Here is a 57,671-nt window from a genome sequence, read left to right as displayed (position 1 = left end):
ATTGTTTATATTTGCACCCCAAACTAATAAAACCAAATCTGAATTGCGGGCGTGGTGGAATTGGTAGACACGCTAGACTTAGGATCTAGTGCTTCACGGCGTGGGAGTTCGAGTCTCCCCGCCCGCACAAAAAAAGCTCTCAAATGTTTGAGAGCTTTTTTATTTAGAATTATTTGTGGTTGAAATTAAAGTTTAATGAGTTTGGTCGTATTTATCTGATTATTTTCTGAAATCGTCTTTACAATATAAATCCCAGGATTTAAATCTTCAATATTAAAGCTTGAATTTCTATTAAAGCTACCGTTAAATGTTTTTACAGTTTTACCCGTAATATCTACAATATTTATATCCGAAACTCTTACGTTTATCATAAATTCAGTAGTTGCAGGATTTGGAAAAATTCTAAACTTATCCAAATCGAAATCAGTAGTACTTAACGCTTGCGCATTCTTATTGCCTAAGACTTTAAATTCTCCTGGAGCAAGATTAATTGTACCTCTACGTTCATCTGGGAAAGTAGTTGCTCCTGTCGGATCCATTAAATCGTACCACGTATCAGTAACACCAGAAGGGAAACTGAACGAAATATCTTGATTTACAACGTCAAAATTTGAAAGTATAATTACATTTCTTAATTCCGTCAGTGGAATGCTAGAATCGAAGATATCAATACGAGGCGTAAAACTTCCAGCATCTGATGTGATCGTATAATCTCCTTCAAAAACTGCTTCATTTATTTTTAATTCATGCAACCTTGCCCAATCATTAAATATCTGTTGTCTTAAGGCAATAGTGCCAGTTGGATTTGCTGTATCATACCACGGCCATTGAGGCTGCGGTTTTGTGTCTAATTTACAATCACCAGCTGTGGCATCGTTTTCGGTATTTACAGTTCCATTAGTACACGTAAAAATAGATTGTTCCATTCCTAAACCACCAAAATGCCATATCATTTTAGGACCAGGCAGCATTACAGATACCGCTCCTAGAGCAGACATACGGCCTAAAGCAGTATCTAAATCGGTGATATCATAGCCATTTAGATTTTTACCAAACTGTAAATTATTGTACATTAATCGCTCTTCATCATGGCTTTCGGGATATCCAATTAATCTAGGCTCACTAAATCCTCTAGATAAGTGTCCTGCTCTATTGATATTTTTATTACCATCTTGTCCCATCGTTAATTCATTGAATTCAGCAGTCATCTTGCCCCACATCATAATGCCTTTTGGAATACCGTCAGCTTCTCCTGTAAGCCTATAATTGGCCCACTGTTGTTCCTCGCCATCTGTACCTAAGTGTTCGAATATCACATAATGTGTTGGATCTAAAGACCATGAATAATCTGCATAATCTTGAAGAATATCCACGCGATCTTGTTGATAAGCATTAGTACAGAAATCATCTCCACCTGTACAATTTTGAGTAAACCCTTTTGTTAAATCCCATCTAAATCCATCAATTTTGAATTCTGTAATCCAATGCTCAATAACACGTTCTACATAATGATTGGTTATTGGGTTCGTATCATCATTTGAACTTGCTCCTGGTGTGTTAGGTAACTCTTCGGTATGACTAAAATCATAACCAACATTAAAACTATGTTGTGCGTTAACATTAAAATAGGGGTTTTCTGTACTTGGGTCGCCCCAACCATTACCATCTGGGTCATTCATCCACATACGTACTAAGGGGTTTCTACCAAAAGCATGATTTAAAGCGATATCTAATATTACGGCAATTCCGTTTTGATGGCATAAGTCAATAAATTCTTTAAACTTATTCTCCGTTCCATAGAATTTATCTAAGGCCATATGAAATGATGTGTTATAACCCCAGCTTTCATTACCTTCAAATTCCATTACTGGCATAAGTTGAATAGCGTTAATGTTTAATTCTTTGAAATAATCAATACGGTCAATTAAGTCTTGATAATTTCTATTACTTTCAAAATCTCTAACTAATACTTCATAGATTATTAAATCCTCCTTTTTGGGTTTGTCAAAATTATCTACCACCCAATTGTATTCTGTTTGGTTGGTCTGCAATACTGTAACTTCTCTTTCTTGCCCATCTGGATAGGTAGGTAAGTTAGGATACGTAGCCGCTGGAATAAATGGGTCATCGAAAGGTGACAATACTAAAGTAGAATATGGATCTGCTGTTTTTACTAAACTTGGAGAACCAGATATTGGTGTTTCGTCAACAACCCAATACTGATAGGTATATACTTCGCCTGGTGTAAGACCAGTTAGTTCAATGAAAAATTTATCCGAATTTGCATTACTGTCCCGCAGCATCGCGTCCGAAAATTTTGGTTGATAACTGTCGTCATTGAAACTACCTGCGACATAAATATAGTCTTTGTTAGGTGCATCTATTACCAAAGTCGCTTTAGTAGGATCTGATGTGTCATAGTTTATGCCTTCTTTAAGACCTGAAGGCATCGCTTGACTTCCTGCATTTGGGTTTAATATTGCAGTAATTGGAATAGATCGTACATCTGGACCAAGTGTAACTTCTAGCGTATATGCTTGATTTTGAGTAATGTTGTTATCTGTATAGGTAAATGATTCACCGTTTTGCGTAGAAATGACACTACCGTTAGCACTTAGAACATATTGAGCCGTACCACAGCTATTAGTGGCTGTAATAGTAAGATTATCACCAGAAGTTAAAAGAACTGTATTTTCGGTTGGAGCAGATAAGTTTACATTAAATGACGAAGCACCAACATCGGCCAAAATGTCTTGAGATTTTTTATCTCCACTACCATCCTGAGCTTTTATTAAAAACCCTAATCTCCCAATATCATTTCTTTGAAAATAACTATCCGGAATTATTGTTTTTCTATATTCATCATTAACTGAATCATATGTAAATATACTCGCAGCATTTGAGCTTGTCCAAGTACCATTAAAAGGTGAGTCTTGAAGATTAGCGAAAGTTAAATCAAAGGACCAAGACCATAGATAAAGTTCATTATTAGTTACGTTCCAAGCACTTTCATCGATAGTTGTACCATCAATAATAATGGTGATTTCTTCATCTTCTTGAAATGTACAAGGCGATATCTCATAGGCAACATTTTGCTGTTGTGAAAATGCCAATACACCAGCAAGAATCGCTATGTAAAAAGTAATCTTTTTCATAAATTAATTTTTAAAATAAAAAGGCTGTTTTACTCAAAACAGCCTTTTAGATGTTAAATCAACAATTAATTTGGGATAAATACATAACTTCCATCTAAGTCATTGAACCATACATCGTATGAACCTGACGGCCCGTTAAATACGAAGTTGTTTCCAGACGTCGCAAAGTTAGATTGTCCCCAAAGTTCGCTTGAGCCTGTATATCTCCACAGACCATTATTCCAATCGTCATTTGGTCTGATTAAGAATTCATCATTATTAGTAAATGTAATATTTGATGCAGACCATAAATGTGGGTTGTTAGGGTCTTGAGTTAAGTCAATTTCGTCTGCATCACCCCAACCACCTATAGCTTGACCAATCAGACCAATTCTATTATAAGTTGGTGCACTAGATGCATCGTAAGATTGCACGGTAAAAGAACCGCCTTCACCTACTGTGGTAAAACTGTATGTGTAATATCCAGCAGATCCAACGCTAAACACACCTGGGTCAGAACCACCGCCTGGATTAACAGCCAATGTAGAACCATCATTAGTTCCCCATTGTGGTTGCCATTGTCCTAATACTTCCAACAATTTAAATGCACCAGCATTAAAATATCCAGTGTAGATATAATTGTTAGGCACATCTTGATTTCTAAAGATTGCAGTATTATTATTGTTGTTATTCCAACCAGGAGTAGTAGCATCGCCCACTAAATATAAGAATGGGAATGTTACAGAATATGGTGTTATACTAACAGTTACACTATCAGAAATACGCTCTAAAGTATTTTCATTAGCATTTGTAGATCGCGCTACAATTCTAATATCAACATCTGCAGCAACATCTGCAGCAGCACCTAATCCTAGAGCAGCAGCATTTAAGTCGGCATGAGTAATGTCTAATGTTGTAATACCATTACTTGTGGTACCTAAAACAACAGGGTTAGCAAAATCTGTTCCGCCAAGTGCGGCTTCAATAGTGTACTCAACAGCATCTGGACCAGTTAATCCTTCATCTTCCCAAGCAACCGTCATTGCAATGTCACCAGAAGTGGCAAGCGATAATACAAAAGTATCATTGGCAGCTGGGCTTGTAATTTCAGCTGGATTCTCAGGGTAAGCAGTAACAAAGAATAACACTGAATTACTTAACGCTGCACCAGCATCAACTCTAACAAAAACAGGGACATCAACTAAATTTGCTGGATTAGCAGAATTAATTGCCATGTTTAAGTCAGTTACGCTTATTGTGAACGAATTAGTAGACGAGTTTCCTAACGTTATAGGGTTAGCAAAATCATCAGTAATTGCCATTTGAATGGTATAAGAAGAGCTTCCTGTAACATCATCATTCCATGTCACAGTAAACGCTGCGTTACTCTGTAAACCAAAGTTTAAAAGTATATTACTAATTCCTGGTTGCAATAATTCAAAAGCAGCATCAGGTTCAGTAATTGTTATAGTCTCTTCATTCTCACAAGCAGTAAAAAGCAAAGCGAAAATGAGTATAAGACCGCTAAATTTGTTAAAGATTAATTTCATAGCTATTTTTTTATAAGTTTAAAGGAATCAGGATATAATCACCTGTAAGGTCATTAAACCAAATGTCATATTCATCTCCTACAATAACAGGTACATTTGCACCTCCGTTAGTGGCTTTACCAGAGAAGGAACTATCACTTCCCCAGCTATCTCCTGTGTTTGTTACAAAGGCTACATCACCAGTAGTAAGCGTAACATTGTTTGCAAACCAAACATGTGAATCTGAAGCTGATAATCTCGTTAAAGCAATTGTACTTGTCGCCGATCCTTGTACTTCTATACTTGTATAGTCTGTTGCACCAGTGGTGTCAAATGCAGCAAATGAGAAATTATTAGAGCTGAAATTTATCGTAAACGTATAAAAACCAGCAGCAGAAATATCAGAACCATTGTTAGGGAAAGTATTTGGATCACTTGTATCACCAGGGTTAACATCGATACTTGAACCATCATTAGTTCCCCATTGTGGTTGCCATAATCCTTTTATTTCTAACACTTTAAACTGACCTGGGTTGAAAAAGCCAGTATATGTATATAAGTTAGGGTTGTCTCCATCTCTAAATAATGCAGGGTTGTTATTGTTATTATTCCAATCAGCTGCTGTTGCATTACCTACTAGGAAAAAATCCATAAACGGATAGTTAAAGAAAGGCGTTACTTGAAAACTTATAACATTTGAAGCAACCGGTAAACCGTTTTGTGTTCCTAAAGAAGAAATCACTCTTGCATAAATAGTACTAGAGACAAATGGTGGTAATCCAGCATTACCTGCAGCTGAGTTTAACTCGCCTACTGACAATGTTATAGAATTATTACCAACTATAGAACTTGCTACTATTGGATTTGTAAAAGCATTATCCGAAGAAAGCTCTAAATCATATCTTTCTGCAGCAGGTTGTCCATAATCTGCAACTGTCCAGCTAAATGTAACAGCTGGGTTATTCGTATTTACAGCATCTAATTGTATATCCGAGATAGCTAATTCCGCTAGGTTAATCGGACTTGTCTCAGCAACTGTAAAAATTTCCGAATCATCCTCACATCCTGTAAATAAAAACAGAACGAATAGTGAAGATAATAGAAGTGATATTTTATTTTTCATATTCATGTTGTGTTAAAATTAGTACCCAGGATTTTGAGTAAGGTTAGGGTTAGATGATAAACTCAAACTTGGAATCGGGAAAATGTTAAAGTTAGACGGAATTGATATTCCATTACTTCCATTTCCTTTCCATGCCCAGTTATAGTTACCACCAGTATATCTATTGTAACGAATTAAATCTTGACGTCTATGTGCTTCCCAATGTAACTCTCTAGATCTTTCATCTAAGACAAAGTCTAATGTTAATTCTGCAGATGAGATAAGATTTGGATTATTAGCTCTCGTTCTTAAATCATTTACTAAATCTACAGCAGTGTTTAATGCACCACCACCACCTCTTAGGTGTGCTTCAGCATACATTAAATGTACATCTGCAAGTCTAAATAATGGGAAATCTGTATCAACAAATGTTTGATCAACACCAAATCCTCCAGTAGATGTCGCATTAGAATATTTTTGAATGATAAAACCAGTATCTCTATCAGAAATATCTACGATATCTATTGGTCTATTGTTAGTAATTAAAGTATTTCTATCATCTAAGGCAAATAAACCACCATCGAATAAATCAGCAAATTGTCTGCGTACTCTTAGAGCGCCACCCCAACCACCTGGAGTAACACCAACTTCTGCACCATTGACTTCTAAACTACCCACAGAACCATTAATAGCAACTGTTGTAGGACCAAAGTTTTGCGTAGTATTACCATCAGTAACAAGTGGGAAAATAATTTCGCTAGTAGCAGAATTAGTATTGTTGTCTGCCATAAAATTTTCTAGATATGATGTTGCTAATGAATAACCAGAGTTTAAAAGCGTCTGGCATTGTGTAATACAATCTGCATATCTGTTTTGTCCAATATAAACTTCGGCATTTAGATATAGTTTTGCTAATATCATTGCAGCAACACCTTTATCAGCGCGTCCATATTCGTTTTGGTTAGCATCTATTAAATCACTATTTATTGCAATAAGCTCGTCTTCAATAAACTGAAATAATTCGGCTCTGTTTGCAACTGGTAAAACGGCATTAATTGGATCTGCTTCTGTTCCGAAATTTGCTTTTCCAAATAAGTCCATCATATAGTAATAAGACATTGCTCTTAATAATCTTGCTTCTGCTCTAAAAGCAACGATCTCATCTCTTGTACTTTGCGAAACACCTCTGCTATCTAACTTTTCGTCAGTAGTTTCTCTTAAGAAGTTGTTTGCAAACGCTATCGTTAAGTGTGTTCTACTAAACATTCCAAGAATTAATGGATTTTGAGCAGTCCATATATTTCGCTGTATTTCGCGGGTTCCTGGATCATTTTCATAAGACCAAATCATTTGATCTGCAGATAATGTTTGCATGTAAAGTAATACGCGACCAAACTGACTAGTTCCTGCATCAATACCAGCAATATTTGAACTTCCTGGGCCATTAGTTCCAGTTAAAGTTAAATTTGCGTAAACACCAGCTAATAGTTGACGATATGCGGCTTCGTCAGCAAAAGCATCATCTGTTAGTAAAGTGTCATCATCGTTCGGTGTGATGTTCAGGTCATCAGTACATGAAACCATAAACAACACAGCAAATAAGAAGACACTAACTTTCTTTAATTGTTTTAATTTTCTTTTCATAGTTTTTTAAAATTTAAAGTTAGCTCCCACTAAAAAGTTTCTAGATCTTGGGAAAATAGTATTATCAATACCACTTTCACCAACTTCAGGGTCAAGACCAGAATAGTCTGTAATTACAAATACATTTTGTACACCACCCCAAATTCTTATACTTTTTACAAATTTCGATAAATCGGAAAAAGTATAACCTAGCGTAATATTATCCATTCTTAAGAACGATGCATTTTCAATGTATAAATCTGAAATAATCACATCTGATGTTCTTTGGAAATTAGTATCAAACACTGAAGAAGGAATGTTACCTAATACAGCATTATCTTGTAATAATTCTAATTGTGCTCTAGAAGAGTTAACGTTGTTGTAAACATATCCACCCAAACTAGCTCTCATATTGAAAGAAAAGTCAAAGCCTTTATACTCAAGATTCGATTGAAAACCGAATATAGCATTTGCCCCAGGGTTTTCTTTTATGTATCTATCATCGTCATTAATGATATTATCACCATTTAAATCTGCAAAAGCACCCTCAATAGGGTTACCAGCAGCATCAAAAAGCTGTTTAAATACGTAGAAGGAATTAGGAGCTTCACCTTCACGATGTAATTGAATAAAGTTACCAGTACCTCCAGAAATACCACCAGTAGTTATATCTTGTCCAAATGCTAATTCTGTAATTTCTCTATCTAACAACGTTGTATTGAAATTAAGATTCCAATTCAAATTGTCATTACGGATAACATCAGCATTAAGACTAAATTCTAAACCTTGTATTCTTAAATTACCAATATTTTGAACGATATTATTTGTAAAGTTACTTCCATCAGGAACATTCGCTCCAAATAATAAATCTTCAGAATCTTTTTGGAACACACCTAATGTACCATTTATTCTATTATCGAAAAGACCGTAATCTACACCAAATTCTATGGTTCTAGTTTCTTCCCATTTTAAATCTGGGTTAATAGCTGCTGGTTGTAAAGTCTGAACAGGTTGGTTACCAAACTGGAAAATTGATCCTGGATTACCAAGGTTTACTCGGCTTAAAAAGATATCTCTAGGGCCTATATCTTGTTGTCCATTCCATCCCACACTAGCTCTTAATTTTAAATTAGATATAGTGTTAGAATCTTTTAAGAAATCTTCATCACTTACACGCCATGCCAATGCAGCTCCACCAAAATCACCAAATTGGTTGTCTTCGCTAAAACGAGACGTACCATCGCGTCTATAGTTAAGTGTTAACAAATATTTATCTAAAAATCCTATGTTAGCACGGCCAAAGAAACCAACTAATACAACATCCGGATCGGCAAATGTATCACCAAAACTCTGTGGGTCTTGAAGGTTTCCTGTAAAACCACCATCGTTAGTAAATACTTGGTAAGAGTAACCAGCAGTTACATCGTAGTTAATTTTGTCATTACCATTACTATAAAGGAAGTAACCGTCAAAAGAGCGGTTAACACGTTGTTGATTGCTAAATGATGTTTCACCTGTTATTACGTCTTGTGTAGCAAATGTTGCTTCAACTGAAGTCGAAGATTCAGTATAGTCGTAACCTAAGTTAACAACAGCCTTTAACTCTGGTAAAAAGTGAAATTTGTAGTCTAAATTAATATTACCAAATGTTCTATTAACATCTCCAAGGTTGACTCTATTAGCAAGGTTAAATACTGGGTTGGTAGTACCATTTTGTATCAATCCACTGCCATCAACATGCTGGTAAAAACCACCAAAATTTGGATTACCATCCATAACTGGTTGTGTTGGGTCGTAGCGTAAAGCTGCACCTATTTGACCTCGGTCAGCGAATCTATTATCTGCATAGGCTAAATTAGCATTTACACTAACCTTTAAGTGATCGTCAAAAAACGTTGGATTCAACGCTAGTGATAAATTACGTCTTTCGGTTAACGAAGTAATTAAAGTTCCTTCTTGTCTAGTTACACCAAAAGAGAAACGTGTCGGTATTCTCTTAAATAATTGACCTCTAAGTGTTACATTGTGTATAGCAGATACGGTTTCTCTATAGATTTCATCTTGCCAGTCTGTACTAGCATTGCCAAGTAAACTTGTGTCTAAAGTAGTTCCGTTGATAGGCTGAGAGTTTACTAAATTTCTGAACGCATCAGCAGATAAAACATCAATTGTATTATCTATTTCACCAAATGTATATTGTGTGTCAATTTCTGCACTAAAGGTATCACGACCCTTTTTAGTAACAATGATGATTACACCATTAGACCCACGAGAACCATAAATCGCCGTTGCAGACGCATCCTTCAATACTGAAAATGATTCAATGTCATTAGGGTTAATTGTAGATAATACTCCACGTGAACCACCTACAATATCATTAGTAATAGGTAGGCCATCAATTACAATAAGTGGGTCATTAGACGCATTAATAGATGAACCACCACGAATTCTTATGGTCGCACCAGATCCTGGTGCACCTCCATCAGTCGTGATATTTACACCAGCAACTCGACCACTTAATAAATTGTCTGGAGTTACAATATTACCTCTTGTAAAATCTTTTGCAGTTACAGATTCTACAGAACCTGTCGCATCTTTTACAGTAGTAGTACCATAACCAATCAGTACAATTTCATCGAGTTGGGCAGCGTCTTCAAGCATAACTACATCAATAGTAGCTTGACCATTGTATGTAATTTCTTGTGTTACAAAACCAACATAAGAAAAAACGACAACATCGCCATTATTCAAATCAATAGAGAACTTACCGTCAAAATCTGATGATGTACCAGTAGTTGTTCCTTTGACAATTACATTTACACCAGGTAGCGGTAATGAGCTAGAACCATCTGTTACTGTTCCTGAAACTGTAGTTTGTCCAAGCAAGGTTGCGGGAACTAGAAACACACATAACAAAATGGCATTAAAAAGTGTCTTCATAAAATATTTTTAAGTTAATTGTATTAGTTATTTTCAACTAAAATTTTTACTTCTCGGGTTAAATCTATGTAAAATTAAGGTGCGATTTACGTTAACACTTTTTAAGAATGTTTCGAAAACGTTTTCGTGTTAAAAACTTTTTAATAAAAATGGATTTTTAACATTTATAGCCCTAAAAATAAGGATATATCAGTAGTTAGTGTCTTAAATTATGAAGTTGTTATCTTGAGCAAAATGTTATATTTACTAAAATATCCTAATTAACCAATTATTTTATGAAAAGAAAGGTTACTCTAAAGCAAATTGCAAAAGAGTTAGATGTGTCAATTTCGACGGTTTCTAAAGCATTACGAAATAGCGTTGAAATTAGCGAAGACACAAAGCAAAAAGTTCAGGCTTTCGCAAAACTCTATAACTATAAACCAAATAATATTGCGTTAAGTCTTAAAAATAGGAAAACCAATACTATAGGGATTATAATACCAGAGATTGTTCATCACTTTTTTTCAAAAGTAATTAGAGGTGTTGAGCTTGTAGCAAACCAACGAGGGTACAATGTTATTGTGGGTTTGTCTAACGAATCCTTTGATAAGGAAGTTATTAATATGGATATGTTGGCTAACGGCAGTATAGACGGGTTTATCATTTCATTATCTAAAGAAACCTTGCAACTACAGGATTATCATCATTTTAATGAAACAATAAATCAAGGTATGCCAATCGTAATGTTTGATAGAGTAGTTAACGAAATTCAATGCGATAAAGTTATAGTTGATGATTTTGAAGGGGCTAAAAACGCAGTAGAAAAACTCATTCAAAACAATTGCGAAAATATAGCCTTAATAACTACTAAAGATTATGTAAGTGTTGGTAGACTCAGAACCCAGGGTTATTTGGAAGCTCTAAAAAATCATAATAAAGATTTAAAATCCGAGTTGATCCTTAAGCTGGATGATAACATTGATTATGAAGATAATCTCGATGCTTTAGAGAACGAAATAGAATCGTTGTTTAAATCTTCAAAAGAGATTGACGGTATTTTTGCCGTTAACGAGCTTTATGCATTAACAGCAATGCGTGTTGCTACACGACTAAATTATAAAATCCCGGATGATATTCAGGTCATTGGTTTTACAGACGGAGTATTGTCTAAACATGCTACTCCTAGTTTGTCAACTGTAAGTCAGCATGCCCAGCTAATGGGCGAAAAAGCAGCAGCTTTACTAATAGATAAACTTGAAAATGACGAAGATGAAGAAAGCTTCCAAACTCAGATAATTGCATCCGAACTTGTTGAGCGCGAATCAACAATGTAATGTTAACAGATTTGGCGGTTTAATATTCTTTTATAACTTTGTAGCCTATCAAAACTAAATTTTTACTTCTCAATTAAAATATGTTTTGATAAGAAAAGCTTATCAGAATAGTATTAACTAAATCATACTATTTATGAAAAAGCGTCGGTTAAGTTTCTGGGAAATATGGAACATGAGTTTCGGTTTTCTAGGAATTCAGATGGGTTTTGCTCTACAGAATGCTAATGCTAGTCGAATTTTACAAACATTTGGTGCGGATGTCCACGAACTTTCATGGTTTTGGATTATTGCGCCATTAATGGGTTTAATAGTTCAGCCAATAATTGGTCATTACAGTGATAATACTTGGACAAGATTAGGTCGTAGAAGACCCTATTTTTTGGCCGGAGCTATTTTGGCATCTATTGGATTAGTTTTAATGCCTCAGGCAGATTTATTTATTGCAGTTCTCCCTGCATTATGGGTAGGTGCTGGAATGCTGATGATAATGGATGCGTCGTTCAACATCGCTATGGAACCTTTCAGGGCTTTAGTAGGAGATAATTTAAGAGACGACCAAAAAACAGTAGGATTTAGTATTCAAACTGTCTTAATTGGAATTGGTGCTGTAGTTGGTTCATGGCTACCATATGCTTTGACGAATTGGTTTGGAGTTTCCGACCAATCTGATGGAGCTGTACCAACAAGTCTTATCCTTTCTTTTATAATAGGCGCGGTAATTCTTATAGTATCCATTCTTATTACGGTATTTACGACTAAAGAATACTCACCAGAAGAACTTGATCAGTTTGCAGATGAAAAAGCTCATCTCAAGGCTATAGAGGTCGACGAGGAAAAATCTGGATTATCTTCAATCTTTAGAGATTTTAAAAATATGCCAACGACTATGCGACAGCTGGCATGGGTTCAATTTTTCTCTTGGTTTGGTCTTTTTGGGATGTGGGTTTTTACCACGCCTGCAATAGCACAACATATCTATGGTTTAGCTTCAGATGATACACACTCACAGCTATTTAATGATGCAGGTGATTGGGTAGGTATTATTTTTGGTGTTTACAATTTAGTTTCTGCTATAATGGCTTTCTTTTTACCAACTATAGCAAACAAGATTGGTAGAAAACAAACACATTCAATAGCATTAATTATTGGAGGATTAGGACTAATTTCTGTTTATTTTGCTGGCGATAAATACTTCTTAATTGGTTCAATGATAGCCGTTGGAGTCGCTTGGGCTAGTATTCTCTCTATGCCCTATGCTATGCTAGCTGGAGCTATACATCCAAAGAAGATGGGAGTTTACATGGGTATTTTTAACTTTTTTATTGTTATTCCGCAGATTATTAACGCATTAATTGGCGGACCAATCGTAAAGTATGTTTACGATGGGAAGGCTGTATTTGCTCTTGTAATAGCAGGAGTTTCATTTTTAATTGCAGCTGCTTTAGCAATGAAAGTAAATGATATCTCAGAAGTAAAACAAGTTAAAGCAGATGAATAAAAAAGGATTCATATTCGACCTTGATGGTGTAGTTGTAGATACAGCAAAGTATCACTTTTTAGCTTGGCGACAATTGGCAAATTCTTTAGGTATAGATTTTACAGAGGAAGAAAACGAACAACTAAAAGGCGTTAGCAGAGTACGCTCATTGGAAAAAATACTAGAATGGGGAAACAAAACACTTTCTCAAGATGAGTTTACGAGTTTAATGGCTACTAAAAATGAAGAGTATTTAAGCCACATCAATAAAATGGATGCTAATGAGGTGCTTCCTGATGTTTTAAAAGTTCTAAACTTTTTAGAAGAACGACAACAAGGTATCTCTTTGGGTTCGGCTAGTAAAAATGCAAGGCCAATATTAGAAAGAGTAGAATTACTAAATAAGTTCCATGCTATTGTTGATGGTAATGATGTCTCTGAAGCCAAACCAAACCCAGAAGTATTTTTAAAAGGTGCCGAACTTTTAGATATGGAGCCACATAATTGTGTGGTATTTGAAGACTCAGTAGCAGGAGTTCAAGCTGCTAATCGTGCCAATATGATATCTATTGGTATTGGAGAAAAACACGTGCTGCACGAAGCAGATTATATTTTTAAAGATTTTACCGAGATGTCTACCCAGTTTATAGATGAAATAATTTCAGGTAAAATTTCTAAAGTCAATCAAATAATACAGTAGTATACTGTTTTCAAAAAATTGAATTAATGAATAACAAATATATACAACCCAACCCTTGGTCTATAATCGAACAAGGTTTTGATGCTTCAAGAGTAAAATCTTCCGAAAGCCTAATGAGCTTAGGTAATGGAGCTATGGGTCAACGCGCAAATTTTGAAGAAACATACACTGGAGACACATTTCAAGGTAGTTACATAGCTGGAGTTTATTATCCAGATAAGACAAGAGTTGGATGGTGGAAAAATGGATATCCAGAATATTTTGCCAAAGTATTAAATGCCCCTAATTGGATAGGAATTAATGTTGAAGTTAATGGTGAACAATTAGATCTAGCAAATTGCAAAGCAATCAAAAACTTTCGAAGAGAACTCAACATGAAAGAAGGCTGGTTGTCTCGTAGTTTTGATGCTACATTAGACAACGATACAACTGTAAAAGTCGAAACTAAACGTTTTCTAAGTTTGGAAATTGATGAGGTTGGAGCTATTGAGTATAATGTAACACCTACAAATGGTGACGCAACAATTGTGTTTCATCCATATTTAGATAACGGCATTACCAATGAAGACTCTAACTGGGATGATAAGTTTTGGGATATTTTAAGTGTTGAGTATGTTGATAATCAGGCTTTCATTGTTTCGCGCACCATGAAAACCGATTTTTATGTATGTACTTACATGCAAACAGAATTGTCACTCAATTCTGAAACTGTTAATCTTCAGCCTGAAGTAGATGCTTTCAAAGACAAGATATCTTTTAGTTACGCTCAAAACGTAGCCAAAAACCAAACCTATACAATTACCAAGTATGGTGGATACAATTCAGACAGAAACCACCACAGAAACAATTTAATTAATATAGCAAAGAAAACCTTATCGCATGTTTCTAATTTAGGTTTTCAAGCATTATTAAACCAACAAAAATTAGCTTGGGCAGATATCTGGAATATGTCAGATATCACAATTAATGGAGATGTTGAAGCACAACAAGGTATTCGCTTTAATATTTTCCAACTTAACCAGACGTATTTAGGTAAAGATGCACGTTTAAATATTGGTCCAAAAGGATTTACTGGCGAGAAATATGGCGGTAGTACCTATTGGGATACCGAAGCCTATTGTTTGCCATTTTACATGGCTACCAAAAACCAAGAGGTTGCAAAAAGCTTACTCGAATATCGTTATAATCACTTAGATAAGGCCATAAAAAATGCAGAAAAATTAGGTTTTACTAATGGAGCTGCGCTGTATCCTATGGTTACTATGAATGGCGAAGAATGCCATAACGAATGGGAGATTACCTTTGAAGAGATTCATAGAAATGGGGCCATAGCTTTTGCAATATTTAATTACCATCGCTTCACTAATGATTATAGCTATACTGTAGAAAAAGGATTAGAAGTACTTATAGGTATAGCACGTTTTTGGCATCAGCGTTCTAATTTTTCAGCAGATAAAAATCAGTATGTAATATTAGGTGTCACTGGTCCAAACGAGTACGAGAACAACGTTAATAATAATTGGTACACAAATTACATCGCTAAATGGTGTATTGATTATGCGATAGAAAACATAGATAAAGTTAGAGCAGACTACGCTAGTGATTATGATAGAATCATGACTAAAGTAGACCTCTCAACTGACGAAATTAAAAAATGGAAAGCTGTTTCTGGAAACATGTATTTTCCATTTGATGAAAAGCGAAACGTCTACTTACAGCAAGATGGCTTTTTAGATAAAGAACTGATTACCGTGTCAGATTTACCAAAATCTCAAAGACCAATTAATCAAAAATGGTCTTGGGATAAAATATTACGTTCACCATACATTAAGCAAGCAGATACATTACAAGGATTTTATTTTTTCGAAGATCAATTCACTCTAGATGAACTTGAACGACATTTTGATTTTTACGAGCCTTTTACGGTTCACGAAAGTTCTTTGTCTCCATGTGTACATAGTATTCAAGCTGCAAAATTGAACCGTATGGATCAAGCCTATGAGTTCTATTTAAGAACTTCAAGATTAGATTTAGACGACTATAATCATGAAGTTGAAGAAGGATTACATATTACATCAATGGCTGGTACTTGGATGAGTATTGTTGAAGGTTTTGGTGGTATGAGAGTCGTTGACAACAAGCTGTCTTTTGAACCTAAAATACCAAAGCAATGGGAGTCGTTTTCTTTTAAAGTAAACTTTAGAAATCAAATTCTCAGAGTTAATGCATGTATTGGTCATACACACTTTGAATTAGAAGGTGATGATGACCTAGAGATTATAGTAAATGGAGAATTAGTGAAAATTACACCAAATAATCTAGTTACTGTTTAAGATAAGTCCGATTCATTTTTTAGACATCTATAAATAAATGTATTATGAAAACATGTAAGCTTATACTATTGTTTTTTGCATTAAGTCTTATGGCTTCATGTAATAATAATAAAGAGGATAATACAACTGATAATACTTCTTATGAAGTTGTAGATAGAAATGATATCCAGCGTATTGAGCCACCTCATTGGTGGGTAGGTTTTAAAAGTGATAGTCTTCAACTTTTAGTACATCATATTGATATAGCTAATTATGAACCTTCAGTATCTAATAAGAGTATATCAATAAAAAACGTTTCAAAGGGAAATAATAGTAATAACTATCTTTTTATTGATTTAGACATTTCTAAGGCTAAAGCAGGAAAATTCAATATAAAATTTAGTAATGAAGAAGACGAACTAATTGCCACATACAGTCTAGAAGATAGGCTTAAACCAGCAGAAGACTATATCGGTTTTAGCAGTAGTGATGCTATTTACTTAATAACACCAGATCGCTTTGTTAATGGAAACGAAATTAACGATGTACCGTTAGGTGCCGAAGGTCAAGCGTTTATGCTAGAAAAAACAATTGATCGTAGTAATGACTATGCAAGACACGGTGGAGATATTCAAGGTGTTATAAATCATATTGATTATATCAAAGACATGGGTTTTACAGCCATTTGGCCACAGCCCATGCTTACTAATGATATGTACGAAGGCTCATATCACGGTTATGCTGTAACAGACTTATATCAAATAGACCCTAGATTCGGTACTCTAGATGAGTATAAAACATTATCAAAAAAACTTCGTGAAAATAATATGAAGTTAGTAATGGATCAGGTAGCTAATCATTGTGGATTGCAGCACTGGTGGATGAAAGACCTACCATTTAAGGATTGGGTAAATCACCAAGATAACTTTGAGTATAATATTGATAATTGGGATTGGAAAGTAACAAAACGCTCTAATCATAGAAGAACTACTAATCAAGATACTTACGCCTCTCAAGCCGATAAAAAGGGTAATAACGAAGGTTGGTTTGTTGCAACCATGCCAGACTTAAACCAACGTAATCCGTACATGGCAAAGTACATTATTCAGAATAGTATTTGGTGGATAGAAACAGCCCAATTAGGTGGTATTCGTCAAGATACATATCCTTATCCAGATAAAGACTTTATGAGTGATTGGGCTGGTGCTATTATGACTGAGTATCCAAACTTTAGTATTGTAGGAGAAGAATGGAGTTATAATCCTTTACTTATTGGTTACTGGCAAGAAGGTGCTAAGAATAAAGATGGCTACGATTCTAACCTAAAATCAACTATGGATTTTGCCATGCAACAGAAAGTAGTTGATGGTATAAAGGAAGAAGAATCTTGGGATAAAGGTTTGGTGAAAATATACGAAGGTTTGGCCAACGATTTTCATTACCCAAGTCCTAAAGATATTATGGTATTTCCTGATAATCACGACATGAGTCGCATTTTCACTCAAATGGATGGTGACGAAGCTAATACCAAAATGGCATTAGCAACTTACGCTACCATGCCAAGGATAGTTCAAATGTATTATGGCACAGAAATATTAATGAACGATTTTGATAAACCAGGTGATCATGGTCTGATTCGTACAGATTTCCCAGGTGGTTGGCAAGGTGATACCGTAAATGCATTCACCGGAGAAGGACTCACAGACGCTCAAAAGGAGATGCAAAATTTTGTAAAGCAGCTTTTTAATTATAGAAAAAATAGTAAAGCCATCCATGATGGTAAAACGGTTCATTTTGCACCTTTTGCAGGAACATATTTTCTATACCGAACATTTGAAGATGAAACGGTAGTTTTAATTTTAAATAAAAATGAAGAGCCTATTGCTATCGATTTAAATTATCAATCAGAAATGGGATTGAAAGGTAAAACCCTTAAAAATATTATTACTGGCGAATCTAAATTGTGGGGCGATGTTATAGAGCTTAAAGAAAAAGGAGTAACACTATTAACTACAAAACTATAAAAGTGAAAAATCTGTTGTATATACTCTTAATTGTAATTGTTGCAGTTTCTTGTAAGGATAAAAAGGAAGTTGGTTTAAATGATAATACTTCAGATGATGTTTCAACATTGCTTCAGTTTAAAGCAGTTGATAGTGCAAAATTATATGCAGGAAAGTTAGTGCGGATAGACAGCTTTCCATCAAAATTCATTACGCCAAGACCTGTTGATATTTGGTTGCCAGAAAACTATTCAAAAGATAAGAAGTACAGTGTGTTGTATATGCATGATGGGCAAATGTTATTCGATAGTACAACGACATGGAATAAACAAGAATGGAAAGTTGACGAATGGGCAAGTCAATTAATGAATGAGAAAAAGGTAAAAGAATTTATAGTAGTAGCCATTCATAATATTCCTCAAATCCGTTGGCAAGATTTATTTCCAGAAAAGGCATTTGAATTTATGGAAGCAACTGCCAAAGATTCTTTAAAAGACATTAGCGGTAGAACTAACTTTAAACTTAATGGTGATAACTATCTAAAATTTATTACCGAAGAATTAAAACCAAATATAGACTCAAACTATTCTGTTTACACTGATAAGGAACATACTTTCGTTATGGGTTCTAGCATGGGTGGCTTAATGTCCATGTATGCCATATCTGAATATCCTGATGTTTTTGGTGGTGCTGGTTGTATCTCAACACATTGGCCGGGTGCCATGCCTAAGGAAGACAATCCTTTTCCTGATGCAATTTTTGGTTATATGAAAGAAAATTTACCCGTAGCAGGAATACATAAGCTGTATTTTGACTACGGAAACAAAACTTTAGACCAACATTACCCACAATATGCATCTAGAGTTGACGACATATTAAAAGCAAAAGGATATACTGACGAAAATTCTAAGAACTTGTTTTTTGAAGGCACAGACCATTCAGAAAATTCATGGAATAGTCGTCTAGATATTCCACTATTATTTTTAATGAATAAGTAAACTAACTAGTTTGTTATTCAGCACTGTCTCACTGAAAGTAATCGAAGTGTGATGCGCAATCTATTTTACAGACAATATGAAACATATCATTTTTGGCATATTAACCTTATTTGTAACCATTCAAATTGGTGCGCAAAATAAAAATCGTATTTACAAATCGCATAATGAAGAGAATGGCTTATTGACTGTAGTTACAAATGATGGTGATTATAATTTTCAGTTCTACTCCGAGGATGTGGTTGAAACTTCTTTTATTCCAAAAGGTGAAAACCTAAAACCTGAAAGTCATGCTGTAATCATGACTCCACAGAATGTAAAAACGACCTATGATTACAGTGGAAATAAAATAACTTATAGCAGTGATGCAATTGCTGTTACCATAACTACTCAACCTTTCCGGATTTCATACAGTTATAAAGGTAAAGAAATGATATCTGAAAAACGTGGCTATTTTAAAAGTGCTCACCAACCAATGGAAATGGTAAAGGGTAACATAGTTGCTGATGAAACAGAGAAGATTGAGTTCAACCTTACTAAAGAAGAAGCTTTATATGGTGGTGGCGCAAGAGCTTTAGGTATGAACCGTCGTGGAAACCGTTTGCCATTATTTAATAGAGCACATTACGGTTATGAGTCTGAATCAAAACTTATGAATTACACTATGCCAATTGTAATGTCATCAAATAAGTATATGATTCATTTTGATAATGCTCCAATTGGCTATTTAGATTTTGATAGCAAAAATGATAATACCTTAACCTACGAAACAATTTCAGGTCGTAAAACCTATCAAATCATAGCTGGAGAGTCTTGGTACGACATTATTGGAAATTATACAAAACTAACTGGCAAACAACCAATGTTACCGCGTTGGGCTTTAGGTAATTTTTCAAGCCGATTTGGTTACCATTCTCAGAAAGAAACTATTGAAACCATTAATAAATTTCAAGAAGAAGACATACCTGTAGACGCTATAATCTTAGATTTGTATTGGTTTGGTAAGGAAGTAAAAGGTACAATGGGTAATCTAAAATTCTTTCGAGATTCTTTTCCAAACCCAGAGCAAATGATTAAGGATTTACAGTCCAAAAATGTGGAGACTATTTTAATCACTGAACCATTTGTATTGACCACATCAAATCGCTGGAACGAAGCCGTTAACAAAAATATCCTTGCTAAAGATTCTTTAGGTAATCCTGCTAGATATGATTTTTATTTTGGCAATACAGGAATTATAGACATATACAGTGATAATGGTAATAGATGGTTCAAGGATATTTATAAAGACTTATCGCAAAAAGGAGTAACTGGTTTTTGGGGCGATTTAGGTGAACCAGAAGTGCACCCAGATTGGGTGCAACATGCCACGGGTTCATCAGGAGAAGTACATAATATTTATGGCCATGATTGGGCAAAATTAGTATACGAGTCGAGTTTAGAATCAAATCCAAATCTAAGACCATTTATCTTAATGCGTGCCGGATATTCAGGTTCACAACGTTACGGAATGGTACCATGGTCTGGCGATGTTAATCGTACTTGGGGTGGCTTACAATCACAACCAGAAATAGCTCTACAAATGGGTATGCAAGGGGTTAGTTTCATGCACAGTGATTTAGGTGGATTTGCAGGAGCAAACCTTGATGATGAGCTATATGCACGTTGGTTACAATATGGTGTTTTTCAACCTATTTTTAGACCTCATGCACAAGAAGATGTACCTAGCGAGCCTGTTTTTAGAAGTGATAAAGCAAAGAATTTTGCCCGTTATGCTATAGAAATGCGTTACCGTATGTTGCCATATAACTATAACCTAATGTATCAAAATCATAAGTATGGCAAACCGCTAATGCGACCTTTATTTTTCGAAGAACCAGATAACTCAAAACTATTTGACTATTCAGAAACCTATTTATGGGGCAATGATATTTTGGTTGCACCAGTTTTAGAAGCTGGTAAAACAGAGCAAAATGTGTACTTCCCAAGTACATCTAATTGGTTTAATATAGAAACCGATGAAATTATAGAAGGTGGTCAAACCAAATCCGTAGCTACACATCCAGCGTATATTCCAACTTATGTAAGAGCAGGTGCATTTATTCCACTTGCAAAGTCTATGCAATCTACCAAGGATTATGATGATAGTAATTTTCAACTTCAATACTATCATAGTGATGAGGTTTTAAAATCTGAACGTCAGTTCTATTCTGATGACGGAAAAACTGTAGATGCTATCGAAAAAGGAAAATTTCAAATTTTAGAATTTGAAGCTGAAATTAAAAGACGCAGGATAGACATAGCATTTGAAGCAGAAACAGGGAGAAATTATTCTGCTGAAACAAAAACAATTGAATTGACCTTACATAACATTCAAAAAGAACCAAAGCGTATAAAAGTTGGAAAAAAGAACGTCAAAGGAAAGTACAATTCAAAGTATAAAACATTAACGCTGAATGTGGTTTGGGATACTTCAAAAAAACAGAACATTCGAGTTAAATTCAGTAAATAATTAAAGATGAAGTATTACAAACTTGCCATATTAATAACTGCTTTTTTGAGTGTGCTTGGATGCAAGTCTGATGCCAAAAAGGAAGAAGCTATCGATAGTGTAAAAACAGAAGAAATTAAGTCAAAGATGAAGAAAAAGGAAGTTGTTTACCAGGTCTTTACCAGATTATTTGGAAATACAAATACAACTAATAAAGCTTGGGGAACACTTGAAGAAAATGGTGTAGGTAAGTTTAATGATTTTACAGATAAGGCTTTAAATGAAATTAAAGATTTAGGTGTTACACACATTTGGTATACAGGTGTACCACATCATGATGTCATAACAGATTATACAAAGTATGGCATTTCTAATGACGACCCAGATATTGTAAAAGGACGTGCAGGTTCGCCCTATGCAGTAAAGGATTACTACAATGTAAATCCAGATTTGGCAGAAAACGTAGAGAATCGTTTGCAAGAGTTCGAAGCCTTAATTGAAAGAACGCACAAAGCAGGACTAAAACTTATAATTGATATTGTTCCAAACCATGTGGCACGTAATTATCAAAGCTTAACGAACCCGGAAGGTACTTCAGATTTTGGTGCTGAAGATGATACAAGTGTAGCATATAATGTTAATAATAACTTTTATTACAATCCAGGTGAAGCGTTTACAGTACCTGCATGGCAAAACGATTACAAACCTCTAGGTGGTGAAAATCATCCTATGGCAGATAGTAAGTTTAAAGAAGTGCCAGCAAAATGGACCGGCAATGGTTCTCGTGCTTCACAACCAAATATGTACGATTGGTACGAAACGGTAAAAGTTAATTATGGAGTTAGTCCCGATGGTAAGAAAAATTTTGACGAGTTGCCAGAAGGTTATGACAACGAAAATTACAAGAAACACTTTGACTTTTGGAGTGATAAAACAATTCCAAGTTCTTGGGTAAAGTTCAAAGATATTGCTTTGTATTGGACATCTAAAGGTGTTGATGGCTTCCGATTTGATATGGCAGAAATGGTGCCTGTTGAATTTTGGAGTTATATGAATTCGCATATCAAAATGAAAAATCCAGATGCCTTTTTATTAGCAGAGGTATACCAACCTCACTTGTACCGCGATTACATTAAAAAAGGAAAAATGGATTATTTGTACGATAAGGTGCAGTTATACGATACGTTAAAGCATGTAATGCAAGGCCACGGTAAGACCGATAATATTCCTCCAATTTTAGATGATTTGAGCGATATCGAACACCACATGCTTCACTTCTTAGAAAACCACGATGAGCAGCGTATTGCGAGCCCAGATTTTGCAGGTAATGCATTAAAAGGAAAACCTGCAATGGTAGTTTCAGCAACATCAACTACTGCACCTACTATGGTATATTTTGGGCAGGAGTTTGGTGAACCAGGTGCTGAGGATTTAGGTTTTGGTGATCCAACACGCACATCAATTTTTGATTATGGTTCGGTGCCGAGTATGGTACGTTGGGTAAATGATAAGAATTTTGATGGCGGTCAATCTTCAAAAGAAGAATTAGAGCTTCGTGATTTTTATAAGAGATTACTCAATTTCACAATTAACAGTTCGGCCTTGATGGGCGATTATCAAGATATTCATTTATATAACCAACAAAATACTGAATGGTATAACGATAAAGTATTGAGTTTTGTGCGTTGGTCAGACGAAGAACAGTTGATCGTTATATCTAATTTCAATTCAGAAAACACCTATGGTTTCGAATTGCAATTGCCTGAAGATTTAGTTTCAAAATTAAAACTATCAAATGGCGAATACCAAGTCAAAGACCAGTTGTACGGCAAATACACGTCTGTGTTAAACGTTAGTAACGGCACAGCAAAAGTACGTGTTGATATTAAACCATTAGAGTCATTTATATTAAAAATAAAGAAGTAGTTCAATGAAAAAAATAGTTCCAGTTTTAGCCTTATTGATAGCCTTTAGTTGTAATAATTCTAAAAAAGAAGTAGAAGAGACAGAAAATAAAACTTCCATTCAAAGCGATGAAGTTATAAGTGAAGATGTATTCCCATGGGATGCTGCAAATATTTATTTTTTATTGACCGATAGATTTAACAATGCCGATTCTTCAAACGATCTAATGTATGGGAGAAAAGGTGATGCAGCAAAGTTGAGAGGTTATATGGGTGGCGACTTAAAAGGTGTTACTCAGAAAATTAATGAAGGCTATTTTACAGACTTAGGTATAAATGCTATTTGGATGACACCTATAGTTGAGAATATTCATGCAGGCACCGACGAAGGTACAGGTATGAGCTATGGTTTCCACGGATATTGGGCTAAAGATTGGACAGCAATTGATGCTAATTTAGGAACTAAGGAAGATTTACAAGAATTAGTTGATGCAGCGCATAGTAAAGGCATTAGAGTTGTTTTAGATGCGGTTATTAATCATACAGGTCCAGTTACAGATCAAGATCCAGTTTGGCCATCAGACTGGGTACGTACAGAACCTCAATGTCAATACACTAATTATGAGAATACGGTGACATGTACATTAGTTAAGAATTTACCAGATGTTAGAACAGATAGTAACGAAAATGTAGAATTACCACCACAATTAGTTGCAAAGTGGAAGGCAGAAGGTCGTTATGAGCAAGAAGTAAAGGAGTTAGATGCGTTTTTTGAACGTACAGGTCATCCACGTGCTCCGCGTTTTTATATCATGAAATGGCTAACAGACTATATTACAGAATTTGGTATTGATGGCTATAGAGCAGATACTGTAAAACATACAGAACCTTATGTATGGCAGGAGTTTAAAACAGAATGCGATTATGCTTTTGCACAATTCAAAAAGAATAATCCTGATAAAGCCATGGACAATACCGATTTTTATTTGGTAGGTGAAATTTACAATTATGGTATAAGCAGCGGCAAGCTATTCGATTTTGGCGATAAAAAGGTCAATTATTATGATGATAAATTTACTAGTCAGATAAATTTTGAATTTAAGTGGAATGCAAAGCAAATGCCTGCTAAAGAAGTATTTGAAAAATACAATGCAATGCTTCAAGGCGACTTAAAAGGCTTTGGTGTTCTTAATTACATGTCTTCTCATGATGATGGTCAACCATTTGATAAAGAACGAAAAATGCCTTATAAAACGGCAGACCTATTGTTTTTAACACCAGGAACATCACAGATTTATTATGGTGATGAAATAGCCAGAGAACTGGATGTTGAAGGTGCAACTGGTGATGCCAATTTACGTTCACCAATGGATTGGGAGAAAGCAAATACCAATACTGAGACGGCTAATATCTTATCTCACTGGCAAAAATTAGGAACGTTTAAGGCTAATCATCCAGCAGTTGGTGCAGGGCAACATAGCCTTATTTCTGAGGACGAAGGTTTAGTCTTTTCTAGAGTTAGAGGAAACGATAAAGTAATTGTCGGAATAGAACTTCCGGAAGGAGAAAAATCAATAGAAGTTTCATCAATTTTTGAGAATGGAAAAGTTTTAAAAGATGCGTATTCAGGTAAAGAAATTGAAGTTAAAGATGGTCTTGTAAATATAGATTCACCTTATAATATTGTTCTGTTAGAAAATAAGTAGTTATGAAGCTTAGGTTAGTTGCATTCGGAATTTTGTTTGGCCTCTTTTCTTGTAAGAGTAGCAATGATAATAAAGATAATTTATCGACTAGTTCTCCCGATGGTAAGTTGAATGTAGAATTAAATTTGAATGCATCTGGTGAACCATATTATACAGTAAAGTCAAATAATAAGACTATTATAGATACATCATATTTTGGGTTTGAGTTTACCAATGCAAAGCCAATTAAGGATAACTTAAAAGTAATACATGTAAAAACTGATAGCTATAGCGAAACTTGGGAAATGCCTTGGGGCGAACAACGTTTGGTTGAAAACAATTACAAATTTATTGAAGTAGATTTTGAAGAAACTGTAGCGCCGAATCGAAAGTTTTCAGTTGTTTTTAAAGTTTATAATGATGGTATAGGCTTTAGATATGAATTTCCTGAACAGGAAAACTGGGTAGAAGCTTTAATTAAAGATGAGCATACCCAATTTAATCTAACAGAAGATTATAAAACATTTTGGATTCCTGGTGATTGGGATATTTATGAACATTTATATAGCACAACTAAATTATCAGAAATTGATGCTCGGTCTTATATCCCTAAAACTAATCTAGCACAATCTTATATTCCTGAAAATGCTGTGAACACACCTGTTACAATGGTTGGCAAAGACGGAACACATCTCAGTTTTCATGAAGCAGCTTTAGTAGATTATTCTGGGATGACTTTAAAAGTAGATTCTTTAAATCTAAGCCTGAAAAGCAATCTAGTAGGTTCAGAAAATACAGAGTATAAAGTAAAACGAAGTTTGCCATTCAACACGCCTTGGCGTACTATTCAAATTACAGAGAACGCACCTGATTTAATTAACTCTAACCTCATAGTTAATCTAAACGAGCCAAATAAATTAGGTGACGTTTCTTGGTTTAAGCCAATGAAATATACTGGAGTTTGGTGGGAAATGCATCTTGGGAAATCTTCTTGGGATTATGGTATGGAAATGGTTGAAGGAAAATGGACGGATACCGGAAAAGCGCATGGCAAACATGGTGCAACCACTGAAAATGTAAAGAATTTCATTGATTTTTCTGCTAAAAATAATATTGGCGGAGTTTTGGTTGAAGGTTGGAATACAGGCTGGGAACGATGGATTGGTTTCGAAGACCGTGAAGGTGTTTTCGATTTTGTAACAACATACCCAGATTATGATTTAGATGAAGTTACTAGCTATGCTAAAGAAAAAGGTGTCGAAATTATTATGCATCATGAGACTTCTGCGGCAACCCAAACATACGAGAAACAGCAAGATACTGCTTATGCTTTAATGCAGAAGTATGGTATGCATGCAGTTAAGTCTGGCTATGTAGGCAAGATAATTCCTAAAGGAGAATACCATCATGGGCAGTATATGGTTAATCAGTATAACAATGCAGCAATAAAAGCAGCTGAATACGAAGTGGCAGTTAATGCTCATGAGCCAATAAAAGCAACAGGTTTACGACGCACTTATCCAAATATAATTTCTCGAGAAGGTTTACGAGGCCAAGAATTTAACGCATGGTCAGGCGATGGTGGAAATCCGCCAGAACATTTATCTATTGTGGCTTTTACTAGAATGTTGGCCGGACCAATTGATTTTACACCTGGGATTTTCAATATCAAGTTTGATGAATACCGAGAAGATAATCAGGTTAATACCACTATAGCACAACAATTAGCGCTTTATGTAGTGATATATGGACCAGTGCAGATGGCAGCTGATTTAGTAGAACATTATGAAGCAAATCCAGAGCCATTACAATTTATAAAAGATGTAGGAGTAGATTGGGAAGAATCTATAGTATTAAATGGTGAAATTGGTGATTTTGTGACTATTGCTAGGAAAGAGCGTGAAACGGGCAATTGGTTTATAGGTGGAATTACAGATGAAAATGCTAGAGATATTGAAGTTGATTTTAGCTTTTTAGAAGACAACCAAAATTACGAAGCCCGCATCTATAAAGACGGCAAAGATGCACATTGGGATAATAATCCATTGGACATAGATATTGCAAATTATGATGTAAATGTCACCTCAAAACTTAAAATACATCTTGCTCAAGGTGGAGGATTTGCTATAAGTCTGCACAAAAAATAATGTAAATTTTTGGTAACAAATTGCATGTAAGGTAGTCTATTAATAAACGACTAATATTAATTATTTGTAACTTTGTCATTCATAAAGGATTACGTTATGGACATCAATCAACATATAGAATCTCCTTTTGTAATGAAAGTCAGTTTCAATCAGCTGATTAATCAATACGAAAAACTCATAGACTCAGATAATGATTTCATTTCTGCAAATGCAAATCGTGTCTTAAAAATTGCTGAGGAAAACCCTATACTTAGAGATGGGTTTAGCGATATATCATATTTTAAAAAATACGAGAACGAAATTGAAGGTATTCTTCAAGATTCATTTAGTCCATTATTAACAAATAATGAGATTAAAGTAGCTACGATGCCTTTCCATAGTTTTGTTTTTAATGCTTCTGAACGTTTTAAATCAATTCTTAAAACTGCTGGTAAAGATTTTGAGCTTGAGATTAAAAACATGCCATTAGACCAGACATATATTATTGCCTGTACAATAATTATGAACTTTTGCTATGGTTTTAATCTAAATTTTAAAAGACCTTTCTTATACGAAATACCAGATGCTAATGGTATAATGCGTTATTACAAAATACTTTATAATGCAGATTTTGTTGAAATTCTTCCAAAAAGAAATGCACCTAAAATTACTGAAAAGGACTTTGAAGAGCTTTTAGATAATTTTGAAAATATTGATTTATGGAAAGAAAAATTCCCGCCAAACACATATGAGTTTAAAGGGTTTATCATTTCTAACATATTCGATGTTACTGATGACCAATCTATTTCTAATATAAAATCGTCTTTAATTGGAGAAGATAAGCGTAAAGATGAAGGCTTCATGGAAAACTTCCATGAAATTTTCAGATCACTTTTAGGCTTAAAGGATGTTAAGGTTGGTTTTTCTATATACAATGATGATGAAGATACTTTCGAGCGTGTATATGGTGTTGGAATAAACAGTTACTTATTAGATAACATTGAAACAAAGAATTGCTCAGACTCTTTATGTGATTGGTCTTATAATAGGCTGCTTAAAGAGAATAAGTATTTTTCAATTTCGGATGTAAATAAGTATTATAATAAATCTGGAAAAAATGCACCACATATTGAAATACTCCATAATCAAGGTATACAGAGCGCCATTTTTGCGCCAATAGCAAACGAAGAAGGATTAATGGGTATTTTAGAAATTGTTTCTGAAAAGCCAAGAGTATTAAATAGTATTAATGCAAATAAGCTTATTGATGTAATGCCTTACATCGTATCTGCGGTAGAAAGAAGCAAGAGCGAAGAAGAAAACCTTATTGAAGCTATTATCCAAAAAGAATGTACATCTATTCACTCGAGTGTACATTGGCGTTTTGAAAAAGAAGCAAGGCAATATATTAAAGACCAGTTTAATGGGCTTGAGCCTAACTTCCATGAGATAGTTTTTGAAAATGTCTATCCGCTTTACGGACAAATAGATATTAAAGGATCTTCTGAAGCTAGAAACTCTGCAACACAGAAAGATTTAACATTACAATTAAACGCAATTAAAGATATAGTATCAGAAGCAGCAAGATTAAATAATTTACCAATTTATGAGCAGTATATTTATCAGGCTACTGAGTTTTTAAACAGTTTAAATAATAACTTTCAAGTTGATAGTGAGCAAAGAATATCCTCTTTTATTAAGGATGATATCGAGCCTATATTAGAACATTTAAAAGATAATGATGAGTTAAAGGATCTTATAAACAATTACTTTGATTCTATTAATGATCAAACAGATTCGGTATATCATTTCAGAAAAAAATATGATGATACAATTACCATCATAAATAGAGAAATGGCCTATCTCATAGACCAAAAACAAACCGAAGCCCAGGCTATGTATCCGCATTACTTTGAGCGATACAAAACGGATGGTGTTGAGCATAACATGTACATAGGTGAATCTATTACCAAAGAGAATAGCTTTAACCCTATTTATTTATACAACTTAAGGCTTTGGCAGTTACAGATAATGTGTGAGATGGAGAACACATACTACCAGATGCAAACCGAGTCTAAGTTTCCTGTGCATTTAGACGTGGCTTCAATGATTTTAGTGTTCAATCAACCACTTTCTATTAGTTTTAGAATGGATGAGAAACAATTTGATGTTGATGGAACTTATAATGCACGATATGAAATTGTTAAAAAGCGAGTTGATAAAGCATTTATTAAAGGTACAACAGAACGGGTTACACAAAAAGGTAAAATATCTATAGTATATTCTCAACGTAGTGATGAGAGAGAATATTTACGATATATTAAATTCTTACAATCTAAGAACTACTTAGATAATGATGTAGAAATAGTTGAACTTCAGGATTTACAAGCTGTTACTGGCTTAAAAGCAATTAGAGTAAGTGTACTTTATCATAAAAGCGATAATGACAAAGCGTACTACACTTATGATGATTTAATGAAGGAAATTAGTTCTTAAAATGTCGTTCCAGTTTCGGCCATCATAAAAGAAATACCAAAAGCTAAAACACTAATTACTATACCAACCATAAATACACTGTAGGTTGTTCTAAGGAGGTTGTATTTTCTATTAAGAACCAATCCCAGGAAGTATAAGTCTTTAGTTAATGAGCCATAAAGGTAGGCTTTGTCTTGCATCATTTCGTCCATAGCCCATTCGAACTCGCCCAAACTCATTTGGTGGAAATTACCAAAGAATAATAGGTTAACTTTTTGATTTGCCACATCTTCTTTTGTGAATTTCCCTTTTGTAACGTTTGGTCTTGTAGCCATTACTGATAATACTATACAAATAACGGTGAATGTCAAAAATATCAGTGTTGGGTATATAAGGTATGAGTTTGATGGGTTGTCTAGCTTTGGTAATAAGTTAGATAATGCTACCGAAATAATAATAGCATTTACTGATAGTAAAATGTTTGCTTTGGTATCAGCAATATCACTAAGCGTAATATGATTTCTTAGTGCAACACGGAACATGGTCTCAATACCACGGTCTGGTAAATCTCTCTTTTCTTTCTTAAATTTCAGCTCAGCTTTTTTGTGCTTAAACTTCTCGCTGTCTTCTTTAGTCTTATTCTGGCTTTGTATAAGATTAGCTAAATTTTTACCTTTTCTATTGTCCCATTTGCTCGCAGCTTGTGCTGAATAAAAACTATGCTTAGTCAAGAATTTTACATTTTCATCTATCCATTCCGTTTTAGAAAATTTCTTGTTTAGAGTTAGCTCCCATTCTTTTCTTAATAGTGCTGCATAGCTATCATAGTTTTTACTCGATATATGTGCAGAATCAGCATCTCGTATTAAGCCTTCAAGTTCAGTTTTTGGCTGGCAAGTCATCTCAGTTGCCATTATTATTTTACTAATTGTAGCAATAGCGTCTTCAGAAACATTGTTAGACTTTAGAAACTCAGTAGCGATCTTTACACTTTCTTTTTCATGATTTTTTATAGTCTTGGTAAAACCAGTATCATGAAACCAAGCCGCAAGAATTAAGTGCTGTTTCTCTTCTTCAGAAATTGTACTTTCTTCAGTAAGCTCTTTTACTTTCTCAACTACTCTTTGAGTATGAGCCAAATTGTGATAAACAAAATTAGAATCTAAATTGTCATTTAAATACTGTGTTACAAAACGTTCAGCTTCTAAAACTACTGTTTCCATAGAAAAAAATTATTGACGAATTTAAGAATTATTTATGAGCAATAAATATTGGGTTCTTCTAACTTACAAGAGAATTCCTTTTTATGAAAGGATTCAAACTATATTTCGACGGAAATAAGTAACTTATGCTAACCAAAATAAAAATACTTTCCGTAACCCTTTTCATGCTTATTTTGGCATCTAACGTAATATATATTCAAGATGTTATGGTTAAAACTAAAAATAGCAGTCAAATAATTTATTGTGCTATAGACGATATGCTAAAAATTGTCTATAACGAAAAAAGCGAAAAGCGTATTTGGGGTGTTATTAAAAATTAAAAAAATGAAAGCAACTTGGAATAATACAATAATCGCAGAAAGCGATGATACAGTAGTGATAGAAGGCAATCACTATTTTCCTCACGATAGTATTAAATCAATCTATTTTAAACCTAGTAATACGCATACTGTTTGTCCGTGGAAAGGTACAGCATCTTATTACTCCATTGAGGTCGATGGTAAACAAAATAATGATGCTGCTTGGTTTTATCCTGAAGTTTCAGAACTTGCAAAAGGCATAAAAAATAGAGTGGCTTTTTGGAAAGGTGTAATTATTGAAGACTAGGTAAATGAAAAGCCAAAAACTTAAAATAGAAAACCGAAAAGGGCTACTCTTGAATGCGATACTTGAGTTGCCCGCAAATCAAAAACCAAATTACTACGCCATTTTTGCACATTGTTTTACGTGTAGCAGTAGTCTCAGTGCAGTTCGCCATATAAGTAGAGCCCTTACTAAAGAAGGCTTTGCGGTGTTGCGTTTCGATTTTACAGGTTTAGGTAAAAGCGAAGGCGATTTTGCAGATAGTCATTTTTCTGCAAATGTTGAAGACTTATTAGATGTACATAGTTATATGTCCGAAAATTTTGATATACCTACACTACTGGTTGGTCATTCTCTAGGTGGAGCAGCTGTTTTAGTTGCAGCTTCAAAATTAAAGGCAGTAAAAGCAGTTGCAACAATTGGAGCACCTGCTCATGTAGACCATGTAAAGCATCATTTCTCTCATGGTATCGAAGCTGTTAAAGAAAAAGGTGAAGTAGAAATTAATATTGGAGGTAGGCCATTTAAAATTAACAGAGATTTTGTTGAAGCTTTTGATAAAACTGATTTGCCTGAAGTTATTAAGCAACTGCGCAAACCATTGTTGGTAATGCATTCTCCTACAGATAGAATTGTAGGTATTGAAAATGCCAAAATTATATATAAGAATGCGATGCATCCCAAGAGTTTTGTGTCTCTAGATGATGCGGACCATTTATTAATAAATGAAAACGATAGCAGATATGTTGGTGACGTAATAGGGACATGGGCCAAGCGTTATTTTCCTAATATAGAAAATGAAATGTTGAGTACAGAAGGCGAGCAGTTAGTAGGTCATCTAAATATTATAGAGGATAATTTCACAACATCAATACAGACCAAAAATCATACACTTATTGCAGACGAGCCACTAAGTGTTGGTGGTAATGATTTTGGGCCATCACCTTATGAGTATCTCAATGCAGCATTAGCAGCGTGTACAGTTATGACGCTAAAAATGTATGCAGAACGTAAAAATTGGGATTTAAAAGAAGTCTTTGTTTATATCTCCCATTCTAGAATTCATAGTGACGATTTAAATATTGATGTAGATAGGCCAAAATATTTAGATCATATAAGTAAAAAATTAAAATTTGTTGGTAACTTAGATGACCAGCAAAAAGAAAGATTAAAAGAAATAGCATCGCGTTGTCCCGTGCACAAAACTATAGCTAGCGAAGTTATTTTCGATACTAAAGTAATACATACCTAACCTTGGAAGTACTAGTTGACAAACAACAGCATATAAAAGACAAATTTTTAGAAATAAGACAGCGAACAGAACGCATATGTAAGTCTCTTGAGAAAGATGATTTTTCTGTACAACCTATAGATTATGTGTCTCCGCCCAAATGGCATTTAGGGCATACAACATGGTTTTTTGAACAGTTTGTGTTATCTATTTATAAAGAAGATTACAAACTCTTTTGTGAGGATTTTGCGTATTGCTTTAATAGCTACTATAATAATGTTGGTGATAGAATCCTGAGAGTCAACAGAGGTAATATGACACGACCAACAATCGATGAGGTTTTTGAGTATAGAAGTTACATTAACAAACATCTTTCAGAATTTTTAGAGAATGATTTAGATGAAACCATTTGCCAAACTGTTGAGATAGGACTACAACATGAGCAACAGCATCAAGAACTCTTAGTGTATGACATAAAATATATTTATGGTAATCAGCCTGTTTTTCCAACTTTAGATTTAGATATTTCTTTGAAACCAAACACTAGTAATGGGTTTTTAGATATTACTGAAGGTGTGTATGATATTGGTTACAAAGGCAAAGACTTTTGTTTTGATAATGAATTGGGAGTGCATAAAGTTTACATTCAAGATTGTAAAATTTCTAAATCACTTGTAACTAATTTAGAGTATATTGAGTTTATCGAAGCTGGAGGATATCAAAATTTTAACTTATGGCATGCCGATGGTTGGGATTGGGTTAAGACTGATGAGATTACTTCACCATTATATTGGCATAAGGTCAATGGTAAATGGAAACACTATACACTAAATGGTCTTGTGGATGTAGATTTAGACCTGCCAGTTAATCATATAAGTTTTTACGAGGCTTGGGCCTATGCAGAATGGAAAGGTATGCGCTTACCAACAGAATTCGAATGGGAAGTTGCATCAAAACAACTTGATTATGGACAATTATGGGAATGGACGAATAGTGCATATTTGCCTTATCCTAACTATCAAAAGGAAGAAGGTGCTTTGGGCGAATATAACGGTAAATTTATGATTAATACTATGGTGATGCGAGGAGCTTCAATAGCTACACCAAAGCATCATGCCAGACCAACATATCGTAATTTCTTCACGCCAGATACGAGATGGCATTTCTCTGGAATTAGATTAGCGAAATAATATGAATGATAATTTCGCAAAAGACGTGCTCGTAGGCCTTACAGCAGAGTATAAGCATTTATCATCTAAGTACTTTTATGATGATAATGGCAGTAGAATTTTTCAGGAAATTATGAAAATGCCTGAGTATTACCTCACCGATGCTGAGTTCGAAATACTTTCCATGCAATCAAAACAAATCTTTGAAGCTTTAAAGTTTTCAAAGCCATTCAATATTATTGAGCTTGGTCCTGGAGACGGGTTTAAAACATATAAACTTTTAGAGTATTTAGTAAATCAGAAAGTAGATTTTAAGTATTTACCCATTGATATTTCTCAAGAGGCAATAGATATCCTATCCAATACGCTTAATCAGCGCTTACCAGAACTAAAAGTAGAACCAAGAGTTGGAGATTATTTTGAAGTGCTTTCAGATATTAAGGATAGTGATTCGCCTAGCTTGTTATTGTTTTTAGGTTCTAATATTGGGAATTATAAAACAGATCAGATAATAGAACTTCTTAAACTATTTAATGACAATATGAAGCTTGGTGACAAGCTGCTTATAGGCATTGACTTAAAGAAAAACCCAATTACGATACACAATGCATATTACGATAAACATGGTATTACCAAGCGTTTCAACCTTAATTTATTATTACGAATAAATCGAGAGCTTGATGCAGATTTTAAAATTGATGATTTCGATTTTTATTGCCACTACAACCCTGATAATGGCGAAGTGAAGAGCTATATAGTAAGTTTAAGACATCAGAAGGTACATATTAAAAAGCTCAATAAAATAATCGATTTTGAATATAATGAGCTCATATGGACGGAATTATCGAAGAAGTTCGATTTTGATGAGATTAATGATTTGGCCCAACGTTCAAATTTTAAAGTCAACACGAATTTTCTGGATTGCAAACATCTCTTTACTGACAGCCTCTGGGAGAAGTGATTAAAATTTTAAGTATCTTCGGGTACAATTAATCAACTAACTCTTATTAAATGAAGACACTTTGCAAGTTTAGTCTCGTTGCCCTATTCTTTCTTTTATTAAATGCTTGTGCTACCCTAGATTTGCAAGTAGATCAATCAAAAACTTCAAATTACCCTGCAAATAAAGAAATTATACACTCTTTTTATCTTATCGGCGATGCCGGAAATTCTGAAGCAGGTGAAACCGATCCAGCGATTCTAGAATTTGGTGAAGCTCTTAATAAAGCCACGAGTAATAGTACGGCAATATTTTTAGGAGATAATGTCTATCCTAAGGGTTACGACACAAGTTCTAATGAGAATGAAGAATCCTCTAAGCACAAACTTAAAGTGCAGACGGATGCTGCAAAAAACTTTAAGGGTAATACTGTTTTTATTCCTGGTAATCACGATTGGTATAGTCAATTAAAAGGTCTTAAAAAACAAGAAAAAGAAGTAGAAGACGCTTTAGGAAAAGATACATTTCTGCCAGAAAATGGATGCCCAATAGAAAGAGTAAAGATATCCGACGATGTTGTATTGATAATCATAGATTCTCAATGGTATATAACCGATTGGGATAAGCATCCAACCATTAATGACGATTGTGAGATTAAGACAAGAGCTGGGTTTTTGAATGAACTAGGAAGTGAGATTAAAAAAGCTAGAGGTAAAACAACATTAATAGCACTACATCATCCAATTTATAACAATGGAGCTCATAATGGACAGTTTTCATTTGGTAGTCATATGAAGCCTTTACCAGTAATTGGAACTTTAAAAAATGTAGCCCGAAAAGCTGGAGGTGTTATAGATGTTGATGCTCAAAATGTAATGTATACCGAACTTAAGAAAAGAGTAATTGCTTTAGCAAGACAAAATGATAAAACGATTTTTGTTTCTGGGCACGAGCATAGCCTTCAATATTTGGTTAACAAAGGCTTGCCGCAGATTATAAGTGGGTCAGGCTCAAAAACGACTGCTGCAAGATTAATAGGCGATGGTCAATTTGCTTATGGTGCAAATGGATATGCCAGATTAGATGTCTTTAAGGATGGTTCTTCATTTGTTCGTTTTTATGAAGTTGGAAACTCAGAGCCTGTGTTTCAGACACAAGTTTTAAAACCAAATGAAGATGATTTGGATGAAAACTACCCAGGAGATTTCCCTAATGAAAAGGTAGCATCAATTTATTCTAAAGAAGAAATTGAAAAATCAGGATTCCATAAGTTTTTATGGGGTGATAGATACCGTGAGCAATTCGGAAAAGAGGTAAAAGCACCTACCGTAAATTTGGACACCTTGTTTGGTGGTCTAGTGCCAGTTAGAAAAGGTGGTGGTAATCAATCTAAATCGTTAAGATTAGAGGATAAAAAAGGACGACAATATGTGATGCGTGCATTGCGGAAACAAGCGTCGCAATATCTTCAAGCTATAATATTTAAGGATAAGTATATAGGCGATAAACTTGACGATAGTTTTGCATCAGAGTTATTACTCGACGTATTTACAGGGGCACATCCTTATGCACCATTCGTTGTAGGTGATTTGGCAGATGCAATAGGTGTATATCATACCAATCCAGTATTATATTATGTACCAAAACAAAACGCCTTAGGAAATTTTAATGCTGACTTTGGAGATGAATTATATATGATTGAAGAGCATACCTCTGAAGGTCATGACGACAAGGCAAGTTTTGGCTTTCAAAATGAGCTTTTGAGTACCGCAGATATGATGAAAAAGATTCATAAAGATGAAGATTTAGTTATTGATGAAGCGGCCTATATAAAAGCGCGTTTGTTTGATATGTTAATTGGTGATTGGGATAGACACGAAGACCAATGGCGTTGGATAGAGTTTAAAGAAAATGGTAAAAAAGTATACAGACCTATGCCAAGAGATCGTGATCAAGCGTTCTCTAAAATGAGTGATGGATTTTTACTTACCACCGCCACCAAACTAGTGCCTACAGCTGGTTTACTTAGAGCATATAGTGAAGATTTAGTTAAGGTGAAACAAATAAATGTTGAACCGTATCCTTTAGATATGGAGTTAATACAAGACTCAGGAAAAGATGTTTGGGACGAGCAAGTAGCACTTATCCAAAAAAATATAACTGATGAGGTTATTGAGAACGCATTTTTAAATATGCCAGAGGAAATTAGAGATGCTGATGTTGAGGAAATTAAAAGACTACTTCGTGCAAGACGAGGAAACCTTCAGAAAATATCAGACCGCTATTTTGATGTAGTCAACAGGTTTGCCGTAATTAAAGGAACAAATAAAGACGATTGGTTTGATATTGAGCGTATGCCAAATGGTGAAACTAAAGTCACCGCATATAGAATAAAAGACGGTAAAAAGACTGATATATTTCATGAAAGAACATTTAATAGAAATCGTACAAAAGAAATTTGGATTTATGGCTTAGATGATGACGATGTATTTAATGTTTTTGGTGAAGGCGATAACCTAATAAAGATTAGATTAATTGGTGGTCAGAATAATGATACTTATGATATTAAAAATGGTAAAAAACTTAAGTTTTATGATTACAAATCGAAGAAAAATACCATTGTTACTAATAAAGGAAAAAAGAAGCTGACTGACGATTATGAGACCAATGTCTATAACTATAAGAAGCTGAAAAATAATATAACTCAAACAGTTCCTGCTATTGGTTTTAATCCAGATGATGGGTTCAAAATAGGATTCTCTAGCACACATACTAATTATGCCTTTGAGAGAAATCCATTTTCATCTCAGCATACAATAGCAGCAGGATACTTTTTTGCAACAAGCGGTTTTGATTTAGCATACAGTGGTGAGTTTGCGAATATTGTAGGACAAGGAAATTTGAAAATAGATGCAAGGTTTACAAGTCCAAATTTTGCACGTAACTTCTTTGGTTTCGGTAACAGCACACCAAACCCAGAACCTGATAATGATAATATAGATTTAGATTTCCATCGTGTAAAAATAAGAACACTTAGTGTAGCACCATCTCTAGTTTGGAAAAGCCAATATGGGTCATCTTTTCAAATAGGTGCAAGCTACGAGTCCAATGAAGTAGAGCGTACTGCTGGACGCTTTATAGAAAGTATCGCGGCTAATGACCCTGTTTTTGATAAACAAGACTTCTTTGGGGCACATGCTAAATTTTTATATGATGTAAAAGACAACTCTGTTTTCCCAACTTTAGGAATGTTATTTTCAGTTGAAGCAGGTTATAAAAATAATGTTAGTACATCAAGAGGATTTGGTTATATAATTCCAGAATTAGGATTTGATTATAAAATAACGCATCAAGGTACAGTCGTATTTGCAACTAAATTACGAAGCCAGATTAACCTTGGAGACGATTTTGAGTTCTATCAGGCTGCTACTCTTGGTGATTCAGAAGGTTTAAGAGGGTTCCGAAGAGAGCGTTTTTCTGGTAAGCAATCCTTTTCTCAGAGCACAGATATTAGAGTTAACTTAAGACGTCAGTCTTCGAGCTTCTTGCCATTTAATTGGGGATTCTATGGTGGATTTGATTATGGGCGCGTGTGGATTGATGATAGCCGTACAATGCCGACGTTATTAAATCCAAACCCTAATGCCGATACTTGGAACACCTCTGTAGGTGGCGGAATATTTATAAGCGCTTATAGCTTAGTTACTGCTAATGTATCTGCCTTTTCCAGTGATGATGGTTTACGAGTAGCATTTAGGCTAGGATTCGGCTTTTAATCTATTTTAAATTCATATAGATTACCACCATCAACACCTAGATATTCATCGGCAATGTAGAGTGTGCTATCATTTTTAAAAGCAACACTTTCTTTCTGAGATTTATAGTCAAAAACGTAGCGTTTTAGATCAGATTTAAAAAAGGCACTAGACTTAAGATTAGAGAAAACGAACACAGAATTTTCAGTCAGAAGCGCAAGCTTATTGCCTTTAGCATTAATGTCAGCTGAGGTTACCCAACATTCAGAATCATCACAGGTATTGAAGGTGTCAATGTATTCAGCTTTGTATGTTCCTTTTGTTACAGGAAGCTTGTAGAGTTTTGTTTTACCTGGTTTTTTAGGTTGTCGACTTTTTGTAAAGAGATATAGTGAATCGTTGAAATAGAAAAAAGCCTCACAATCAAAATGGCGTTTACTTTTCTTCGGTGGAAATTTTTTCTGCTCAGGATACTTAAATTTTATAACCTCAGGAGTTATAAATGTTTTATCAGCAACGATAGAGTCGATACTTATTTTTAATATCGAAAGTTCTTTGCTATCATTACTGTTATTGCCAAAATTACCAATATACACATTACCTCTTGGGTCAGTAGTAAGGTCTTCCCAATCTCTATTTTTAGCTTTTATTTTTATCGATTTTATAATATTACCATTACTATCTAAGCCATAAAGAATTGGTTTGTTACCACTATCATTAACCATCCAAAACACACTATTTTCAGCATCGGTCTCAACACCAGATACTTCATTTAATATAATAGGTAAATCGATTATAGTTGTTAGATTTCCAGTATCACAATTGGTTACAAGTAGTGCTAGGATTATTAGTCTTTTGGCTTTTAACATTGTAATTTTAGGCTTTTAAAGAAATACAATTGCATAAACGTAAAGATATTATAATTATTGGCGGTGGTGCTGCCGGATTTTTTGCCGCAATTAATATTGCAGAAAGGAATCCAAATCTTTCTGTTGCCATATTAGAAAAAGGTAAACAAGGCCTACAAAAAGTAAAAATATCTGGAGGTGGACGCTGTAATGTTACCCATGCCGAATTTATTCCATCTGAGTTAATCGAAAATTATCCAAGAGGTAAAAAAGAGCTACTTGGTCCGTTTCACACCTTTATGACTGGAGATACAATAGCATGGTTTGAAGAACGTGGAGTAGAATTAAAAATTGAAGACGATGGTAGAATGTTTCCTGTCACAGATTCTTCTCAAACTATAATAGATTGTTTTTTAAGCGAAGCTAAAAAGTATAATGTTTTGGTCTTGTATGGACATTTAGTAAAAACTATTAAAAATGAAGAGCAGAAGTTTTTAGTTGAAACTTCTCAGGCTGATTTTGAATGCGATAAACTCCTCGTAGCAACAGGAAGTAATCCTAAAATTTGGAAGTTATTAGAAGGCTTAGGCCATGCAATTGTAAAACCTGTACCATCATTATTTACCTTCGATATTAAGGATAAACGTATTGCAGATATTCCTGGAGTTGTGGCAAAGCATGCAAGGGTAAAAGTTATCGGAACGGATTTAGAGTCCGATGGGCCATTACTCATTACTCATGTTGGTATGAGTGCGCCAGCGATTTTAAAACTATCTGCTTTTGGAGCTATAGAATTAGCAGAACGTAATTACAACTTTAAGATTGAGGTTAATTTTATCCAGCAAGATTTTGAATCTGGCTTAGATGCTCTTAGGGCTTCCAAGTTAGAGTTGGCCAAGAAGCAAGTAGTAAATTCTGCACTTTTCGATTTACCTAAGCGTCTTTGGAACCAACTGGTTTTGGCATCTAATATTAAAGAGAAAGAACGTTTTGCAGATATAAATAAAATGCAGCTTGAAGATTTGGCGAGTCAATTAACCAGGGCACAATTTCATGTAACGGGCAAAAGTACTTTTAAAGAAGAATTTGTTACCGCTGGAGGAGTTGACCTTAAAGAAATTAACTTTAAAACTTTTGAAAGTAAACTCGTTCCAAACCTTTATTTTGCTGGCGAAGTTATAAATGTTGATGCGGTTACAGGTGGTTTTAATTTTCAAAATGCTTGGACAGGAGCGTACATCGTGTCACGATCTATTTAAAAACTTATGGGAACATACATTGCACTTTTAAGAGGAATTAATGTTGGAGGACATAAAAAAGTCCCAATGGCTGAACTTAGAGAATTACTTACCAAATCTGGATTAGAAAATGTAACAACATATATTCAAACCGGAAATGTGGTATTTCAGTCTACAAAAAAAGATGCTAAGGCATTAGAGAACAAGATTAAAAAGGCAATACTTGATTATTTTGGGTTTGAAGTTGCAGTAATGATAAGAACACGATCACATCTAGAATCTAATTTTAATTCATGCCCTTTTTCAGAAGAAATAAAGAAAGACAGTTATTTTGCGATGTTATCAGATATTCCTGATGCTGATTTAGTCGCGGAAGCTTCAAAAAAAGTCTATGAAAATGAAGAATATAAAATCATAGATGATTGCCTTTATCTGTATTGTGCTAATGGATATGGTAAGGCAAAATTTAGTCTTAATTATTTCGAACGAAATTTAAAAGTAAACGCAACATCGCGCAATTATAAAACAATGGAGAAGTTATTAGCTATGTCTTCAGAAAACTAAAACAGACCATTGTTTTTCATTATTTTTGCAACAGAAATTAATGAGTATGACAGTACAAGATTTTATTCTTGAATCCTATAATTCAGATCTCGAAAAAGGATCGGTTAAATGGTCTTCTCCAAGTAATATAGCACTAATAAAATATTGGGGTAAAAAAGAAAATCAAATTCCTGCTAACCCTTCAATAAGTTTTACATTGAGTAATTGCAAAACGATAACCGAGATGTCTTTTTCTAAAAAAGAAGGCAAAGAATTTAGTTTTGATGTATACTTTGAAGGCGAAAAAAACGAAGCTTTCAGACCTAAAATCCAAACCTTCTTTGAGCGAATTGAATCTTATGTTCCATTCATAAGAGATTATCATTTTAAGATTGAAACCTCTAATACATTTCCTCATAGTTCTGGTATAGCTTCTTCAGCATCAGGTATGAGCGCTTTGGCGTTGTGTTTGATGAGTATTGAACGGTCTCTGAGTGGTGCCGAAGAGAGTGAATCGTATTTTAACAGAAAAGCATCTTTTTTAGCACGTTTAGGCTCAGGAAGTGCATGTAGAAGTATTGAAGGAGAACTTGTGGTTTGGGGAAAAAATGAAAGTGTATCCAAAAGTTCAGATTTATTTGGCGTTAAGTTTGAAGATACAGTTCATCCAAATTTTCACGAATACCAAGACGCTATTTTACTTGTAGATAAAGGCGAAAAACAAGTAAGTAGTACAGTTGGTCATAAGCTCATGTTAGGACATCCTTTTTCTGAAAATCGTTTTAAGCAGGCACATGATAATCTTTCTGAAATGAAAGAGGTTCTTAAAAATGGTGACCTCAAACGATTTGTAGAAATTGTGGAGAGTGAAGCCTTGACCTTACATGCTATGATGATGACAAGTATGCCTTATTTTATTTTAATGAAGCCAAATACGCTTGAAATTATTAATAGAATTTGGTCGTATAGGCAACAAAACAATTCTAATATTTGTTTCACTTTAGATGCTGGAGCCAATGTTCATGTGCTGTTTCCAAAGGCGGAACAAGAAAAAGTTTATGATTTCATTAATAGTGAGTTAGTTGCATTTTGTCAAAACGGTCACTATATTTGTGATATAGTAGGAAAAGGTGCCATAAAGCTCTAATTCTCCCAATCAATAGGCTATGAAAGGACCATTATTTTATTCTAAAATTCTTCTATTCGGAGAATATGGAATCATTAAAGACTCTAAAGGGTTATCCATTCCGTATAATTTTTACAATGGCGCATTAAAGTTAGATGATAATTCTTCCGAAGAAGCAATTAACTCTAATCAGAGTTTAAGACAATTTGCTAATTATCTTAAAGATCTAGATAGTGACCTTGTGAAATTTGATTTCGATAAACTTCAAAACGATGTAGAAGCTGGTATGTATTTCGATTCATCAATACCTCAAGGATATGGTGTTGGAAGTAGTGGCGCGTTAGTGGCTGCAATTTATGATAAGTATGTGTCGGAAAAGATTACTGTTTTAGAAAACTTAACTAGAGAGAAACTCTTAAAGTTAAAAGCTATTTTCTCTGCTATGGAATCTTTTTTCCATGGTAAATCTTCTGGTCTTGACCCATTAAATAGTTATCTCAGTTTGCCAATTCTTATAAACTCTCAAGATAATATTGAAGCCACTGGAATTCCATCTCAAAAGAGTGAAGGTACAGGCGCAGTATTTTTATTAGACAGTGGAATTGTTGGTGAAACTGCTCCCATGGTAAGTATCTTTATGGAAAACATGAAAAATGAAGGTTTCCGTAATATGCTTAAAGAGCAGTTTATAAAACATACAGATGCATGTGTTGAAGATTTCTTAAAAGGCGATATTAAATCACTATTTCGAAATACAAAACAATTGTCCAAAGTTGTTCTGAATCATTTTAAACCAATGATTCCGAAGCAATTTCATGAGCTTTGGAAAAAAGGTCTTGAAACAAATGATTACTACTTAAAGCTATGTGGTTCTGGTGGTGGCGGATACATATTAGGTTTTACCGAAAATATTGATAAAGCAAAAGCAGCTTTAAAAGGACAAAAGCTAGAAGTAGTTTATAACTTCTAAGTTCATGTTCTCCAGAACACAAAAACACTTTCTTCTTAAGATTTTTAGTCTTTTTTCTGTCGTTAGAGGTTATAATATCCTAGTGGTTATTATTGCTCAGTATCTAGCATCTATCTATATTTTTGCTCCATATTTGCATGTTAAAGACGTGCTTCTAGATGTAAGTTTGTTGATGTTAGTTTTAGCATCTTCAGCAACTATAGCTTCAGGTTACATCATTAATAATTTTTATGATTCTGAAAAGGATTTAATTAATAGACCTAGAAAAACAATGCTCGACCGCTTGGTGAGTCAGAACACAAAATTGTCTATTTATTTTGTGCTTAATTTTTTGGCAATAATATGTGCTAGTTATGTGTCATTTAGAGCAGTACTGTTTTTTTCAATATATATTTTTGCCATTTGGTTTTACTCACATAAGCTCAAAAAACTTCCTATTACTGGCAATTTAGTTTCGGCCATACTAACGGTAACTCCTTTTTTTGCAATCTTCATTTATTATAGAAATTTTGAATTGGTCGTATTTATGCATGCCTTGTATCTTTTTATGCTTGTTTCTATGCGTGAACTAACTAAGGATTTAGAGAATTTAAAAGGAGATTTAGCACTTAACTACAGAACGATACCAGTGGTTTATGGCGAAAAAACAGCAAAATATTTGTTAATCGGAGCCGTAATAATTACGTGTATATCTGCCTTTTTATTAATATTCTATTTTAGAATTGGGCATATGTATTATTTCTTTTATGCTAGTGTAATGTTATTACTAGTATTTCTACTTATACTCTGGAAGTCAAATAAAAAAACACATTATCTATTATTGCATAACATTCTAAAGCTCATTATTGTTGCAGGCGTGTTTTCAATAGTTTTAATAGATAGTTCTATATTATTAAATAGATTATAAATGGACACAAGTTTAAAAATAGCAATGGCTCAAATTGCACCAGTATGGCTAGATAAAAAAGCGACACTAATAAAGATTGAAAATGCAATAGTTGAAGCCTCTAATGAAGATGTTGAACTCATTGTCTTTGGTGAAGCCTTATTACCAGGATATCCATTTTGGTTAGCCTTAGCTGGTGGAGCAGAGTGGAATACCGATAGCAATAAAGCCATTCATGCGCATTATGTGTCTAATTCAATTTGTATAGAAAAAGGGGAATTAGATAGTGTCTGTGAACTTGCCAAAGCACACAAAATGGCAGTGTATTTGGGTATTATGGAACGTCCTTTAGATCGTGGTGGCCATAGCATATATGCATCTTTGGTTTACATCAACGAAAATGGAGAAATACAGTCTGTACACAGAAAACTTCAACCTACATACGATGAACGATTAACATGGGCTCCAGGAGATGGAAATGGATTGCAAGTACATCCACTAAAAGCGTTTACCGTTGGTGGCCTTAATTGTTGGGAAAACTGGATGCCTTTGCCTAGAGCTGCACTTTATGGTTTAGGAGAAAATCTACATATTGCTGTTTGGCCAGGAAGTGATCATAACACAAAAGATATTACTCGATTTATTGCTAGAGAATCTCGTTCGTTTGTAGTTTCGGTATCTAGTTTAATGTCTAAGACTGATTTTCCTGACGACACACCATTTTTTGATAAGATTTTAAAAGATGCTCCAGATACTTTAGCAAATGGTGGTAGTTGTATTGCTGGACCAGATGGCGAATGGATTGTTGCTCCTGTATTACACAAAGAAGGTTTAATCATTCAATCTATCGATTTTAAACGCGTTTTTGAAGAACGTCAAAATTTTGACCCAGTTGGTCATTATTCAAGACCAGATGTTACCAAGCTTGTTGTTAATAGAGATCGACAATCTACCATAGAAATAAAGTAGTACATGTAAAGTATTCTCTTACCTTTGCAAAAAATTAGAGCATGAGTAGGAATCAAGGTCATAGCAAAGGAAAACCGTCAAGAAATAACACCAGAAATGTTAAGGGTAAATCTCAACCATCAAAAAAAACAAATTCTGGCGATATTAGATTAAATAAATACATTGCCAATTCTGGTATGTGTTCACGTCGTGAAGCTGACGAAAATATTGCTATTGGTTTAGTGACAGTTAACGGCAAGGTCATTACCGAAATGGGTTATAAGGTTAAGTCAACTGACGAAGTAAAATTTGATGGCCGCAGAATTAATCCTGAGCCTAAAACCTATGTGTTACTAAATAAACCTAAAGGGTTTGCTACTACCACAGCAGAAGGTAAAGGCAGAACCGTAATGGATTTAGTAGCTAATTCTACAAGTGCTAGAATAAAACCAATCGGGCGTTTAGGTCGTAACTCGTTAGGGCTTTTGTTGTTTACTAATGATGACGAAATCATGCAGAAGTTTACCAACTCTAAAAATGGGGTTGCTCGATTATTTCAATTAGAATTGGATAAAAACCTCAAATTCGAAGACTTAAAAAAGATAAAAGAAGGTTTTAAAGTTAAAGGAAAACTAATTTCAGTTGAAGATATAAGCTATATCGAAGGAGAATCTAAAAATAAAGTTGGTATTAAAATTAAAAATACGGGCAACACAATTCTAAGAACCATTTTTGACGAACTTCGTTACGACCTCGTAAAAATTGATTGTGTTGCAATAGCGCATCTTACCAAAAAAGACATTCCTCGTGGTCATTGGAAGCATTTAACCCAGCAAGAAGTAAATACACTTAAAATGCTTTAGTGTTTTGCTAGTGACTAAATTCTATATTTTTAGTAGATTTACGTTTCCATTACATTACACCATTGATTTCACAAAATACGATAGCACAAGTTTTTGAAACTGCCCGAGTTGAGGAAGTTATTGGCGATTTTGTGCAATTGAAAAAAGCAGGTAGTAATTTTAAGGGTCTCAGCCCTTTTAGTGACGAGCGTACACCAAGTTTTATGGTGTCTCCAGTAAAACAAATCTGGAAAGATTTTTCCACTGGAAAAGGTGGAAATGCAGTTACCTTTTTAATGGAGCATGAACATTTTACGTATCCCGAAGCAATTAAGTATTTGGCCAAAAAGTACAATATTGAAGTTGAAGAAACTGAGCGTACAGATGAGGAGAAAGAAAAGGCAAATACTAGAGAAAGTTTATATCTAGTAAGTGATTACGCCAATACGTATTTTCAGAGAATATTACACAAGACAGATCAAGGCAAATCTATAGGACTTAGTTATTTTAAAGAACGAGGTTTTACAGATGAGACTATAAAGAAGTTTCAATTAGGATATGCGTTAGATGAGTGGCAAGCTTTTACTGACGAAGCTTTAAAAGACGGTTATAAAATTGAATTTCTCGAAGGTACAGGATTAACAATAGTAAAGCCTGAAAAGCATTTCGATAGGTTTAAAGGTCGAGTAATGTTTCCTATACATAGCATGAGTGGCCGTGTACTAGGATTTGGAGGAAGAATTTTAGGTAATGATAAAAAAGCTGCAAAATACCTTAATTCACCAGAAAGTGAAATTTACCATAAAAGTAAAGTACTATATGGGCTTTACTTTGCAAAACAAGCCATAGCTAAAGAAGATAATTGCTATTTAGTAGAAGGTTACACCGATGTTATTCAGTTTTACCAGCGCGGTATACAGAATGTGGTGTCTTCTTCTGGTACTGCATTAACTTCAGAACAAATTCGATTAATAAAACGTCTCACTAATAATATTACAGTATTATTTGATGGTGATGCGGCCGGTATGCGCGCTTCTATTCGTGGTATAGATTTAATTTTAGAACAAGGCATGAACGTCCGCGTTTGCTCGTTTCCAGACGGTGAAGATCCTGATAGTTTCGCAAAGAATAATTCCTTATCTGAGTTAACGGAATTCCTTGATAACAATTCTAAAGATTTTATTCAGTTTAAAGCTTCGCTCTTATTTGAAGACACTAAAAACGATCCTATTAAAAAGGCAGAAACCATTCGGGATATTGTAAATAGTATTGCCAAGATTCCAGATCAGATTAAGAAAGAAGTATACATACAGGAGTGCGCTCGTATTATGGATATAAGTGAGTCTGTTTTGTTTAGTACGCTAGCACAAATTAATAAGAAGGAGTTTCAGGACATAAACAAAAAGTATAAGCAAGAGCAGAAAGCTTTTGATGTTATAAAGTCTGAACCTAAAAGTGTCAAAAAAGTTGATATTCAATATGAGTTAGAGCGAAAGATTATTGAAATTTTACTGCTTTATGGTGATAAAACTGAGAATTTTGAAGATTTAGTTTTAAAAGAAGATGAAGTATCAGGAGATTTAATTTTAGAACCTGTTATTCATGAAGCAAAAGTCTTTGAGAAGATTTATTTAGACTTGCAAGAAGACGAAATGCAATTCAGTAATCAAGATTTTAAACTATTATACTATTCAATTATCGATAAGCTTAACCAAAACGAAACGTTTTCGACAAAAACCTTTATGCAAGAGCTTAACCCTGAAATTGCACCAATGATTACAGGTATATTAATGGATGATGAGAAATATGCTTTGCATGATTGGGAACGAAATAACATAATTCCTAAAGGTAAAGAACATACCATACCGCAATTGGTTAATCAAACCATTTTGAGCTTACGTTGTTTTTTAATAGATCAAAAAGTAGCTGTTTTTAAAAATGAAACGCAACACGAAAACGTGGATAGTAAGAGCATAATGGAAGACGTAAAAGACTATCTTGGTCTTAAAATGTTATTGTCCAGAAAACTCGGTAAAGTTATTGGCGGTTAAGTCAAATCATGATGCTTAGCCTGATGCAGTAAGTCTACAATATTATCCACATTTAGTTTTTTAAAAAGACGTGCTTTGTACGTACTTACCGTTTTTTCGTTAATATCTAATTCTTCTGCAATATGCTTATTCTTCTTGCCAATAGATAAAAGTTTAAGTACTTCGACTTCACGTGTAGATAATTTTTTGAATAACCGAGCTTTGCTTTTTGCAGTATCCGTATACCGATGGTGTTTATCCATTTTTTCACTTAGATACACTTTGCCTTGTCGTATTGAGTCAAGAGCATCAATAATTTTATCTGTACCCGCATTTTTTGAGAGATATCCAGATGCACCTGCTTTTAAGGTGCTAATGGCATAGATTTCTTCTGGTTGATGGCTAAACATAAGTATTCTAATGGACTTATGCTCTTTTTTAATAGCTCTAAGAGCTGTAATTCCATTTAGTTCGGGTAAGTCAATCTCAGAAACTATAATGTCAACATCATTTTCTCTGATAAATTCAAAGATTTCAACGCCACTACTTAAGCTTCCGATGACTTCATATTCTGTGTGATTGGTTAGGGTGTGTTTCAGACCTTCCCGAACAACAGGATGGCTGTCAACCAACAAAATTTTAGCCATGGCTAGTTTTTTTAGTTTTTCAAAGTTTAAGTCTTTAGCTAGTTATGGGGAATAATTAATCCTTCTTACACAAAAATAAGAAATCAATTGATATATTGAGAAAAAATGTAGCTATTTTTTAAAAAAATTATAAATAAATTAATATTTACTTTAAATTTTTAGGAATTTCGCAAATTGGTATAGGAATCATTTTGTGCTGATTTCTTCTATTGTAGCTCATGTATATTCTGAATACGTCTTTTTGTCTTCCTTCAAAATCATCTTCAGTTTTACCTTCATCCTGCATTTGCATCGCCCATTCAAGTTCTGGATAAGATGCTCCAATTTGATCTTCATCACTTCTAGCATCACCAAAAAGGCCATCGCTTGGCGCTGCTTTCATTATAGAATCTGGAACCTTAAGAGCTTCTCCAATAGCATAAACTTCAGATTTTAATAAATCTGCAATTGGACTTAAATCCACACCACCATCACCATATTTTGTGTAAAAACCAACACCGAAATCTTCAACTTTGTTGCCGGTACCTGCTACTAATCGTCCTAATAAACCAGCATGATAGTATAAGGTAGTCATTCGAAGCCTAGCCCTTGTATTGGCCAACGCCATATCTACAGTAGCCTGTTTACCATCCAAACTTACTTCGGTTTTAAACTCTTCAAAAACAGGAGTTAAATCAACTCTAGTGTCACTTACATTGCTAAAGCGTTCTTTTAATTGTGCTATATGTTCATGGGCTCTAGAGACATGGCTTTCAGCTTGGTGAATAGGCATTTCTATACACAATACATCTAGGCCAGTTTTTGCACAAAGAGTAGACGTAACTGCCGAATCAATACCACCAGAAACACCAACAACAAATCCATTTACTTTAGCGTTATTAGCATATTCTGTTAACCAATTGACAATATAATCTATTACTTTTTCTGTTTGCATTATTCTAGAGTTTTTGGGGTAAGAAGTGTACCTTTGCAACAAAAATAATGCATTGATTTTAGGTTTGAAAATTTTATATAATGAAAGTGAAACTTAATTTTTTTCCATGTTTTGCCTTATTTCTGCTGCTTTACAACTGCAATGAAGAATCAAAGCTGCAAAAAGAAATTGCAGAAGTTGATATTAGTTTTAAAGCCGAACGTTTTGATAGCGAGTTTTCAAAAGTTGATGCGACAAACTTAGGGCAATTAAAAAATAATTACCCATTTTTATTTCCTAAAGAAGTGTCCGATTCTGTATGGATTAATCGCGTTAATGATGATTTGCAGAAACAAATGTTTGCTGAGGTTAATAAAGAGTATCAAAATTTTACACCCCAAGAAGATGGGTTAAGAAATCTTTTTCAGCACCTTAAGTACTACGATAAAGGATTTACAATTCCACGTGTAATTACGGTTACAGATTTCGTAGATTATAGAACTAAACTTGTATTGGAATCCGATTTATTGATTATAAATCTTACAAATTATTTGGGCGAAACACATGAGTTTTATCAAAATACGCCTAGATATTTTGCCGAGAATATGACTTCCGCTCAAATTATACCAGATGTGTGTGGTAAGTATGCAATGCGTTATGCATATCAGAATCAACGAAAGACATTTTTGGATGAAATTATTTATCATGGTAAGCTCTTATACTTTAAGGATATTATGATACCTAATTCTTCTGTAGAGGACCGAATTGGATATTCAACTAATGATATTAAATGGGCTCAAGAGAACGAGCCTATGATATGGAGTTATTTTGTGGAGAAAGAATTACTTTTTAGTACGGATCCAAAACTTTTTTCACGGTTTACTACGCCAGCACCTTTTTCGAAATTCTATTTAGAGCTAGACAACGAATCTCCTGGTAGATTGGGTCAGTTTATTGGCTGGCAAATTGTAAGAGCTTATGCAGATAGAACGGAAGCAGATATCATCGAAATTATGAGAACGGAAGCAGATGTCATTTTTAATAAATCAAAATACAAACCTAAGCTATAATGAGTAACACTATAAAATCTAAGATTGAATTAAATGTTGAACTTGACGAAAATCGGGTGCCAGAAAAATTGAGTTGGACAGCCCAAGATGGCGGTATCCAAAATGAAGAAGCCAAGGCGATTATGTTATCTGTTTGGGATAGTAAGGTTCAAGAAACATTGCGTATAGATTTATGGACCAAAGATATGCCAGTGGATGAAATGAAGAAGTTTTTTCATCAAACTCTGGTGACAATGAGTGATACCTTTTTGAGAGCAACTCAAGATGAAAAAATGACAGCAACAATGAAGGATTTTTGCGATTACTTTGCAGAAAAGCTAGAGTTAAAAAAGTAAAGTTCTATTGGCGTAATTATGATCTATAATGCGCTTGTTCTTCCAACTGTAGTATCGTAATATGGTATGACATTGAAGTTTACAGAAGATATGCTTTTTGTATAATCTTTGTTTGAGTGAATTTCTTTTTTAAACTCATCTACATTATACACTTCCCAAACAGTTAGTTTATTATGTTGTCCAGACCTAGTATTTTGCTCTTTTTCATTAACTGAAATAAACTTTTCAACCTCTGCCTTATTTGCCATTTGTCGAATTCTTTTAGAACCTAGCCTACCATTAATGATTTTTACAATCCAATACCCTTTAATTGCCTTTTTAATTTTTACGGGTTGAATAGAGCTTTTACCAGGATTTGATTCAATACTTGGGCGAGACATTGTTAGCGCTTGCCTAGGTTCTTCGTAAGGTCTGTTTCTTAATAAGCTAATAGCAATAAGTTTAGCATCAAGCTTAGCTAAGACTACAAATCTACCTAAAGGGATATCATGCAATGGTATTTTTAATTGATATTTGTTACCAGAGAAACTCTTTTCATATTCAGAGTTAAAAATATCCACTTTGTAAATCATTTTATCAGATGATAATAAAATGCTATCACCTGTTGTATTAAGACTGTGCTTAAGTTCTTTTGCCCTAGGATTAATATTTTGTAGCAATGTAGAATTCTGACCCTGAAGACATAGGGTCATACACAGAACTATACTAAAAAAAATAGTTTTCATAATAGTAGGTTTGTTTAACAAATAGAATTTTTCTATTTGAGTATATGGATTGGGTGATTAATTGATACAAAGGTACTTACACAAATTTCTTGCCAAATAATAATTAAGACTATTTACTTAATTATTAGACAAAACGCTCCAACAATCGATGTACTGCAAAAAATGAGGACTAAGTAAGTAGATTATAAAAAAGATGAAAATCTTAAATAAAAAGTATTAGAAGTGTTTTCTAATTTAACGGCTTTTTAGTGCTAAGCCATAACTATCTGTAGTATAGTAAGGCGTCTTATTAAAATATGGTGAATCTGTTTTTAGATAACGCTCATCATTATTTAGTTGCCTTAAAAACTTGTTAGAATCATAAACTTGCCATATTACAAGGACATTAGATTGTCCCTTAAAAGTTTTTATCTCTAACTGGTTTAATTCAATTAAACGCTCAACCTCTTTTAATGTAGCCATTTTCCTTGTAACTCTTGAAGACTGACTACTATTTACAATGTTTATAACCCAAAAATTGTACTTAGCAACTTTCTTCTTTTTCTTAACGACAACCTTTTCTTTTTTTGGTCTTCTGTAATTGAGTAAATCACTTATACTACGGTTATTAAAATATTTGGGCGTTGCTCTATTATTAATTTCTAATTCCTCTAAGTTAAGGTTGGGCTCTGCATTGTCTTCCGCAATAGTTAAAAGCTGTTCCTCGTCTGGTAAAGGAACCACGTAAGATTCATTTCTAAATAGTGTAATAATGATGCGTTTATCATATAACATAACTTCAACTACATATCGTCCTATGCCTAAGTCATAAAGAGGTATTGAAACTTCCTTGTCGTATACTGTTACTGAAGTATCGTAGTCTTTACTAAAGATGTTAACGGTGTAAATTGTGCGTTCGCCCTTAAGGATAAGGCTGTCTAGATCTTCAGATAAATGATGCTTTAATTCTTTGGCTCTAAAGTTTACATTTTGAATTAATGTAGTCTTCTGAGCTTGAACAAAATAGGATATAAATATAAGTGACAGAAAAGACAAAAATCTGACCATTTATACGGTTTGGATTAATTAACAGCTAGAGTATAAATATACAATCATTTTATGATAAATTTTTAGTAAAAAGCTATACAGTAATATTCCTAGACGAATTGCAAATTAGTTGCAATTTCAACGTTGCAACTAATGTGGATTTTGTTAATTATAGAAACATAGTTAAATTCGGGCATGCGCAAAATTCTATTTGGAGTTATAATAACCCTTATTGTTTTATTCACTTTTAAATATTGTGGTGATAAAGAAGAAAGCACAATTACTTTAAAAGAAAATGCTGCGCTTATACAAGAGCAGATTAACAATGTTGGGAAGTTAGTTGTAACGGAAGGTCACTTTAGTGAAGTGTTTACCTATAAAAATTCAAAAGCGATTTTCGCCGATTTATTAGAAGCAAAAAAGCAAGCTATTGTAATAGTAAATGCAGATGTTACGGTAGGTTACGACTTAAGTAAGATTAACTATAAAATAGATGAGGTTAGTAAAACCTTAGAAATTTTAAAGATTCCGGAAGAAGAAATAAAAATCAGCCCAGATTTTGAATACTATGATATACAGGAAGATTTCTTAAATCAGTTCGAGGCTAATGACTATAACGAAATTAAAAACACAGTTAAGGCATCACTAATGAAAAAGATTGAAGCGTCAGAGTTAAAATCTAATGCGCAAAACAGATTAATTAGTGAGCTTTCAAAATTTCTGATTCTTACCAATTCACTCGGGTGGACGTTAAAATACAACGCCAAACCAATTACAAGTTCCAAAGATTTACAGATTATAGATTTTAAGCTTTGAGTACAAAAACCGAAACACGTAAGGAAGAAATAATTAGAGTAGCTGCTAAGCTCTTTAAAGATAAGGGTTATAGTGCAGTTACTATGAGAGATTTAGCTGCCGAAATGGGGATTAAGGCTGCTAGTCTTTACAATCATATTACCTCGAAGCAAACGATTTTACAGGAAATTATCATTGCTATTGCTGAAGAGTTTACCCAAGGTATGAACGAAATTATCCGCAACGATGCTAATACAATTGAGCGATTAAAACAAATTATTGGTCTTCATGTAAGGATAGCAATAGACAATGCAGATGGTCTCGCAGCATTAAATTCTGACTGGATGCATCTTGAAAATAAACTAGATTATTATTTAGAATTAAGACAGAACTATGAATCAAACTTTTTGTCTGTCATAAATAAGGGGATCGATAATAATGAAATTAAGCAAATAAATCCTGATGTGTTAATGTTTTCTATGTTATCTACTTTACGCTCATTATATCTATGGATACCTAAAAAAGGGGCAATTAACCAAGAAGAATTGTCTAATGCACTCTCTCTGATTCTAATAGAAGGTATCAATATTTAAATCCGAATTAAATTTCATATCTTTGTGGAGCAAACTAACAATTGTTAGTTTGTGTTTTATATAAGATATGGCAGAATTTCACGATTTAAAAGTTGAAGATATTTATAAAGAAACTTCGGATACATCTGTAGTGACTTTTAATATTCCTGAAGAATTAAAACAAGAGTTTAGTTTTAGGCAAGGACAACATTTAACCCTTAAAGCTGATATTGATGGGGAAGATGTGCGTCGTTCATATTCATTGTGCTCGGGCCCAAATGACGGAAAGTGGCAAGTAGCTGTAAAAGAGATTCCTGGCGGAAAATTTTCAACCTTTATTAATCAGTCTGTAACTGTTGGAGATATAATGGAAGTGATGGCACCAAGTGGTCATTTTGGTATTGAAGTAAACCCAGAAGCCTCTAAGAACTATCTATTTTTTGCTGCAGGCAGCGGAATTACGCCAATATTATCGATGATAAAAGCACATTTATCAGTTGAGCCAAACTCAACCTGTAAATTATTTTATGTAAATAAAACTGCTAAATCCATTATCTTTAAAGAAGTGCTAGAGCAGTTACGCAATACATATTTTGGGAGGCTCGAGATTTATTATTTCTTAACTAAAGAACGACGAGATATTGAGTTATTTAATGGTCGTTTTGACGATGAGAAAATGGAAATACTAACCAAGACGTTTATCGATATCCCAGATACTAACGACGTCTTTTTATGTGGGCCGGAGCAAATGATAAATTTCGTTAGCGATTATTTGGTGAATGCGGGTTTGCCCAAGGAGTTGATTCATTACGAGTTGTTTGTAACGGGTTTGTCAGAAGAAGACATTAAACGTGCGGAACGCTTATCAAAGCAAAATTTAGAAGGTACTGAAGTGGTTATAGTAGATGGAGGAAAAGAATTCTTATTTACCATGACCAAAGAGTATAATAACATATTAGATGCCGCTTTAGGTGCAGGAGCCGATTTACCATTTGCATGTAAAGGTGGAGTGTGCAGTACGTGTAAGTGCGAAGTCAAAGAAGGCCAAGTTGAAATGATGATTAATTATGCACTTGATGACAAAGAAGTGTCGCAAAATTTGGTACTAAGTTGTCAAGCCGTACCTACAACGGATAAGGTAGTGGTTGATTTTGATGTGTAAATCAAATGATTTGTCATTCCTGCGGCATGCAGGAATCCAATGATATATTGAAAAAGAGAAAAAGTTAAAGATTATGAGTGAAGATCAAATTAAAAACCTAGAAAAAGAATTCGAAGCCCGTATAGCCCGCGACGAAAAAATTGAACCTAAAGATTGGATGCCCGAAAAGTATCGTCAGACGCATATAAGACAAATGTCTCAGCATGCGCATTCTGAAATAATAGGAATGCTTCCCGAAGGAAACTGGATTACAAGAGCACCTTCACTTAGGCGTAAGGTAGCACTACTGGCTAAGGTTCAAGATGAAGCAGGTCATGGTTTATACTTGTATTCTGCGACGGAAACTCTTGGTATTTCACGGGACCAAATGTATGAGCAATTACATACCGGTAAGGCTAAATACTCGAGTATCTTCAATTATCCTACCTTAACTTGGGCAGATATGGGAGCTATTGGTTGGTTAGTAGATGGTGCAGCCATTATCAATCAAGTACCTTTATGTAATACCTCATATGGACCTTATGCAAGAGCTATGATTCGTGTATGTAAGGAGGAAAGTTTCCACCAACGTCAAGGCTATGAGATCATGATTAAGTTGGCAAATGGTACACCTGAGCAAAAAGAAATGGCTCAAGATGCATTAAATCGTTGGTGGTGGCCAAGTCTAATGATGCTTGGGCCGACAGATGATAAGTCAGTGCATACTGCACAATCTATGAAATGGAAACTTAAACGTAAAACTAATGACGAGTTACGTCAACAGTTCATAGACCAAACAGTGCCTCAAGCAGACTTAATAGGATTAACAGTACCCGACCCAGATTTAAAATGGAATGAAGAGCGAGGAAGCTATGATTTTGGAGAAATTGATTGGGATGAATTTTGGCAAGTGGTTAAGGGTCATGGACCTATGAACAAAGCTAGAATGAAAGCAAGAGTTGGCGCATGGGAACGTGGTCAATGGGTTAGAGATGCAGCAATGGCTCATGCAGAAAAGAAAGAAGAAAGAAAGCAAAAACAAGCAGTTTAAATAATATAAAAAAATTTAATTAATAAGATATCCTGCTTAAGCAGGCGCTAAAATTATGTCAACAAAAAACTGGCCACTTTGGGAAATCTTCGTAAGAAGTAAAAATGGATTAGAGCACAGACATTGTGGTAGTCTTCATGCATCAGATGCTGAAATGGCACTAGAGAATGCTCGTGATGTTTATACAAGACGAAACGAAGGTGTAAGTATTTGGGTTGTAGAATCAAAGCATATTACAGCCTCTAATCCTGAAAATAATGGCGAATTATTTGAACCCGCCCAAGATAAAGTATATCGTCACCCAACATTTTACGATTTACCAGACGAAGTAAAACATATGTAAATTGAATTTTTTCAATTTACGTTTCCCATGAAAATGGGAAACTCAAAAAATTAAGTGAATGTTTAATTAAAAGGATTTCCACTTTCGTGGAAAGTAAACATGAAAAACGAAAATTTATATAATTATATACTTGGCATTGCCGACAATAGTCTTATTCTAGGACAGCGAATGGGTGAGCTTTGCGGCCATGGACCAACTTTAGAAACTGATATTGCCTGTACAAACATCTCACTAGATTTATTCGGGCAAGTACGCAGCTATTTTCAATATGCGGCAAAAATTGCTGGTGATGGCAGAACAGAAGATGATATTGCAATGCTTCGCAAAGAGCGCGAGTATAAAAATGTTTTATTAGCAGAGCAGCCAAATACAAATTTTGCATATACAATTGCGCGACATTTTTTATTTGATGTATACCATTTCTCTTTTCTTAACGAGCTGCAAAAAAGTTCAGATTTGACACTTTCTGCAATAGCTAATAAATGTATTAAAGAAGTGAGTTATCATGAACGCTTTTCTTCAGATTGGGTAAAGCGATTAGGTGACGGAACCGAAGAAAGCAATCAGAAGATGCAAGAAGCAATAAATGACTTATGGACGTACACAGATGAATTATTTCATCAAACTGAAGCTGATAAGGTTATGGTTGAAGATGGTGTCGGAGTTGATGTTACTAAACTAAAAGACAACTATTATAAATCAGTTGGCGAGCTGTTAAATAAAGCAAGATTAAACACTCCAGAATCGAAATGGTTTCAAAAAGGTGGTAAAATAGGCATCCATACTGAGCATTTAGGTTATTTGCTAGCCGATTTACAATACATGCAAAGAACCTATCCAAATATGGAATGGTAGCAAGTTCTTGATTTGTTATGCTGAACGTGTTTCAGTATCTCATTAATTAAAAATA

The 57,671-nt window shown here is 34.3% G+C and carries 43 protein-coding genes and 1 tRNA gene; 33 read left to right on the top strand and 11 right to left on the bottom strand.

The genetic code is table 11. The annotated features are described in order from the left end of the window. The first annotated feature begins 45 nt into the window (after positions 1-45). A tRNA-Leu gene (locus ED556_RS00500) sits at positions 46-127 on the top strand. Positions 128-185: 58 nt separating this feature from the next. Here ED556_RS00500 and ED556_RS00495 read toward each other — a convergent pair. From ED556_RS00495 to ED556_RS00475, 5 genes are all read right to left on the bottom strand, one after another. After that, positions 186-3,155, bottom strand: coding sequence for an alpha-amylase family glycosyl hydrolase (locus ED556_RS00495; protein ID WP_296318574.1), 2,970 nt, complete (start codon positions 3,153-3,155; stop codon positions 186-188). A 65-nt stretch (positions 3,156-3,220) separates the two neighbouring features. Further along, the gene (locus tag ED556_RS00490; RefSeq protein WP_296318573.1) at positions 3,221-4,684 is read right to left on the bottom strand and encodes a SusE domain-containing protein; all 1,464 of its coding nucleotides are present in this window, start codon (positions 4,682-4,684) and stop codon (positions 3,221-3,223) included. 10 nt (positions 4,685-4,694) lie between these two features. Then, the gene (locus tag ED556_RS00485; RefSeq protein WP_296318572.1) at positions 4,695-5,786 is read right to left on the bottom strand and encodes a SusE domain-containing protein; all 1,092 of its coding nucleotides are present in this window, start codon (positions 5,784-5,786) and stop codon (positions 4,695-4,697) included. Between the two features lie 18 nt (positions 5,787-5,804). Beyond that, on the bottom strand, positions 5,805-7,409 hold the full coding sequence (locus ED556_RS00480; RefSeq protein WP_296318571.1) for a RagB/SusD family nutrient uptake outer membrane protein: 1,605 nt from the start codon (positions 7,407-7,409) through the stop codon (positions 5,805-5,807). Between the two features lie 6 nt (positions 7,410-7,415). Continuing rightward, the gene (locus tag ED556_RS00475) at positions 7,416-10,328 is read right to left on the bottom strand and encodes a SusC/RagA family TonB-linked outer membrane protein (protein WP_296318570.1); all 2,913 of its coding nucleotides are present in this window, start codon (positions 10,326-10,328) and stop codon (positions 7,416-7,418) included. Positions 10,329-10,603: 275 nt separating this feature from the next. On the opposite strand from ED556_RS00475, the gene ED556_RS00470 reads away from it, so the two are divergent. The 11 genes from ED556_RS00470 (at position 10,604) to ED556_RS00420 (ending at position 29,833) form a co-directional block, all read left to right on the top strand. Then, positions 10,604-11,644 carry a LacI family DNA-binding transcriptional regulator gene (locus ED556_RS00470; RefSeq protein WP_296318569.1) on the top strand — a complete coding sequence of 347 codons (1,041 nt, stop codon included), beginning with the start codon at positions 10,604-10,606 and terminating at the stop codon, positions 11,642-11,644. 133 nt (positions 11,645-11,777) lie between these two features. Further along, positions 11,778-13,142 (top strand): MFS transporter, encoded by a 1,365-nt coding sequence (locus ED556_RS00465; protein ID WP_296318568.1) that lies wholly within the window; start codon positions 11,778-11,780, stop codon positions 13,140-13,142. Next, complete coding sequence (gene pgmB, locus ED556_RS00460) at positions 13,135-13,821, top strand: beta-phosphoglucomutase (RefSeq protein ID WP_296318567.1); 687 nt, start codon at positions 13,135-13,137, stop codon at positions 13,819-13,821. Before ED556_RS00465 ends, pgmB begins: the two co-directional genes overlap by 8 nt. 26 nt (positions 13,822-13,847) lie before the next feature. Further along, entirely contained in the window at positions 13,848-16,154 is a 2,307-nt protein-coding gene (locus ED556_RS00455) for a glycoside hydrolase family 65 protein (protein WP_296318566.1), read from the top strand. A gap of 44 nt (positions 16,155-16,198) precedes the next feature. After that, positions 16,199-18,157 (top strand): glycoside hydrolase family 13 protein, encoded by a 1,959-nt coding sequence (locus ED556_RS00450; protein WP_296318565.1) that lies wholly within the window; start codon positions 16,199-16,201, stop codon positions 18,155-18,157. 2 nt (positions 18,158-18,159) lie between these two features. Next, on the top strand, positions 18,160-19,134 hold the full coding sequence (locus ED556_RS00445) for an alpha/beta hydrolase-fold protein (RefSeq protein ID WP_296318564.1): 975 nt from the start codon (positions 18,160-18,162) through the stop codon (positions 19,132-19,134). 76 nt (positions 19,135-19,210) lie between these two features. Next, positions 19,211-21,643 (top strand): TIM-barrel domain-containing protein, encoded by a 2,433-nt coding sequence (locus ED556_RS00440; RefSeq protein ID WP_296318563.1) that lies wholly within the window; start codon positions 19,211-19,213, stop codon positions 21,641-21,643. 6 nt (positions 21,644-21,649) lie between these two features. Then, a complete protein-coding gene (locus ED556_RS00435) occupies positions 21,650-23,548 on the top strand; it encodes an alpha-amylase family glycosyl hydrolase (protein ID WP_296318562.1) in 1,899 nt (632 codons plus the stop codon). A 4-nt stretch (positions 23,549-23,552) separates the two neighbouring features. Continuing rightward, positions 23,553-25,232: an alpha-amylase family glycosyl hydrolase gene (locus tag ED556_RS00430; protein WP_296318561.1), complete on the top strand. Its 1,680-nt coding sequence runs from the start codon at positions 23,553-23,555 to the stop codon at positions 25,230-25,232. A 2-nt stretch (positions 25,233-25,234) separates the two neighbouring features. Next, positions 25,235-27,358 carry a glycoside hydrolase family 97 protein gene (locus ED556_RS00425; RefSeq protein WP_296318560.1) on the top strand — a complete coding sequence of 708 codons (2,124 nt, stop codon included), beginning with the start codon at positions 25,235-25,237 and terminating at the stop codon, positions 27,356-27,358. A 96-nt stretch (positions 27,359-27,454) separates the two neighbouring features. Beyond that, a complete protein-coding gene (locus tag ED556_RS00420) occupies positions 27,455-29,833 on the top strand; it encodes a GAF domain-containing protein (RefSeq protein WP_296318559.1) in 2,379 nt (792 codons plus the stop codon). On the opposite strand, the gene ED556_RS00415 is transcribed toward ED556_RS00420, so the two are convergent. Then, positions 29,830-31,035 carry a Pycsar system effector family protein gene (locus ED556_RS00415; RefSeq protein WP_296318558.1) on the bottom strand — a complete coding sequence of 402 codons (1,206 nt, stop codon included), beginning with the start codon at positions 31,033-31,035 and terminating at the stop codon, positions 29,830-29,832. The two genes, ED556_RS00420 and ED556_RS00415, sit on opposite strands and share 4 nt — an antisense overlap. 324 nt (positions 31,036-31,359) lie before the next feature. Between ED556_RS00415 and ED556_RS00410 the strand changes: the two genes are divergently transcribed. Genes ED556_RS00410 through ED556_RS00390 form a run of 5 tightly spaced genes read left to right on the top strand, consistent with a single transcriptional unit; the run spans position 31,360 to position 38,733 of the window. Next, the gene (locus ED556_RS00410; protein WP_296318557.1) at positions 31,360-31,641 is read left to right on the top strand and encodes a DUF427 domain-containing protein; all 282 of its coding nucleotides are present in this window, start codon (positions 31,360-31,362) and stop codon (positions 31,639-31,641) included. Positions 31,642-31,645: 4 nt separating this feature from the next. Next, positions 31,646-32,869: a bifunctional alpha/beta hydrolase/OsmC family protein gene (locus tag ED556_RS00405; protein ID WP_296318556.1), complete on the top strand. Its 1,224-nt coding sequence runs from the start codon at positions 31,646-31,648 to the stop codon at positions 32,867-32,869. Positions 32,870-32,871: 2 nt separating this feature from the next. Continuing rightward, positions 32,872-34,038, top strand: coding sequence for an ergothioneine biosynthesis protein EgtB (egtB, locus tag ED556_RS00400; RefSeq protein WP_296318555.1), 1,167 nt, complete (start codon positions 32,872-32,874; stop codon positions 34,036-34,038). Position 34,039: 1 nt separating this feature from the next. Further along, the gene (locus ED556_RS00395; RefSeq protein WP_296318554.1) at positions 34,040-34,978 is read left to right on the top strand and encodes an L-histidine N(alpha)-methyltransferase; all 939 of its coding nucleotides are present in this window, start codon (positions 34,040-34,042) and stop codon (positions 34,976-34,978) included. Between the two features lie 50 nt (positions 34,979-35,028). Then, positions 35,029-38,733, top strand: coding sequence for a metallophosphoesterase (locus ED556_RS00390; protein ID WP_296318553.1), 3,705 nt, complete (start codon positions 35,029-35,031; stop codon positions 38,731-38,733). Here ED556_RS00390 and ED556_RS00385 read toward each other — a convergent pair. Further along, the gene (locus ED556_RS00385) at positions 38,730-39,581 is read right to left on the bottom strand and encodes a hypothetical protein (protein WP_296318552.1); all 852 of its coding nucleotides are present in this window, start codon (positions 39,579-39,581) and stop codon (positions 38,730-38,732) included. The genes ED556_RS00390 and ED556_RS00385 overlap by 4 nt on opposite strands. 29 nt (positions 39,582-39,610) lie before the next feature. On the opposite strand from ED556_RS00385, the gene ED556_RS00380 reads away from it, so the two are divergent. From ED556_RS00380 to dnaG, 8 genes are all read left to right on the top strand, one after another. Further along, positions 39,611-40,819 carry an NAD(P)/FAD-dependent oxidoreductase gene (locus ED556_RS00380; protein ID WP_296318551.1) on the top strand — a complete coding sequence of 403 codons (1,209 nt, stop codon included), beginning with the start codon at positions 39,611-39,613 and terminating at the stop codon, positions 40,817-40,819. Positions 40,820-40,825: 6 nt separating this feature from the next. Continuing rightward, positions 40,826-41,362: a DUF1697 domain-containing protein gene (locus ED556_RS00375; protein ID WP_296318550.1), complete on the top strand. Its 537-nt coding sequence runs from the start codon at positions 40,826-40,828 to the stop codon at positions 41,360-41,362. Between the two features lie 46 nt (positions 41,363-41,408). Next, on the top strand, positions 41,409-42,488 hold the full coding sequence (mvaD, locus tag ED556_RS00370) for a diphosphomevalonate decarboxylase (RefSeq protein WP_296318549.1): 1,080 nt from the start codon (positions 41,409-41,411) through the stop codon (positions 42,486-42,488). 19 nt (positions 42,489-42,507) lie between these two features. Further along, positions 42,508-43,437 carry a mevalonate kinase gene (locus tag ED556_RS00365; RefSeq protein WP_296318548.1) on the top strand — a complete coding sequence of 310 codons (930 nt, stop codon included), beginning with the start codon at positions 42,508-42,510 and terminating at the stop codon, positions 43,435-43,437. 4 nt (positions 43,438-43,441) lie between these two features. Continuing rightward, positions 43,442-44,344 carry a geranylgeranylglycerol-phosphate geranylgeranyltransferase gene (locus ED556_RS00360; protein WP_296318547.1) on the top strand — a complete coding sequence of 301 codons (903 nt, stop codon included), beginning with the start codon at positions 43,442-43,444 and terminating at the stop codon, positions 44,342-44,344. After that, on the top strand, positions 44,345-45,292 hold the full coding sequence (locus ED556_RS00355; protein WP_296318546.1) for a carbon-nitrogen hydrolase family protein: 948 nt from the start codon (positions 44,345-44,347) through the stop codon (positions 45,290-45,292). It begins immediately after the preceding gene. Between the two features lie 41 nt (positions 45,293-45,333). Further along, entirely contained in the window at positions 45,334-46,134 is an 801-nt protein-coding gene (locus ED556_RS00350; protein WP_296318545.1) for a pseudouridine synthase, read from the top strand. A 62-nt stretch (positions 46,135-46,196) separates the two neighbouring features. After that, the gene (gene dnaG, locus ED556_RS00345; RefSeq protein ID WP_296318544.1) at positions 46,197-48,164 is read left to right on the top strand and encodes a DNA primase; all 1,968 of its coding nucleotides are present in this window, start codon (positions 46,197-46,199) and stop codon (positions 48,162-48,164) included. Here the strand turns inward: dnaG and ED556_RS00340 are convergent. Then, positions 48,161-48,790, bottom strand: coding sequence for a response regulator transcription factor (locus tag ED556_RS00340; protein ID WP_296318543.1), 630 nt, complete (start codon positions 48,788-48,790; stop codon positions 48,161-48,163). The two genes, dnaG and ED556_RS00340, sit on opposite strands and share 4 nt — an antisense overlap. A gap of 145 nt (positions 48,791-48,935) precedes the next feature. Beyond that, a complete protein-coding gene (gene nadE / locus ED556_RS00335) occupies positions 48,936-49,724 on the bottom strand; it encodes an NAD(+) synthase (protein WP_296318542.1) in 789 nt (262 codons plus the stop codon). An 80-nt stretch (positions 49,725-49,804) separates the two neighbouring features. On the opposite strand from nadE, the gene gldB reads away from it, so the two are divergent. Together gldB and gldC are read left to right on the top strand one after the other, a co-directional pair. After that, entirely contained in the window at positions 49,805-50,773 is a 969-nt protein-coding gene (gldB, locus tag ED556_RS00330; RefSeq protein WP_296318541.1) for a gliding motility lipoprotein GldB, read from the top strand. After that, positions 50,773-51,108 (top strand): gliding motility protein GldC, encoded by a 336-nt coding sequence (gene gldC / locus ED556_RS00325; protein ID WP_296318540.1) that lies wholly within the window; start codon positions 50,773-50,775, stop codon positions 51,106-51,108. The genes gldB and gldC overlap by 1 nt, the downstream gene beginning before the upstream one ends. Before the next feature lie 23 nt (positions 51,109-51,131). Here gldC and ED556_RS00320 read toward each other — a convergent pair whose 3' ends face one another. Continuing rightward, entirely contained in the window at positions 51,132-51,833 is a 702-nt protein-coding gene (locus ED556_RS00320; protein ID WP_296318539.1) for a hypothetical protein, read from the bottom strand. A gap of 234 nt (positions 51,834-52,067) precedes the next feature. Then, the gene (locus ED556_RS00315; RefSeq protein ID WP_296318536.1) at positions 52,068-52,880 is read right to left on the bottom strand and encodes a hypothetical protein; all 813 of its coding nucleotides are present in this window, start codon (positions 52,878-52,880) and stop codon (positions 52,068-52,070) included. Positions 52,881-53,054: 174 nt separating this feature from the next. On the opposite strand from ED556_RS00315, the gene ED556_RS00310 reads away from it, so the two are divergent. The 6 genes from ED556_RS00310 (at position 53,055) to paaC (ending at position 57,616) form a co-directional block, all read left to right on the top strand. Further along, positions 53,055-53,675, top strand: a complete 621-nt coding sequence (locus ED556_RS00310; protein WP_296318534.1) for a DUF4230 domain-containing protein — start codon at positions 53,055-53,057, stop codon at positions 53,673-53,675. After that, entirely contained in the window at positions 53,672-54,247 is a 576-nt protein-coding gene (locus ED556_RS00305; RefSeq protein ID WP_296318532.1) for a TetR/AcrR family transcriptional regulator, read from the top strand. Before ED556_RS00310 ends, ED556_RS00305 begins: the two co-directional genes overlap by 4 nt. A 67-nt stretch (positions 54,248-54,314) precedes the next feature. Next, positions 54,315-55,388, top strand: a complete 1,074-nt coding sequence (locus ED556_RS00300) for an FAD-binding oxidoreductase (RefSeq protein WP_296318530.1) — start codon at positions 54,315-54,317, stop codon at positions 55,386-55,388. A gap of 73 nt (positions 55,389-55,461) precedes the next feature. After that, positions 55,462-56,418 carry a 1,2-phenylacetyl-CoA epoxidase subunit PaaA gene (gene paaA / locus ED556_RS00295; protein ID WP_296318528.1) on the top strand — a complete coding sequence of 319 codons (957 nt, stop codon included), beginning with the start codon at positions 55,462-55,464 and terminating at the stop codon, positions 56,416-56,418. A 55-nt stretch (positions 56,419-56,473) separates the two neighbouring features. Continuing rightward, positions 56,474-56,761 (top strand): 1,2-phenylacetyl-CoA epoxidase subunit PaaB, encoded by a 288-nt coding sequence (gene paaB, locus ED556_RS00290; RefSeq protein ID WP_296318526.1) that lies wholly within the window; start codon positions 56,474-56,476, stop codon positions 56,759-56,761. A 99-nt stretch (positions 56,762-56,860) separates the two neighbouring features. Continuing rightward, the gene (gene paaC / locus ED556_RS00285) at positions 56,861-57,616 is read left to right on the top strand and encodes a 1,2-phenylacetyl-CoA epoxidase subunit PaaC (protein ID WP_296318524.1); all 756 of its coding nucleotides are present in this window, start codon (positions 56,861-56,863) and stop codon (positions 57,614-57,616) included. The last annotated feature ends 55 nt before the right edge of the window (positions 57,617-57,671 follow it).

It is taken from the genome of Winogradskyella sp., assembly GCF_003712105.1.
In the GTDB taxonomy this organism is placed as follows: domain Bacteria; phylum Bacteroidota; class Bacteroidia; order Flavobacteriales; family Flavobacteriaceae; genus Winogradskyella.
Note: the sequence above shows the minus strand (reverse complement) of the source record. Positions and strands in the feature narration are given on the sequence as shown.

What these genes read in the sequence shown, in the direction of transcription:
- ED556_RS00495 (WP_296318574.1), bottom strand. Translation starts at nt 3,155, where the DNA reads ATGAAAAAGATTACTTTTTACATAGCGATTCTTGCTGGTGTATTGGCA.
- ED556_RS00490 (WP_296318573.1), bottom strand. Translation starts at nt 4,684, where the DNA reads ATGAAATTAATCTTTAACAAATTTAGCGGTCTTATACTCATTTTCGCT.
- ED556_RS00485 (WP_296318572.1), bottom strand. Translation starts at nt 5,786, where the DNA reads ATGAAAAATAAAATATCACTTCTATTATCTTCACTATTCGTTCTGTTT.
- ED556_RS00480 (WP_296318571.1), bottom strand. Translation starts at nt 7,409, where the DNA reads ATGAAAAGAAAATTAAAACAATTAAAGAAAGTTAGTGTCTTCTTATTT.
- ED556_RS00475 (WP_296318570.1), bottom strand. Translation starts at nt 10,328, where the DNA reads ATGAAGACACTTTTTAATGCCATTTTGTTATGTGTGTTTCTAGTTCCC.
- ED556_RS00470 (WP_296318569.1), top strand. Translation starts at nt 10,604, where the DNA reads ATGAAAAGAAAGGTTACTCTAAAGCAAATTGCAAAAGAGTTAGATGTG.
- ED556_RS00465 (WP_296318568.1), top strand. Translation starts at nt 11,778, where the DNA reads ATGAAAAAGCGTCGGTTAAGTTTCTGGGAAATATGGAACATGAGTTTC.
- pgmB (WP_296318567.1), top strand. Translation starts at nt 13,135, where the DNA reads ATGAATAAAAAAGGATTCATATTCGACCTTGATGGTGTAGTTGTAGAT.
- ED556_RS00455 (WP_296318566.1), top strand. Translation starts at nt 13,848, where the DNA reads ATGAATAACAAATATATACAACCCAACCCTTGGTCTATAATCGAACAA.
- ED556_RS00450 (WP_296318565.1), top strand. Translation starts at nt 16,199, where the DNA reads ATGAAAACATGTAAGCTTATACTATTGTTTTTTGCATTAAGTCTTATG.
- ED556_RS00440 (WP_296318563.1), top strand. Translation starts at nt 19,211, where the DNA reads ATGAAACATATCATTTTTGGCATATTAACCTTATTTGTAACCATTCAA.
- ED556_RS00435 (WP_296318562.1), top strand. Translation starts at nt 21,650, where the DNA reads ATGAAGTATTACAAACTTGCCATATTAATAACTGCTTTTTTGAGTGTG.
- ED556_RS00430 (WP_296318561.1), top strand. Translation starts at nt 23,553, where the DNA reads ATGAAAAAAATAGTTCCAGTTTTAGCCTTATTGATAGCCTTTAGTTGT.
- ED556_RS00425 (WP_296318560.1), top strand. Translation starts at nt 25,235, where the DNA reads ATGAAGCTTAGGTTAGTTGCATTCGGAATTTTGTTTGGCCTCTTTTCT.
- ED556_RS00420 (WP_296318559.1), top strand. Translation starts at nt 27,455, where the DNA reads ATGGACATCAATCAACATATAGAATCTCCTTTTGTAATGAAAGTCAGT.
- ED556_RS00415 (WP_296318558.1), bottom strand. Translation starts at nt 31,035, where the DNA reads ATGGAAACAGTAGTTTTAGAAGCTGAACGTTTTGTAACACAGTATTTA.
- ED556_RS00410 (WP_296318557.1), top strand. Translation starts at nt 31,360, where the DNA reads ATGAAAGCAACTTGGAATAATACAATAATCGCAGAAAGCGATGATACA.
- ED556_RS00405 (WP_296318556.1), top strand. Translation starts at nt 31,646, where the DNA reads ATGAAAAGCCAAAAACTTAAAATAGAAAACCGAAAAGGGCTACTCTTG.
- ED556_RS00395 (WP_296318554.1), top strand. Translation starts at nt 34,040, where the DNA reads ATGAATGATAATTTCGCAAAAGACGTGCTCGTAGGCCTTACAGCAGAG.
- ED556_RS00390 (WP_296318553.1), top strand. Translation starts at nt 35,029, where the DNA reads ATGAAGACACTTTGCAAGTTTAGTCTCGTTGCCCTATTCTTTCTTTTA.
- ED556_RS00385 (WP_296318552.1), bottom strand. Translation starts at nt 39,581, where the DNA reads ATGTTAAAAGCCAAAAGACTAATAATCCTAGCACTACTTGTAACCAAT.
- ED556_RS00375 (WP_296318550.1), top strand. Translation starts at nt 40,826, where the DNA reads ATGGGAACATACATTGCACTTTTAAGAGGAATTAATGTTGGAGGACAT.
- mvaD (WP_296318549.1), top strand. Translation starts at nt 41,409, where the DNA reads ATGACAGTACAAGATTTTATTCTTGAATCCTATAATTCAGATCTCGAA.
- ED556_RS00365 (WP_296318548.1), top strand. Translation starts at nt 42,508, where the DNA reads ATGAAAGGACCATTATTTTATTCTAAAATTCTTCTATTCGGAGAATAT.
- ED556_RS00360 (WP_296318547.1), top strand. Translation starts at nt 43,442, where the DNA reads ATGTTCTCCAGAACACAAAAACACTTTCTTCTTAAGATTTTTAGTCTT.
- ED556_RS00355 (WP_296318546.1), top strand. Translation starts at nt 44,345, where the DNA reads ATGGACACAAGTTTAAAAATAGCAATGGCTCAAATTGCACCAGTATGG.
- ED556_RS00350 (WP_296318545.1), top strand. Translation starts at nt 45,334, where the DNA reads ATGAGTAGGAATCAAGGTCATAGCAAAGGAAAACCGTCAAGAAATAAC.
- ED556_RS00340 (WP_296318543.1), bottom strand. Translation starts at nt 48,790, where the DNA reads ATGGCTAAAATTTTGTTGGTTGACAGCCATCCTGTTGTTCGGGAAGGT.
- nadE (WP_296318542.1), bottom strand. Translation starts at nt 49,724, where the DNA reads ATGCAAACAGAAAAAGTAATAGATTATATTGTCAATTGGTTAACAGAA.
- gldB (WP_296318541.1), top strand. Translation starts at nt 49,805, where the DNA reads ATGAAAGTGAAACTTAATTTTTTTCCATGTTTTGCCTTATTTCTGCTG.
- gldC (WP_296318540.1), top strand. Translation starts at nt 50,773, where the DNA reads ATGAGTAACACTATAAAATCTAAGATTGAATTAAATGTTGAACTTGAC.
- ED556_RS00320 (WP_296318539.1), bottom strand. Translation starts at nt 51,833, where the DNA reads ATGAAAACTATTTTTTTTAGTATAGTTCTGTGTATGACCCTATGTCTT.
- ED556_RS00315 (WP_296318536.1), bottom strand. Translation starts at nt 52,880, where the DNA reads ATGGTCAGATTTTTGTCTTTTCTGTCACTTATATTTATATCCTATTTT.
- ED556_RS00310 (WP_296318534.1), top strand. Translation starts at nt 53,055, where the DNA reads ATGCGCAAAATTCTATTTGGAGTTATAATAACCCTTATTGTTTTATTC.
- ED556_RS00300 (WP_296318530.1), top strand. Translation starts at nt 54,315, where the DNA reads ATGGCAGAATTTCACGATTTAAAAGTTGAAGATATTTATAAAGAAACT.
- paaA (WP_296318528.1), top strand. Translation starts at nt 55,462, where the DNA reads ATGAGTGAAGATCAAATTAAAAACCTAGAAAAAGAATTCGAAGCCCGT.
- paaB (WP_296318526.1), top strand. Translation starts at nt 56,474, where the DNA reads ATGTCAACAAAAAACTGGCCACTTTGGGAAATCTTCGTAAGAAGTAAA.
- paaC (WP_296318524.1), top strand. Translation starts at nt 56,861, where the DNA reads ATGAAAAACGAAAATTTATATAATTATATACTTGGCATTGCCGACAAT.